Source organism: Rhodococcus mengyinensis (assembly GCF_048381435.1).
Lineage (GTDB): Bacteria > Actinomycetota > Actinomycetes > Mycobacteriales > Mycobacteriaceae > Rhodococcus_F > Rhodococcus_F opacus_D.
The window spans coordinates 1-51,106 of record NZ_JBLWIT010000090.1 but is presented as its reverse complement, the minus strand read 5'-3'; the positions used below and the strand labels follow the sequence as shown (position 1 = coordinate 51,106).

At 66.9% G+C, this 51,106-nt stretch carries 50 protein-coding genes, 1 rRNA gene and 1 pseudogene; 23 read left to right on the top strand and 29 right to left on the bottom strand.

Annotated features, from left to right (window positions below):
• Nucleotides 1-68 (bottom strand): 16S ribosomal RNA (locus ACNJ7E_RS16725); the annotation flags it as partial.
• Nucleotides 69-694: 626 nt separating this feature from the next.
• On the opposite strand from ACNJ7E_RS16725, the gene ACNJ7E_RS16720 reads away from it, so the two are divergent.
• The 3 genes from ACNJ7E_RS16720 to ACNJ7E_RS16710 all read left to right on the top strand — a co-directional run bounded on the left by ACNJ7E_RS16720 (nucleotide 695) and on the right by ACNJ7E_RS16710 (nucleotide 2,044).
• A complete protein-coding gene (locus tag ACNJ7E_RS16720; protein WP_418340472.1) occupies nucleotides 695-826 on the top strand; it encodes a hypothetical protein in 132 nt (43 codons plus the stop codon).
• A 24-nt stretch (nucleotides 827-850) separates the two neighbouring features.
• Complete coding sequence (locus ACNJ7E_RS16715) at nucleotides 851-1,099, top strand: alpha/beta fold hydrolase (RefSeq protein ID WP_005569242.1); 249 nt, start codon at nucleotides 851-853, stop codon at nucleotides 1,097-1,099.
• Between the two features lie 564 nt (nucleotides 1,100-1,663).
• Nucleotides 1,664-2,044, top strand: a complete 381-nt coding sequence (locus ACNJ7E_RS16710; RefSeq protein WP_283354566.1) for a hemophore-related protein — start codon at nucleotides 1,664-1,666, stop codon at nucleotides 2,042-2,044.
• Nucleotides 2,045-2,050: 6 nt separating this feature from the next.
• Here the strand turns inward: ACNJ7E_RS16710 and ACNJ7E_RS16705 are convergent.
• From ACNJ7E_RS16705 to ACNJ7E_RS16670, 8 genes and pseudogenes are all read right to left on the bottom strand, one after another.
• A pseudogene (locus ACNJ7E_RS16705) lies at nucleotides 2,051-3,031 on the bottom strand (2-hydroxyacid dehydrogenase).
• A complete protein-coding gene (gudD, locus tag ACNJ7E_RS16700; RefSeq protein WP_016884543.1) occupies nucleotides 3,031-4,371 on the bottom strand; it encodes a glucarate dehydratase in 1,341 nt (446 codons plus the stop codon). The pseudogene ACNJ7E_RS16705 and the gene gudD overlap by 1 nt, the downstream one beginning before the upstream one ends.
• 121 nt (nucleotides 4,372-4,492) lie before the next feature.
• Entirely contained in the window at nucleotides 4,493-5,209 is a 717-nt protein-coding gene (locus ACNJ7E_RS16695) for a sulfite exporter TauE/SafE family protein (protein ID WP_005256537.1), read from the bottom strand.
• On the bottom strand, nucleotides 5,206-6,216 hold the full coding sequence (locus ACNJ7E_RS16690; RefSeq protein WP_005256534.1) for an ABC transporter ATP-binding protein: 1,011 nt from the start codon (nucleotides 6,214-6,216) through the stop codon (nucleotides 5,206-5,208). The genes ACNJ7E_RS16695 and ACNJ7E_RS16690 overlap by 4 nt, the downstream gene beginning before the upstream one ends.
• Complete coding sequence (locus ACNJ7E_RS16685; protein WP_418340471.1) at nucleotides 6,209-7,237, bottom strand: ABC transporter ATP-binding protein; 1,029 nt, start codon at nucleotides 7,235-7,237, stop codon at nucleotides 6,209-6,211. The genes ACNJ7E_RS16690 and ACNJ7E_RS16685 overlap by 8 nt, the downstream gene beginning before the upstream one ends.
• A complete protein-coding gene (locus ACNJ7E_RS16680; protein WP_198602296.1) occupies nucleotides 7,234-8,262 on the bottom strand; it encodes an ABC transporter permease in 1,029 nt (342 codons plus the stop codon). Before ACNJ7E_RS16680 ends, ACNJ7E_RS16685 begins: the two co-directional genes overlap by 4 nt.
• 12 nt (nucleotides 8,263-8,274) lie before the next feature.
• On the bottom strand, nucleotides 8,275-9,201 hold the full coding sequence (locus tag ACNJ7E_RS16675) for an ABC transporter permease (RefSeq protein WP_005256530.1): 927 nt from the start codon (nucleotides 9,199-9,201) through the stop codon (nucleotides 8,275-8,277).
• A 67-nt stretch (nucleotides 9,202-9,268) separates the two neighbouring features.
• The gene (locus tag ACNJ7E_RS16670) at nucleotides 9,269-10,852 is read right to left on the bottom strand and encodes an ABC transporter substrate-binding protein (RefSeq protein WP_280784788.1); all 1,584 of its coding nucleotides are present in this window, start codon (nucleotides 10,850-10,852) and stop codon (nucleotides 9,269-9,271) included.
• Nucleotides 10,853-11,203: 351 nt separating this feature from the next.
• Between ACNJ7E_RS16670 and ACNJ7E_RS16665 the strand changes: the two genes are divergently transcribed.
• The 5 genes from ACNJ7E_RS16665 (at nucleotide 11,204) to ACNJ7E_RS16645 (ending at nucleotide 15,142) form a co-directional block, all read left to right on the top strand.
• The gene (locus ACNJ7E_RS16665) at nucleotides 11,204-12,208 is read left to right on the top strand and encodes a 2-hydroxyacid dehydrogenase (RefSeq protein WP_418340470.1); all 1,005 of its coding nucleotides are present in this window, start codon (nucleotides 11,204-11,206) and stop codon (nucleotides 12,206-12,208) included.
• Nucleotides 12,205-12,600, top strand: a complete 396-nt coding sequence (locus ACNJ7E_RS16660; RefSeq protein WP_011596465.1) for a universal stress protein — start codon at nucleotides 12,205-12,207, stop codon at nucleotides 12,598-12,600. Before ACNJ7E_RS16665 ends, ACNJ7E_RS16660 begins: the two co-directional genes overlap by 4 nt.
• Before the next feature lie 73 nt (nucleotides 12,601-12,673).
• Nucleotides 12,674-13,129, top strand: coding sequence for a hypothetical protein (locus tag ACNJ7E_RS16655; RefSeq protein ID WP_280784790.1), 456 nt, complete (start codon nucleotides 12,674-12,676; stop codon nucleotides 13,127-13,129).
• Nucleotides 13,130-13,290: 161 nt separating this feature from the next.
• The gene (locus ACNJ7E_RS16650) at nucleotides 13,291-14,364 is read left to right on the top strand and encodes an alkene reductase (RefSeq protein WP_418340469.1); all 1,074 of its coding nucleotides are present in this window, start codon (nucleotides 13,291-13,293) and stop codon (nucleotides 14,362-14,364) included.
• Nucleotides 14,365-14,752: 388 nt separating this feature from the next.
• On the top strand, nucleotides 14,753-15,142 hold the full coding sequence (locus tag ACNJ7E_RS16645; RefSeq protein ID WP_280784792.1) for a hypothetical protein: 390 nt from the start codon (nucleotides 14,753-14,755) through the stop codon (nucleotides 15,140-15,142).
• 28 nt (nucleotides 15,143-15,170) lie between these two features.
• Here ACNJ7E_RS16645 and ACNJ7E_RS16640 read toward each other — a convergent pair whose 3' ends face one another.
• Complete coding sequence (locus tag ACNJ7E_RS16640) at nucleotides 15,171-15,548, bottom strand: hypothetical protein (protein WP_280784793.1); 378 nt, start codon at nucleotides 15,546-15,548, stop codon at nucleotides 15,171-15,173.
• A gap of 180 nt (nucleotides 15,549-15,728) precedes the next feature.
• Nucleotides 15,729-16,706, bottom strand: a complete 978-nt coding sequence (locus ACNJ7E_RS16635) for an XdhC family protein (protein WP_283336496.1) — start codon at nucleotides 16,704-16,706, stop codon at nucleotides 15,729-15,731.
• A 183-nt stretch (nucleotides 16,707-16,889) separates the two neighbouring features.
• On the opposite strand from ACNJ7E_RS16635, the gene ACNJ7E_RS16630 reads away from it, so the two are divergent.
• From ACNJ7E_RS16630 to ACNJ7E_RS16610, 5 genes are all read left to right on the top strand, one after another.
• Complete coding sequence (locus tag ACNJ7E_RS16630; RefSeq protein WP_009477009.1) at nucleotides 16,890-17,438, top strand: MarR family winged helix-turn-helix transcriptional regulator; 549 nt, start codon at nucleotides 16,890-16,892, stop codon at nucleotides 17,436-17,438.
• Nucleotides 17,439-17,699: 261 nt separating this feature from the next.
• A complete protein-coding gene (locus ACNJ7E_RS16625; protein WP_418340468.1) occupies nucleotides 17,700-18,086 on the top strand; it encodes a hypothetical protein in 387 nt (128 codons plus the stop codon).
• Nucleotides 18,086-18,955 carry an FAD binding domain-containing protein gene (locus ACNJ7E_RS16620; RefSeq protein WP_418340467.1) on the top strand — a complete coding sequence of 290 codons (870 nt, stop codon included), beginning with the start codon at nucleotides 18,086-18,088 and terminating at the stop codon, nucleotides 18,953-18,955. Before ACNJ7E_RS16625 ends, ACNJ7E_RS16620 begins: the two co-directional genes overlap by 1 nt.
• Nucleotides 18,952-19,497, top strand: a complete 546-nt coding sequence (locus ACNJ7E_RS16615; RefSeq protein WP_009477006.1) for a (2Fe-2S)-binding protein — start codon at nucleotides 18,952-18,954, stop codon at nucleotides 19,495-19,497. The genes ACNJ7E_RS16620 and ACNJ7E_RS16615 overlap by 4 nt, the downstream gene beginning before the upstream one ends.
• Entirely contained in the window at nucleotides 19,494-21,893 is a 2,400-nt protein-coding gene (locus ACNJ7E_RS16610) for a xanthine dehydrogenase family protein molybdopterin-binding subunit (protein ID WP_009477005.1), read from the top strand. The genes ACNJ7E_RS16615 and ACNJ7E_RS16610 overlap by 4 nt, the downstream gene beginning before the upstream one ends.
• On the opposite strand, the gene ACNJ7E_RS16605 is transcribed toward ACNJ7E_RS16610, so the two are convergent.
• The 3 genes from ACNJ7E_RS16605 to ACNJ7E_RS16595 all read right to left on the bottom strand — a co-directional run bounded on the left by ACNJ7E_RS16605 (nucleotide 21,849) and on the right by ACNJ7E_RS16595 (nucleotide 24,371).
• A complete protein-coding gene (locus ACNJ7E_RS16605; protein ID WP_418340473.1) occupies nucleotides 21,849-22,208 on the bottom strand; it encodes a transposase in 360 nt (119 codons plus the stop codon). The two genes, ACNJ7E_RS16610 and ACNJ7E_RS16605, sit on opposite strands and share 45 nt — an antisense overlap.
• A gap of 477 nt (nucleotides 22,209-22,685) precedes the next feature.
• Entirely contained in the window at nucleotides 22,686-23,699 is a 1,014-nt protein-coding gene (locus tag ACNJ7E_RS16600; protein WP_280784798.1) for an Lrp/AsnC family transcriptional regulator, read from the bottom strand.
• A 141-nt stretch (nucleotides 23,700-23,840) separates the two neighbouring features.
• Complete coding sequence (locus ACNJ7E_RS16595; protein ID WP_283354556.1) at nucleotides 23,841-24,371, bottom strand: transposase; 531 nt, start codon at nucleotides 24,369-24,371, stop codon at nucleotides 23,841-23,843.
• 447 nt (nucleotides 24,372-24,818) lie between these two features.
• Between ACNJ7E_RS16595 and ACNJ7E_RS16590 the strand changes: the two genes are divergently transcribed.
• Both ACNJ7E_RS16590 and ACNJ7E_RS16585 read left to right on the top strand, forming a co-directional pair.
• Nucleotides 24,819-26,174, top strand: a complete 1,356-nt coding sequence (locus ACNJ7E_RS16590) for an MFS transporter (protein WP_283336489.1) — start codon at nucleotides 24,819-24,821, stop codon at nucleotides 26,172-26,174.
• Nucleotides 26,175-26,377: 203 nt separating this feature from the next.
• Complete coding sequence (locus ACNJ7E_RS16585; RefSeq protein WP_280784801.1) at nucleotides 26,378-27,232, top strand: TauD/TfdA dioxygenase family protein; 855 nt, start codon at nucleotides 26,378-26,380, stop codon at nucleotides 27,230-27,232.
• 156 nt (nucleotides 27,233-27,388) lie between these two features.
• Here the strand turns inward: ACNJ7E_RS16585 and ACNJ7E_RS16580 are convergent, their stop codons facing one another.
• Nucleotides 27,389-30,646, bottom strand: coding sequence for a protein kinase domain-containing protein (locus ACNJ7E_RS16580; RefSeq protein WP_280784802.1), 3,258 nt, complete (start codon nucleotides 30,644-30,646; stop codon nucleotides 27,389-27,391).
• Nucleotides 30,647-30,905: 259 nt separating this feature from the next.
• The gene (locus tag ACNJ7E_RS16575) at nucleotides 30,906-31,502 is read right to left on the bottom strand and encodes a TetR/AcrR family transcriptional regulator (protein WP_280784803.1); all 597 of its coding nucleotides are present in this window, start codon (nucleotides 31,500-31,502) and stop codon (nucleotides 30,906-30,908) included.
• 126 nt (nucleotides 31,503-31,628) lie between these two features.
• On the opposite strand from ACNJ7E_RS16575, the gene ACNJ7E_RS16570 reads away from it, so the two are divergent.
• The 3 genes from ACNJ7E_RS16570 (at nucleotide 31,629) to ACNJ7E_RS16560 (ending at nucleotide 35,155) form a co-directional block, all read left to right on the top strand.
• Nucleotides 31,629-33,134, top strand: coding sequence for an APC family permease (locus ACNJ7E_RS16570; protein ID WP_418340466.1), 1,506 nt, complete (start codon nucleotides 31,629-31,631; stop codon nucleotides 33,132-33,134).
• 4 nt (nucleotides 33,135-33,138) lie between these two features.
• The gene (locus tag ACNJ7E_RS16565) at nucleotides 33,139-34,038 is read left to right on the top strand and encodes a carbon-nitrogen hydrolase family protein (protein WP_280784805.1); all 900 of its coding nucleotides are present in this window, start codon (nucleotides 33,139-33,141) and stop codon (nucleotides 34,036-34,038) included.
• Nucleotides 34,039-34,108: 70 nt separating this feature from the next.
• The gene (locus tag ACNJ7E_RS16560) at nucleotides 34,109-35,155 is read left to right on the top strand and encodes a GGDEF domain-containing protein (protein ID WP_280784806.1); all 1,047 of its coding nucleotides are present in this window, start codon (nucleotides 34,109-34,111) and stop codon (nucleotides 35,153-35,155) included.
• 28 nt (nucleotides 35,156-35,183) lie between these two features.
• Here the strand turns inward: ACNJ7E_RS16560 and ACNJ7E_RS16555 are convergent, their stop codons facing one another.
• Nucleotides 35,184-36,140 carry a DMT family transporter gene (locus tag ACNJ7E_RS16555; RefSeq protein WP_280784807.1) on the bottom strand — a complete coding sequence of 319 codons (957 nt, stop codon included), beginning with the start codon at nucleotides 36,138-36,140 and terminating at the stop codon, nucleotides 35,184-35,186.
• Between the two features lie 74 nt (nucleotides 36,141-36,214).
• Between ACNJ7E_RS16555 and ACNJ7E_RS16550 the strand changes: the two genes are divergently transcribed.
• Both ACNJ7E_RS16550 and ACNJ7E_RS16545 read left to right on the top strand, forming a co-directional pair.
• Nucleotides 36,215-37,117 (top strand): LysR family transcriptional regulator, encoded by a 903-nt coding sequence (locus ACNJ7E_RS16550; RefSeq protein ID WP_105423218.1) that lies wholly within the window; start codon nucleotides 36,215-36,217, stop codon nucleotides 37,115-37,117.
• A gap of 138 nt (nucleotides 37,118-37,255) precedes the next feature.
• Nucleotides 37,256-37,861 (top strand): Rv1733c family protein, encoded by a 606-nt coding sequence (locus ACNJ7E_RS16545; RefSeq protein ID WP_280784808.1) that lies wholly within the window; start codon nucleotides 37,256-37,258, stop codon nucleotides 37,859-37,861.
• A 26-nt stretch (nucleotides 37,862-37,887) separates the two neighbouring features.
• On the opposite strand, the gene ACNJ7E_RS16540 is transcribed toward ACNJ7E_RS16545, so the two are convergent.
• The 12 genes from ACNJ7E_RS16540 to ACNJ7E_RS16485 all read right to left on the bottom strand — a co-directional run bounded on the left by ACNJ7E_RS16540 (nucleotide 37,888) and on the right by ACNJ7E_RS16485 (nucleotide 49,421).
• Nucleotides 37,888-38,826, bottom strand: coding sequence for a peptidase associated/transthyretin-like domain-containing protein (locus tag ACNJ7E_RS16540; protein WP_280784809.1), 939 nt, complete (start codon nucleotides 38,824-38,826; stop codon nucleotides 37,888-37,890).
• Between the two features lie 142 nt (nucleotides 38,827-38,968).
• On the bottom strand, nucleotides 38,969-39,169 hold the full coding sequence (locus tag ACNJ7E_RS16535; protein WP_105423212.1) for a hypothetical protein: 201 nt from the start codon (nucleotides 39,167-39,169) through the stop codon (nucleotides 38,969-38,971).
• A gap of 148 nt (nucleotides 39,170-39,317) precedes the next feature.
• Complete coding sequence (locus ACNJ7E_RS16530; RefSeq protein WP_105423210.1) at nucleotides 39,318-39,902, bottom strand: Rv1733c family protein; 585 nt, start codon at nucleotides 39,900-39,902, stop codon at nucleotides 39,318-39,320.
• Nucleotides 39,903-40,061: 159 nt separating this feature from the next.
• Nucleotides 40,062-41,195 (bottom strand): DUF3500 domain-containing protein, encoded by a 1,134-nt coding sequence (locus ACNJ7E_RS16525; protein ID WP_418340465.1) that lies wholly within the window; start codon nucleotides 41,193-41,195, stop codon nucleotides 40,062-40,064.
• 54 nt (nucleotides 41,196-41,249) lie between these two features.
• Nucleotides 41,250-42,884 (bottom strand): FAD-dependent oxidoreductase, encoded by a 1,635-nt coding sequence (locus ACNJ7E_RS16520; protein ID WP_418340464.1) that lies wholly within the window; start codon nucleotides 42,882-42,884, stop codon nucleotides 41,250-41,252.
• Complete coding sequence (locus tag ACNJ7E_RS16515) at nucleotides 42,881-43,726, bottom strand: fumarylacetoacetate hydrolase family protein (protein ID WP_418340463.1); 846 nt, start codon at nucleotides 43,724-43,726, stop codon at nucleotides 42,881-42,883. The genes ACNJ7E_RS16520 and ACNJ7E_RS16515 overlap by 4 nt, the downstream gene beginning before the upstream one ends.
• 41 nt (nucleotides 43,727-43,767) lie before the next feature.
• Entirely contained in the window at nucleotides 43,768-45,048 is a 1,281-nt protein-coding gene (locus ACNJ7E_RS16510) for an MFS transporter (protein WP_418340462.1), read from the bottom strand.
• A 136-nt stretch (nucleotides 45,049-45,184) separates the two neighbouring features.
• Nucleotides 45,185-45,862: a FadR/GntR family transcriptional regulator gene (locus ACNJ7E_RS16505; RefSeq protein WP_005237792.1), complete on the bottom strand. Its 678-nt coding sequence runs from the start codon at nucleotides 45,860-45,862 to the stop codon at nucleotides 45,185-45,187.
• Between the two features lie 51 nt (nucleotides 45,863-45,913).
• Nucleotides 45,914-46,984 (bottom strand): quercetin 2,3-dioxygenase, encoded by a 1,071-nt coding sequence (locus ACNJ7E_RS16500; protein WP_418340461.1) that lies wholly within the window; start codon nucleotides 46,982-46,984, stop codon nucleotides 45,914-45,916.
• Nucleotides 46,981-47,925, bottom strand: a complete 945-nt coding sequence (locus ACNJ7E_RS16495) for an alpha/beta hydrolase fold domain-containing protein (RefSeq protein WP_280784815.1) — start codon at nucleotides 47,923-47,925, stop codon at nucleotides 46,981-46,983. Before ACNJ7E_RS16495 ends, ACNJ7E_RS16500 begins: the two co-directional genes overlap by 4 nt.
• A gap of 145 nt (nucleotides 47,926-48,070) precedes the next feature.
• Nucleotides 48,071-48,859, bottom strand: a complete 789-nt coding sequence (locus ACNJ7E_RS16490; protein ID WP_009476980.1) for a pirin family protein — start codon at nucleotides 48,857-48,859, stop codon at nucleotides 48,071-48,073.
• Nucleotides 48,860-48,911: 52 nt separating this feature from the next.
• On the bottom strand, nucleotides 48,912-49,421 hold the full coding sequence (locus tag ACNJ7E_RS16485) for a VOC family protein (RefSeq protein ID WP_005256466.1): 510 nt from the start codon (nucleotides 49,419-49,421) through the stop codon (nucleotides 48,912-48,914).
• A gap of 100 nt (nucleotides 49,422-49,521) precedes the next feature.
• Here ACNJ7E_RS16485 and ACNJ7E_RS16480 point away from each other — a divergent pair, with 100 nt between their 5' ends.
• The 3 genes from ACNJ7E_RS16480 to ACNJ7E_RS16470 all read left to right on the top strand — a co-directional run.
• Nucleotides 49,522-49,983, top strand: a complete 462-nt coding sequence (locus ACNJ7E_RS16480) for a MarR family winged helix-turn-helix transcriptional regulator (RefSeq protein WP_009476979.1) — start codon at nucleotides 49,522-49,524, stop codon at nucleotides 49,981-49,983.
• A gap of 17 nt (nucleotides 49,984-50,000) precedes the next feature.
• Nucleotides 50,001-50,477 carry a carboxymuconolactone decarboxylase family protein gene (locus ACNJ7E_RS16475; protein ID WP_280784816.1) on the top strand — a complete coding sequence of 159 codons (477 nt, stop codon included), beginning with the start codon at nucleotides 50,001-50,003 and terminating at the stop codon, nucleotides 50,475-50,477.
• 123 nt (nucleotides 50,478-50,600) lie between these two features.
• On the top strand, nucleotides 50,601-51,106 hold a 506-nt coding region (locus tag ACNJ7E_RS16470), incomplete at its 3' end, for a YceI family protein (RefSeq protein ID WP_418340457.1).

Genomic DNA, 51,106 nt, shown 5'->3' with positions numbered 1-51,106 from the left:
CGCTCGACTTGCATGTGTTAAGCACGCCGCCAGCGTTCGTCCTGAGCCAGGATCAAACTCTCCGTTGAAGACTCTAGATTTCGAAACCCCAAAAGGTCTCTAATCAGTCATAGACATCGAGTCAAATCACTAGCAATCAAAAACTCAAACTAGCATTTTCAAACACTGACCCCCTCCGACGGAAGAAGGAGAAGAGCCAGCAAATACCCACACCACAACTCACAACCAAACCCGAAGGGCCAGTTGATCATCCGTGATGCGGAGTACCAAAAACATTTGGCACTGACATTCATCGACACACTGTTGAGTTCTCAAAGAACACGCACACACCATCACTTCTGGCACACTCGCCAGCCGCTCCGGGGCAACTTTTCCAGCTTATCTCATCGGACTGACCGGCGCAAACCGGCACCCGCTGAAGACATTCCGGGGTTGAAGCACAACCATACACGATGGTGAACTTCGGATTGGTCAGGCACTTCGTACAACCTCGTTGCATCACCAGGTGGTGAATGTCGGTGTCCGTGTCGCTCTGACTTGGAATAAGTTACGCGCACCGCACGCGATATTCCAAATCGCCTGGTCGCGGGGATTTGCACGCTGAACTCCGCCGGATCTGCCATTCGTGCCGGCGTGCACCGTCAGACCAGAAGCGTGCACGCTGAGCCGGTTTAGCAGGTCCGAAAGGTCGACGGTGGGACCGTCGCTCCCACTACCACTCACTCTTCATCGGGGAGTCCTCATCGAGAAGTACGGCATACCGGCAGTCACCACTCTCGGCGGCACCGAGATCCCCTACAAGGACCGGGGTGCCGGCCGCCCGTAGTCCTGAGCCACGGGTGGCCGCTCAATGCGGACAGCTGGGAAGCGCAGGACCGACCTCGCGGCGCTACTCGAGCACCTCGACCTTCACGACACCACGCTGGTCGGTCTCTCGACCGGCGGTGGTGAGGTGAGTAGATACGCCGGACGGCACGGGACCGGCCGGGTCGCCCAGATCGTGCTCGCCTCGGCGGTGCCGCCGTTCATGCTGCAGACCGCCGACAACCCCGACGGCATCCCGGTCGAAGCCTTCGATTCTTCGGCGCAACCGACCTGACAGTCACCCGTCCCAGGGTGTACGCGACTCGTTCTGGTCGCAGGCAAATCAGGGGGGTCACCACAACGCCTACGAAGGCATCGCCGCGTTCTCGGCGACGGACTTCCGAGCTGACCTCGACAAGGTCGACGTCCCCACCCTCGTCATTCACGTGACGACGACCAGACAGTGCCGTTCGATGTCGGCGGCAAGAAAGTCATCCGCGCGGATCGACGGCGCCGTGCTCGCGGTCTACCTACACCTCGTGGCATCCCCTCACCCGAGACAAAAGGATCACAGTCATGAAAGGTCACACCGCAGCACCCGACACCCTCGACCTCGTCCACGGGCTGTGGATGACCCCACACGGCTGGAATGGCGCCTGACTGACCCGGAGTTCGATCTGCTCCACGAACCTGTCGAACGCCGAACGCCGATCGGTGGGCTGCTGACGTGCGGCCTTCGCGTTGCGCACCATCTTCGGAGTCCAGTTCGCCGCACCAATTCTCAGACGGTCCTCAGGAAAGTCACAATTCGGGCCCCTATCGTTTCCCCGGCAAACCAACCGACATGGGAGGACTCGTCATGAATGTTTCACGAGCACGTCTGCAATTCGGTATCGCCGCCGTCGGCGCGATCTCCGCCGCCCTCGTGATCCCGGGCATCGCCTCCGCGGATCCGGCCGACTCCGACTCTTCCCGCCTCGTGAACTCCACGTGCAGCTTCGCGCAGATCGATGCGGCGATGCACGACGTGACTCCGCAGCTCGCCGCACGCCTCGACCAGGCACCCGAGCGCAAGGCTCAGCTGGCGGACTTCTTCTCTAAGTCCCCGGCCGACCGCCAGGCCGTCCTCGACGCCCACCCGCAGCTGAAGAGCCGACTGGACACCGTGCCTACCGAGGGCCCGGCCGTCGAGTGGCGCGCGAAAGCGCTGGCGATCGCCGAGACCTGCGGTAACTACTGACGCACGCTAGCCGGGGCGGACGGTGCGCAGGACCGTCTGCCCCGTGTCCAGCCTGCGGATGTTGTCGGTGATGTCGCCGACCCGGCCGACGAACGTGTGGTCGGTGACGCCGGACGAGTGCGGGGTCATCAGGACGTTCGGCAGGTCGCGGAACGGCAGCGCGCTCGGGGCGCCGTGACCGCCGGCGTCGGGGTAGGAGTACCAGACGTCGATCGCCGCGGCCGCGATCCGGTGCGACGCCAGCGCGTCGTACAGCGGTTGTTCCTGGATGAGGGGGCCGCGCCCGACGTTGATCAGGATGCCGTCGGGGCCGAGCGCGTCGAGTTCCGCGTCGCCGATCATGTCGCGGGTGTGATCGTTCAGGGGCGCGGACACCACCACGACGTCGGACTCCGTCAGGAGCCGCAGCAGCGACGTGTTGCCCCCTGCCCAGGCCAGGCCTTCCTCGGCGGCGTCGAGATTGCCCCGCCCGGTCACGGCGCAGCCCTCGGACCCGAACGCGCGCAGCACGTTCCACGACCGCCGGCCGATGTGACCGAAGCCGACGAATCCGACCCGCGCGCCCCGCATCGACCGGGACTGCCCGATCGCGTCGTCGTACACCGAGGTGGCCCACACGTCGCCGCGGAGGGCGCGATCGTGCCGGAGGAATCCGCGTCGCAGCATCAGCGCCGCCGACACGATGTACTCGGCGATCGAGTCCTCGTGGTGGAAGGTGTTGGCCACCAGGGTGTCCGCGGGCAGCGCGGCGAACGCCACGTTGTCGGTGCCCGCGCCGGCGACGTGCAGCAGGCGCAACTTCGGCGCAGCGGCAGCCATCGCGGCGGTGAACCGGCCGCCCACTTAGACGTCGGCGTCGGCGAGGTCGGCGACGATGGCCGACTCGTCGAATGCCCGATGCCACGACACCGTCGCACCGGACGGCAGCCCCGTCTCGAACAGTTCGCGATGCGGCAGCAGGTTCCGGTCGCCGACGACGACCTTCATCAGGCGCGCACCAACGCCGGGCGCTTGCTGTCGAACGTCCAGCCGGGCACCAGGAACTGCATGCCGATCGAGTCGTCGCGCGCGCCGAGCCCCTTCTGCCGGTACAGCTCGTGGGCGGCCTCGACGCGGTCCATGTCGAGTTCGACACCGAGGCCGGGGGTCGACGGCACGGTGAGGTAGCCGTCTTCGATCTCGAACGGGTCCTTCGTGATCCGCTGACCGTCCTGCCAGATCCAGTGCGTATCGATGGCGGTGATGTCGCCCGGAGCCGCGGCCGCGACGTGGGTGAACATCGCGAGCGACACGTCGAAGTGGTTGTTGGAATGCGAACCCCACGTGAGGCCCCACGCGTCGCAGAGCTGGGCGACGCGGACGGATCCGTTCATGGTCCAGAAGTGCGGGTCGGCGAGCGGGATGTCGACGGCGCCGGAGCGGATGGTGTGCCCCATCTCGCGCCAGTCGGTGGCGATCATGTTGGTGGCGGTCGGCAGTCCGGTGGCGCGCTTGAATTCGCTCATCACCTCTCGACCGGAGAAGCTGCCCTCGGGGCCGACCGGGTCCTCGGCATACGCGAGAACGTCTTTCAGCCCGCGGCACGTCTCGATCGCCTCCGACAGCAGCCAACCGCCGTTGGGGTCGAGGGTGATCCGGGCGTCGGGGAATCGCTCGGCCAGCGCCGTGACGGCCGCCGCCTCCTCGCGGGGTGCCAGGACGCCGCCCTTGAGCTTGAAGTCGGCGAAGCCGTATCGCGCCTGAGCCGCCTCGGCCAGTCGCACGACCGCGTCCGGTGTCAGCGCCTCCTCGTGCCGCAGGCGCAGCCAGTCGTCGGACTCCGCCGCACCCGACTGGTACTCGAGGTCAGTCTTGTTGCGGTCGCCGACGAAGAAGAGGTAGCCGAGCGCCTGCACCTTCTCGCGCTGCTGACCCTCGCCGAGCAGGGCCGCGACGGGAACACCGAGGTGCTGCCCGAGAACGTCGAGGAGTGCCGACTCGACGGCGGTGACGGCGTGGATCGCGACACGAAGGTCGAACGTCTGGTTGCCGCGGCCCGCCGCGTCCCGGTCGGCGAACGTGCGTCGCAGATCGGCGAGAACGCCGTTGTACTCGCCGATGCTGCGCCCCGTCACGATCGCGCGGGCGTCTTCGAGGGTACGGCGGATCGGTTCACCGCCGGGCACCTCGCCGACACCGGTGTTGCCGTCGGAATCGGTGAGGATCACCAGGTTCCGGGTGAAGTACGGGGCATGCGCGCCGGACAGGTTCAGGAGCATGCTGTCGTGTCCCGCGATCGGGACCACTCGCATGTCGGTGACAACCGGGGTGGTGCTCGTTGTACTCATCTCCGAAAACCTTCCTTCACAGCGCAGCGCCGCCCGTGAGGCGCCTCACAACCAAAACTCTAAGTGGCCCGATCGATACATGTCCAAGACTTGTTGAGCATCGAACGATGCAGACACTGCATCAGAGAAGTTGTTGTCCGATCAGCATCAACGCACCCACACAGGACACCGTGATCGACGCCCGGCGCAGGCGCGCCGCGTCCAGGTGGCGATTCACGAACCGCGAGGCCACGTAGCCGAGCACCGTCGCCGGGATCAGCAGCAGGAACATCACCGCCGACTCGCGGTGCACCGACCCCGTCGCGGCGAGAACGGCCACCGACAGTGTGGAGCCCACCAGGAAGAACGCGCTCATGTTGCCACGCAGCTGCGCCCCCTTCGACCCCTGCATCACCAGTGCCATCGGCGGTCCGCCGATCGACGTGGCCGTGCCGAGCAGACCCGACGCGGCGCCTGCGACGGCGAGGTTCCGGCGTCGCGGCGGCGGTGCCCAGCCCAGCGTCGCGAAGACGACCCCGGCCAGCACCACGGCCGCGAGCAGCAGCGACAGCCCCCGTTCCGGGAGCACCACCAGCAGCAACGCGCCCGCGATCGTGCCCGGCACCCGGCCGGCCAGCGCCCACCCGGTGCCCGACAGATCGAGGGCGTCGCGTTCCCGCCACACCACCATCACCGTGACGACCGTCGCCGTCATGATCAGCGTCCCGGGCAGCAGGCCCGGATCGACGAGCGCGACGACGGGTGCCGCGAGCATGCCCATCCCGAATCCGATCGACGCCTGCATGCACGAGGCGAGAAAGACGGCGAACGCGATGATCGCGAACTCTGCCCCGCTCACCCGACCGCGACGGGGACGCCGAGTTCGATCGGACGCCGGGGATGGTGGCATTCGGCGACGTGGCCGCTCTCCCGCTCGTCGACCGCGGCGGGCGGCACTGTGCTCGCGCAGATGTCGGTCGCGTGGGCGCAGCGGGTGCGGAACCGGCAGCCCGACGGCGGGTTCAGCGGCGACGGCACTTCACCGTCGAGGATGATCCGCTTGCCCCGGGATTCGGCGTCCAGCTTCGGTGCCGCCGACATCAGGGCCTCGGTGTACGGGTGGGCGGGACGGTCGAAGACGGCGTCCGTCGCACCCGTCTCCACGATCCGCCCGAGGTACATCACGGCGACGCGGTCGGCGACGTGCCGCACCACCGACAGGTCGTGCGAGATGAACACGTAAGAGATGCCGAGCTGCTTCTGCAGGTCGTTCAGCAGGTTGAGCACCTGCGCCTGCACCGACAGGTCGAGCGCCGACACGGGTTCGTCGCAGATGACGACGCTCGGGTTCAACGCCAGGGCGCGGGCGATCCCGAGTCGCTGACGCTGACCGCCGGAGAACTCCTGCGGGTAGCGGTGCTCGTCGCTCGGCCGCAGGCCCACCAGGTGCAGCAGTTCCCGCACGCGCGCCGCCCGGTCGCGGCTCGTCTTGTACATCGTCTTGTGGGTGCGCCACGGCTCGGCGATGATGTCGGCCGCCGACATCCGGGAGTTCAGCGACGCGTACGGGTCCTGGAACACCATCTGCACGCGGCGGCGCAGCGCGAGCAGGTCCTTGCCCTTCAGCGAGAACGGGTCGACGCCGTCCCACGTCACCGAACCGGAGTCCGGGCGCTCGAGCATCATCAGCGTGCGGGCGAGAGTGGACTTGCCACAGCCCGATTCGCCGACGAGCCCGAGCGTTTCGCCGCGGGCGAGGTCGAGGTCGATGCCGTCGAGCGCGCGCAACTGATTCTTGCCCGCCGCGTTGGCAGGCACCTTGAACGTCTTGGTGAGGCCCCGCACCTTCAGAATCGACTCAGACATGAGAGATCTCCTCGGGGAAGTGGCACGCCGAGCGGCGACCAGATGTGGCGACGTCGGCGAGCGGTGGGCGGGTGGTGCGGCACAGGTCGCGGGCCAGTGGGCAGCGCGCCTGATAGACGCAGCCGGACGGAATGGAGTGCAGGTCGGGCGGGGTGCCGCCGATGGATTTCAGGTCCTCCCCGCGGACCGCGTGCACGGGGACCGAATCGAGCAGCCCCTTGGTGTACGGGTGTTGCGGCGACGAGAACACCTCGGCGACCGGACCGGTCTCGACGACGTTGCCCGCGTACATGATCGCGACGCGGTCGGCCTCCTCCGCGACCAAGGCGAGGTCGTGGGTGATGAGGATGACAGCCATGTCGTGCTCGGTGCGCAGGTCCCGCAGCAGCGACATGATCTGCGCCTGCACCGTGACGTCGAGCGCCGTTGTCGGTTCGTCGGCGAGCAGGACCGTCGGGCTCAGTGCGACGGCCATCGCGATCAGCAGGCGCTGCCGCATGCCGCCGGAGAACTGGTGCGGGTAGGAGTCGACGCGCGATTCGGGCTCGGGAATCCCGACCCTCTCCATCAGCGAGACCGCTTCCCGTCGCGCCTCTTTCGAGGACAGCCCGCGATGGATGCGGAACGGTTCGGCCAACTGCTTGCCGACCGTGTACACCGGGTTGAGCGCGGTCAGCGCGTCCTGGAACACGATGGCGAGTTCGGTGGCGGCGAGGGTGCGGCGGGTCCTGGCCTTCGCCGTCACCAGGTCGACGTCGCCGAGACGGACCGAGCCGTCGGTGATGTCGGCGATCGGTTCGAGCAGGCCGACGAGCGCCTGCGCGGTCATCGACTTGCCGCACCCCGACTCACCGAGCAGCGCGAGGGTCTCCCCGCGCCGCGCGGTGAACGACACGTGGTCGACGGCCCGGACCGAGCCCGAGGGGGTGCGCAGGTCGACGGTCAGATCCGCGACCTCGAGGGCGACGCGGTCGGTGTCTGCGACGTCGGGCGATTCGACAGCCGGTGCGGGTGCACTCATGAGACGACCTTTCGGGTGGGGAACAGCCGGGAGCGACGCGACCGCGGGACGGTCAGACGCCAGCGCTGGGCGGGGTCGGTGGCGATCCGCGCCCATGCCGCGAGCACGGTCGCCGACACGGTGGTGATCACGATGGCGAGGCCGGGGAAGAACGACAGCCACCACGCCGTCTGCAGGTACGTCCGGCCCTGGGACACCATCAGGCCCCAGCTGATGTCCGGCGGCTGGATGCCGATGCCCAGGAAGCTCAGCGACGACTCGGCCAGCATCACGTAGCAGAAGTCGAGGGTGGCGACGGTGAGCAGCGTCGGCAGCAGGATGGGGAACACGTGCCTGCGGATGACGGCCCCGCTGCGGGCGCCGAACGTGCGGGCGGCGTCCACGAACAACCGGCTCTGCAGTTCCGCCGACTCCGCGCGGGCGGTGCGGAGGTAGATCGGGATGCGGGTGATGGCCAGGACCAGGACGATGTTCGCGGCGCTGGGCGAGAACACGTAGAGGACGACGACGGCCATCAGCAGCGACGGGAAGCTCATGATGACGTCGGCGACACGCATCGCCGTCGTCTCCCGCCAGCCGCGGTGGTAGCCCGCCCACATGCCGACGAGGGACCCGATGATGCAGGACAGCGCGACCGCGGGCAGCGCCACCAGGAGGGTGGTGCGGCACGCGACGATCAGCCGGGCCAGCATGCTGCGTCCGAGCGGGTCGGTGCCGAGGATGTTCATCCACCCGTTCGCCACGTGGAACGGTGCGAGGTTGGACTGGTCGAGGTTCTGATCCGTCGCGGCGTCGCCGACGAGCCACGGGCCGAACACGGCGACGAGGAACACGAACACCAGGATCGCCGCCGCGACCGTGGCCATCCGGTCCCGCAGGAGCAGTCGCCACAACGGCGCCTTGCTCCGGGACGGTTTCGGTGCCGGACCGGTTTCTCCGACGGGGGCAGCGACGGCAGGCGTCTCGTCGGGGCCCGGGTAGAGGTCGCCGGCCCCGTCCAGGCGGGGTGCGTTGTCTATGGACATCTCGGCGGCCTCCTAGACCTTGGACTTCTCACGGACACGCGCGTCGAGAAGTGCGTAGCCCGCGTCGATCAGGATGTTGAGGACGAAGATGCTGACCGCGGTCAGCAGCACCGCCGCCTGCAGTACTGCGAAATCGCGCTGCAGGATCGCGTCGATCATCAGCTTGCCGATGCCGGGCCATCCGAAGATCGCCTCGACGACGACGGCGCCGTTGACCAGTCCGACGGTGAGGTCGCCGGCCACCGTCAGCGCCGGAGCCGCGGCGTTGCGGAGCGCGTGATGGGTGACGACGCGCAGATCGCCCGCGCCCTTGCTCCGGGCAAGTCGTACGTATGGTGCGGACAGCGCCGACACCATCGCACCGCGGACCACCTGGGTGAGCACGCCGAGCGGCCGGATCAGCAGGGTGGCGATCGGCAGGATCCACGACAGCGCGCTTCCGGTACCCGACGTGGGCAGCACCCCCAGCACCACCGCGAAGATCCACACACCGGTGATGGCGAACCAGAAGTCGGGGATGCTGGCCGCGGTCATCGACAGCAGGCTCGAGATCCGGTCGGCGAGCGAATTCGGCCGGTACGCCGCCCAGCAGCCGATCACGATGGCGCCGATGATCGCGAGCAGCATCGTGAAGAACGCCAGCTGCAGCGTGGCCGGGAACGCCCGCAACGCCATGGTCGCGGCGGATTCACCGGTGCGCAGCGATTCGCCGAAGTCGAGGTGGGCAACCCCGGACAGGTAGTCGACCATCTGGCTCAGGACCGGCTTGTCGAGGCCGTTCTCGGCCGCGAACTCGGCGCGCTGATCCGGTGTCGCGGAGACCGGGAGGTACAGGTTGGTCGGGTCGCCGGTGAGGCGGGCGAGCAGGAACACACCGAAGAGGACGACGAGGAGGGGTACGAGGCTGGTGTAGACGCGTCGGCGCAGGAAGGCGAACATGACTCACCGCCTTCGGATCGGGTTCGGTTGGGACATCTCAGTTCCTCCGGGGGGCTGGGAAGAGGGGTTAGCCGTTCGCGGATGTGTCCGCGTGGGTCATCTCGCTCAGGCGCATCTCGTCGCCGGTCGCGGAGTTGGGCGCGTACTGCACCGTCGGGGACTTGGCGAGCACCGCGTTCATGTGGGCGATGTACGCGAACTGCCGGATCTCCTTCGGCTCGTTGGCCAGTACCGAGGCGAACGCGTCCTGCCGGGCGTCGCCGACGAGTTGCTCGGCGGCGTCGATCTGCGCGTCGTATCCGGGCGAGCCGAAGTAGCTCTGGTATCCGTCGCTGCGCATGTACTGGTCGACGGTGAACTGCGCGTCACCCGCCTGGTTGCCGTGCTGGATCATCAGCAGAATCGGTCCGGTGCCCTGCGGGAACGGCCGGATCTGGTACTGCATCTGCCCGGCCGTGTCCATCATCTCGATCTTCACGTTCAGGCCGGCCTTGCTCAGCGAGTTCTGGATGACCTCGATGGTCTCGTTGATCTTCGGGAACTGGCCCGTGCGCCCGATCAGGCGGATCTGGTTGTCGACGGGAACGCCGTCGGCCTTCGCCTCCGCCACCAGTTGCGCGGCGCGATCGGAGTCGTACGGGGTCGGCTGCAGGTCGGGGTCGAACCCGACGATGCTGCTGCCGACGAGTTGCCCGGCCGGCTCGCCGAGACCCTGGAACAGTGCCTTGACGATCCCCGCCCGGTTGACGGAGAGGTCGATGGCCTCGCGGACGCGGTAATCGTCGAGCGGCGGTTCGGTGGCCATCATGCGCAGCGCCGTCGTCTCGTTGTTGGGGTAGGCGACACCGAGGTCGCCCGCGCCGTCCTCCGGACCGAGGTACGTGGCGAGTTCGGCCTCGTCGTTGGTGACCATCGCGGCCCGGACGCTGCCCTCGGTCCGCCACTGGTAGATCGCCCGCGTGTACTCGGGCGCCGGGCCCCAGTACGTGTCGTTGCGGACCAGCGCGAGCCGCTGGCCGTGATCCCAGTAGTCGATCTTGTAGGGGCCGGTGCCGATCGGATCGCGCACCTTGTCCTGGGCGTCGGTGGTGGAGGGCACCATCTCCACGAACGAGATCCGCAGCGGAAGGATCGGGTCGGCGACGGGAGTCTGCACCGTCACGGTCGACGGGTCGATCGCGTTCACCTCGAGTTCGTCGTCGCCGAAGACGTACCCGTCGACGTCGCAGCCGATGGTGGAGTTGACGGTGCGATCGATCGAGAAGGCCGCGTCCTCGGCATCGAAGACGCTGCCGTCGCTGAACGTGACGCCCGGACGGATCCGGAACGTCCAGACCGTGTCCGACGTCTGCTCCCACGAGTCGGCGAGCTTCGGTTCGAGATCGCCGGTATCGGCGTTGCGTTCCACCAGCGGCTCGGTGATGTTGGAGCGGACGACGACTCCGGTAGAGGTGAGTGACGCGTCGCAGGGTTCGAGCGTGGGCGGCTCCTGGGGGAGCACGATCCGCAACGTGTCGGGGCTGGCGGCGTCGCTGTGGCTCGAATTGGCCACCGAGCAACCTGTGACCAGAGCCGGCACCGTCAGTGCGGCGGTGGCCACGACGACGGCGCGGTAACGGGTTCCCTGCTGCAGCGAACGTGCAGGGCTCATGGTGTCCTCCGTAGGGATGTGTCGCGTACTCGACGCGAGTGAAGAGGCCCGCCTGTGACGGTAGACACACGCTATGAGCGGCCCGGAGGAGCGTCAACAGGGGGAAACGGCCCGAAACAGCTCGTGAGGGTCGTCACACGCACAATTGATGGAGACTGCGATCACGCCGGCAGGCCCCTGACCGGCACATACAGGGGGTTTCGGCATCTGCGCACGTCAACGCGCCGCCAACCAATGCCGTTTGAGTATCGATCCATGTTATTTACGTGTTGGACAGGTATTCCGGGCGCCGCTTAACGTACGGGTAACCGGTGACGCGGAGAGTCGCGTCACCACTCGTCAGGAGGCACGATGGTGACCGCTGAGTCGTCCGTGAAAGAAGCTGCTGTACAGACTGTTTCGGGAGGACGCGTCCTGAAGGTCGGGCCGCTGAAGCCGTCCCTCACCGCGACGCTCGCCGAGAAGTACGACGCACTCGACCTCCCGCTGGACGACGACCGCACCAGCTTCCTCGCCGAACACGGCGAGTCCGTCACCGCGGTCGTGACGTCCGGCCGCACCGGAGTCGACGCCGCGCTGATGACGGACCTGCCGAACCTCGGCGCCATCGTGCACTTCGGAGTCGGTTACGACACAACCGATGTCGTGCTCGCCGAGGAGCTCGGAATCGGCGTGAGCAACACCCCCGACGTCCTCACCGACTGCGTCGCCGACACCGCCGTCGGATTGCTGATCGACACGCTCCGCGGCTTCTCCGCCGCCGACCGCTTCGTGCGCGACGGCCGCTGGCCCGCCGAGGGCAACTTCCCCCTCACCCGGAAGGTGAGCGGCACGCGGGTCGGCATCGTCGGGCTGGGACGTATCGGCTCCGCCATCGCCACCCGCCTCACCGGCTTCGGTTGCACGATCTCCTACCACAATCGGCGCGAGGTTCCCGGCTCCCCGTTCTCGTACGTCGGCTCGGCCGCCGCACTCGCCGCCGGGGTGGATGTGCTGATCGTCGCCGCAGCGGGCGGAAAGGGTACCGAAAAGCTCGTGGACCGACAGGTTCTCGAAGCCCTCGGACCCGACGGCTACCTGATCAACGTGGCACGCGGAAGCGTCGTCGACGAAGACGCGCTCGTCGAACTGCTCACCGAACGCAAACTCGCCGGTGCCGGACTGGACGTGTTCGCCAGGGAACCGCACGTTCCCGAAGCGCTCCTCGCGCTCGACACCGTCGTTCTCCTCCCCCACGTCGCGAGCGGCACGACCGAGACCCGGGCCGCGATGGAGGCTCTCACCCTGCAGAACCTCGACGAATACCTCGCCCAGGGCACCCTGACCACCCCCGTACTCGAGCCGAGGTCACGATGAGCGTTATTCTCAGCTACGTCCCGACAGTCGAAGGTCGTGGCGCCCTGGCCTTCGGATTCGCCGAAGCCCGCATGCGCGCAACCGATCTCGTGGTGATCGCGGACGGCGACAGCGCCTCGAATCCCGGCTTCGGGGCCGAACTGCACTCCGCGAGGGAGGAAGCGGACGCAGCCGGCGTCGACTACCGCATCGCGCGGAACGAACCCGACCGCTCCCACGCCGACAACCTCATCGACGCGTCCTACGACTCCGCCGCCGAACTCCTCGTCCTCGGCATGCGGCGACGCTCCCCCGTCGGCAAACTCCTCATGGGCAGCGTTGCCCAGCGTGTGCTCCTCGAAGCGCAGTGCCCCGTCGTCGGAGTCAAGCCGCCCGTCGCAGCAGAGGTCTGAGCGGCACGGACGAGGTTGATTCCCCGGCCCATCCATAACGCTCACGGCGCCGAATACCAGCCGTGGGACAGCCATGATCGATGGGCCTCAGCGCGCTGACGGCGCGGAACTGGGCGGTCGCCTCCTGACCTTGGTCGGCGACCGCGACTTCCAGGCGCTCGCACCCGAGATCTCCCAGATCGCGTGCGACCACGGCAGCGACCGGTCGGCGTTCACGGCGGTCGTGGCGTGGATCGTCACGACCATCGCCGACCTCATCGCGGATCCGGCCTCGAGCGTCACCGACGCCGTCGACAGCTTCATCAGCGTCGTACCCGTCGTGCACGACACCGCCGAGCTGAACGAGGAATTGCCCGCGCCCGCCGAGTGGCTGTTCACCGCCGTCGTGAGACACCTGCAGAGCGGGCATCGGGAGGGATCCGATCCCCCGCCGCCCGTGCCTGCCGACACCGCACTCATTCGCATGCAGGCCCTCGTCGAAGCCTTGCTGTGGCTCGACGCCCTGCTCGAATGCGACCACAGCCTGTAGGCGAGCACAATTCCCTGACTCGGGGACGGTGCCCTCACAGTGACGGCCGTCTCTAGTCGGAATAGCCCGGCCCGTAGGCCCGTTCCCCCAGTGGATCCCGATCCTGCGCGGCGGCACCGAGAACGGCGCTGCCGAACACGCCTACGGAAAGACCGATATCTGTGAATCTCTTCTCCCCCTTGACACTCGGCGAACTGGAACTGCCCAATCGGGTCGTGATGGCACCCCTGACCCGCGTCCGCTCCGGGCGTGACGGTGTGCCCGGACCGCTGGTGGTCGAGCACTACCGTCAGCGGGCCTCTCTCGGTCTGATCGTCGGCGAAGGCACGTACCCCAGCCACGCCGGCCAGGGCTTCCCCGGCCAGCCCGGGCTGGTGACACCCGAGCAGGTTGCGGGCTGGAAGAACGTCGCCGACGCCGTGCATGAGGCGGGTGGACGGATCGTCGCCCAGGTCATGCACGCCGGCCGCGTCACGCACGAGGGAACCACCGGCGGTCACGAGGTGGTGGGCCCGAGCGCCGTCGCCATCGACGGTGAGACCCGCACCTATGAGGGGAAGGCTCCGTACCCGGTGCCCCGCGCGCTGCGTACCGAGGAACTCCCCGCCGTCATCGAGGATTTCGTCCAGGCGTCGCGGAACGCGGTGGCAGCCGGGATGGACGGCGTCGAAATCCACGCCGCCAACGGCTACCTGCTGCACGAATTCCTCTCCCCGGCATCCAACCTGCGTGAGGACGCGTACGGCGGCTCCCCCGCGAACCGGGCACGCTTCGTCGTCGAGGTGGTCGAGGCCGTCGCAGACGCCATCGGCGCCGGGCGGGTGGGTATCCGCATCTCACCCGAACACAACATCCAGGACGCCCTGGAACTGGACGCCGACGACGTTCGGGCCACCTACGGCGCGCTGGTCGACGCCATTGCTCCGTTGAAGCCCGCCTACCTGAGCATTCTGCACAAGGACCCGTCCGGGCCCCTTGCCCAGGACCTGCGGACGCGCTTCGGCGGCCCGGTGCTGATCAACAGTGGTTTCGGGGCGGTCACCACCCGCGACGAAGCGCTGGCCATCCTCGACGACGGCCACGCCGATGCCGTCGTCGTCGGGCGTCCCGCGATCGCCAACCCGGATCTCGTGCGGCGCTGGCAGGAAGACCTGCCGCTCAACACGCCGGACCCCGAGACCTTCTACTCGGAGGGCGCGAAGGGCTACACCGACTACCCGGTGTTGCAGCACTGAGCCCACCCGCATGCCGACACGTTGTGGCCCATGACGCCAGGTCATGGGCCACAGCGCTATCCGACGGACGCCCCCGTGTCGCGTATCCGGGCCCGGCACCGTACGGTTAGTCGTAGTTGAGTACACAGCTACCGAGTTCACGGACCGCCCGGCGCGTCCGTGCTCCAATCGGGCGTACCAACTGTGCACGCTGTGCCAGGACGCCCACCTCGAAGGTGGCCGACAGTGAGAGCACCATTCCGCACGACGCTCTCGCAGCCGAAGCTCCCGACGAACAGCTTGACTTCTATCTTCTCGTGACCTGTCGGAGGAACTGCATTTTCGGACCACTGAACTCCGGGCCTGCTCTGCCGCGGCGACGCTCACAGAAGTTGAAAGGTGATCGTTCATGCCACTCACCGTGGAGCACACCACTCGTTACGCCGATGCCCTCATGACGCTGGCCCTGGCCGCCCACCGCCCGGCCACCGTCGTCAACACCGGCAGCGGATACGCCGTCCGGGTCGATTTCGAGCGCGGCATTTACCTGCTCGCCACCAACGCACCGGGGGATCTCAGTTCCGATCCGGACGCGCAGAACCCGTGGGTGGTGACTTTCTTTCAGAAGCAGCCGGCCGCCGAGGACACCCGGCTCGTGACGGTGACCGGGGAATGGCTCGTCGACGCGTTCGACCAGGCCCTCGCCATGATGCCGATTTCGGGGATCGCCGACGACCCGGACGCACAACCCGCCGAGCTGCGCCTCGCCGGCACGGAGGTCCACGACCTCGCTCACTGACACCGTGTGACGGGGCTCCATCCGCCCGTCACCGCCCGGCAGCAGACCGTCTACCCCCACCGGGTAGGCGGTCTGCGAGTCTTCCCAGCCGCTCGACCGCGGGCAGCGCCTGCGCGATCTTCTCCGCGTCGCGGGCAATGATCTCGGCGCTCTGGTCGATGCCCTTCGCGCTCACGGCGAGCCCCTCCGCGGTCTCCGCGATCTGCTTGGCGGCGTCCAGCAGTTCGGACAGGTCGTCGAGTGCGGGCCCCAGACGGTCGATCAGCACCCCGATCTGGCGTATGCGGAGCATCACCGTCGTGACGGCGCGTTCCCACTCGCGGATCTCGCTCGAGACGTTCTGCAGGATGTTGATGGGAGGCTCCTTGTCGGTGCTCGGCGGCCGGGCCTGGCGACGCGCACCCAACCTATCTGTTACTCACAGTTCCCCATACTCGGCCTAGCCGTTCAGATCGTGGCCGGTGGCCGCGCGCGCGTAGGAGTGGAGGCTGGCGATCGCCTCGGCGCGGCGCAGCGCATCGATCTGGTGGTTTTGGTCCTGGTCGGCGCTGGAGATTCGCGGGTTACCGGGATGGGGGTCATCTTTCTATGAGCACACTGGCGCGGACCGGCTGGCGATGATTTCGGCGGCGATGGAGATGGCGGTCTCGGCTGGCCCCCGGTTGCCGATGTCGAGGCCGATCGGGCTGGATAGCGTGGCAAGACTTTCTGGGCGGAGGCCGGCTGCGGCCAGGTCCCGCCGTCGGTTGGTGTCGGCGGTGAGTGACCCCATGGCCCCGACGTAGGCGAGGGGCTGTGTCCATTTGGCCTCGTCGAGGCATTCGAGGAGGACGGGAATGTCGATCTTGGGGTCGTGGGTGAGAACGACAATGACTGTGCGGGAATCGAATCGGCCTTTGTTGCGCTCACTTGTGATCCAGTCCGACGGCCACTCGCACACGACCTCTTCGACATCGGGAAATCGCTGCGGTGTCGTGAACACGGGGCGGGCATCGCAGATGGTGACCCGGTAGCCCATTCGGGTACCGACTAGCCCGGTCTCCATTGCGAAGTCGGTCGAACCCACGATCACCATCCGGGGCCGGGACGGGAAGCGACGAATCAGCGTTCCGGAGGAGGTCAGGCCGGTGGGGGCGTCGAGTTCGTTTGCGATGCGGTGGGTACCTGCTTCCGGTCCGGTGAGGATCGTCTCGAGGATGACGGTTTCGTCGCGCAGCGTCCGTTCCATGAGGTCGGCGAGTTGCGGCATGGTCTCGCGGTCTACTCGTTCCACGAGCACGATCAGTGATCCGCCGCAGGTCAGTCCGGGTTCGAGGATGTCGCCGGTGGGGCCGTAGTGCTCGATTCGGGGGTGCCCGGTGGCGAGGACGTCGAGGGCGGTTTCGTAGAGGGCGCCTTCGACGCAGCCGCCCGAGATGCTGCCGACCACGGTTCCGTCCTGGTGGACTGCGAGCATCGCGCCGGGGTCTCGTGGGGATGACCCGTGGGTGGCTATGACGGTGGCGACCGCGATAGCGCGGTGTGCTTCCCATTCAGTGTGGATGTCGCGAAGGACGGTGTTCACGAGTGCCTCGCAATTCTGTTCGCGTCACGGTTCCGGCGACCGGGGCTGGGGAGCCGTCGCGGTGGTGGCGAGGATCGTACAATAGTTTTGCGCAAAGATAAGTCCTGAAATTGTCGGTGAGTCGGTCGCCGGTAGGCGAGACTGATTCGCGGCACCGTGCCCGTATCGAATCTGGAGTGTGAAGTGGCCGAATCGGATCGGGCGGATGGGGTCGGTGAGATCATCCGGCAGTGGGCTCGGACGCGTCCCGAGCTGGACGTGTCGGCTTTGGAGATTTTCGGACGGCTGCATCGGAGTTTTCTGCTGTACCGGGCTCAGATCAATGAGCTGTTCGAACGGTTCGGGACGAACGAGGCGGGGTTCGACGTTCTCGCCTGCCTTCGGCGTGCGGAACCAACGTTCCGGCGCACTGCCGGGGAGCTGGCGAAACAGACCTTGGTGACAACGGGTGGCCTGACAATGCGGGTGAACCGGCTCGAGGAGGCCGGCCTGGTGCTACGTGAGCGCGATGACATCGACTCCCGCGTGGTGTATGTGACGCTCACCGGGGCGGGCCGCAAACTTGTCGACGCTGTTTCGGATGCACACTTCGCGGAACTGGCCCGGATGCAGGGGGGACTCGGGGGTGGTCAGCGCGAGCAGCTCGCCGATCTTCTGTCCGTTCTGGAGGGGTCTTTACAGGCTGCTGCATCCGAGAACACCGCAAAGTCGGTCGGTGCAGCGCCTGCGTAGGGGGTCGAAACCACATGAGCGCTCCGGGGTGTGCTCGCCGGAAGACCTGCCGTGATCCTCCCAACCAGGACTGTGACCTGCAACTCTTCGGGGAGGGGTGTGCTCCAGGTGCCGCAATCCTCGAAATGACCGGGCCGGACAACTTTGGCCGCGCTATTGACCTCGGGGAGCCAGGAACGTAGAACTATCTTATAGCAAAGATACTTTGCGCTGAGTCTTCTTGGACCGTCATCCGTTGTCCTTTCGAATGGAACGAGGCACATGAACAAGAGCGGCCTTGCCACGGTGGCTGCGGAGGGCGGCGGCACAGTGACTGCCCTACCCTTGCGCGGCGATGCGACCCCCGAGCAGAATCCAGCTGACGGCAGGAACGCCTCGCGCGGCACCTTGGCCACCGTGCTGCGCCACACCGACCCGGCCGACTCCTGCGACAGTGTTGGTGACGAAGATCCGATCGTCGTTCGCGAGCATCTTCAGGGCCGGAATCGGCGTAAGTTCGTCTACACCGGATTCTGTTCGGTAGCCGTCCGCGCCGCACTCGACGTCGTCTCCGCGGCCGTGGAACGGCGCGCCCTACAAGGGGTGAATCACCACATGCATACCGGCTATGGCAGACCGCGCCGCACACTCGTGCGGGGAGCCCGCTGATGCGCCCCCAGGCCCTGGGGGCCGGGTTGGTGGCGCAGACCCAACTCGCGATGGCCCCTTTCCGGCTCCATCGCCCCACCACCATCGAAGACGCCCTCGCGATCGTGTCCGAACATCCGGATGCCGTCATCGCCGCGGGCTGCTCGGATCTGGTCGCCCAGATCCGTGAGGGGTGCGCCCCAAACACGTTGGTGTCGCTGCAGAAGGTCGATGCGCTCCGCGCCATCAGACACGAGGCCGGCGTACTTCATATCGGCCCGATGGTGACCCACCACATGGGCGCGACGGACGAGATCGTCGGCACCGCGATCCCGGACCTCGCGGCGGCATGGGCGTCGATCGCCACGGTTCGGATCCGCTACACCGCGACCGTCGGCGGAAACCTGATGGCGCGGCGGTACCGCTACGAGATGCCGCTGCTTCTCGGGGCGCTCGGCGCGGACCTGGTCTTCGACGCCGGCGCGCTCTCCCGCCCGGTCGCGTCGTTGTGGGCGGACAGCGGAACCGATCAGCGAGGTCTGTTGACCGACATCACCGTACGAACGGACGACCTCGTCTGGTTCGGATATGAGCGTTCGATGCGTCCGACGGCGACAGTAGCCCTCGCGGTGCGCCGCAACCCCGACGGCACCCTGCAGGTGCGCGCGCAATCGGGCTCCGAGTACCGCCACGGATTCGCTCTGACGGCCGACACCGGCGCCCGCGAACTCGATCCGCTCGAGGTGAGCGCGCAGCTTGCCCAGCAGCTACCGGACGATTGTGCCGATTACACCGGCTCGGCGGAGTACCGCCGGCACCTGGTGCGTGTGTTGACGCGCCGCCTGCTCACCGCGGCGTGTGCGCAGCTGAAGGGAACGACAACGAGATGACCGAGTACCCCGATCGCGAGACCGACCGATCCGCTGCCCCCGACGGTGAACTCGACACCTGCATCGAGTTCGCTCTGAACGGCGTCAAGCAGACCGTGCGCGTCGCCGCCAACGCCATCCTGCTCGACGTCCTGCGCAACAACCACGGCTGCAACGGCGTTCGCGGTTCCTGCGAGCGCGGGGTCTGTGGAGCGTGCACCGTGCTCGTGGACGATCTGCCCGTCGCCTCCTGTTCGACCTTCGCGTTCAGCATCGACGGCGCCTCGGTCGAGACAGTGGAAGGGTTGGCCGCGCCCGACGGCGCGCTGTCCCCGCAGCAACGTGCATTCTCCGAGTGCGGGGGTTTCCAGTGCGGCTTCTGCACGTCCGGGATGTTGATGCTCACCACCGGGCTGCTGCGTCAGGACCCACAACCCGATCGCGGCACCATCCGCGAATGGATCAGTTCCAACACCTGTCGCTGTACCGGATACGAGATGATCCTCGAATCGGTCGAGCGCGCTGCCGAACTGACCGGTGAGACGAACGGGGAATCCGCGTGACGACGACAGCCGAGTCCTTCACTCACGACGTCCACCCCGACGCCGCGAGCACCGGATACACCGTGTATTCGCTGCCGACCGCCTCTCCGGACAAGCGGGTCACCGGGCGCGATCTGCCGCGCGCGGACGCCGCGGTCAAGGTGACCGGCAAAGCGGTCTACAACACCGACATCGTGCGACCGGGCATGTTGCACGCGAAGGTGCTGCGTAGTCCGCACGCGCACGCTCGTATCGTGTCCATCGACGCGAGCGCCGCCGAGGCACTGAACGGCGTCACCGCGGTACTGACGCGCAACGAAACCGACGGCCTGGCGTGTTACGGCACCATGGTCAAGGACCAGCCGGTCGTCGCGACCGACACCGTCCGCTATGTCGGCGACATCGTCGCCGCCGTCGCTGCGGTAGATGAGCGCACGGCCCTGGCTGCACTGGACCTCATTCAGGTCGAATACGAGATCCTGCCGGCGGTATTCGACGTCGACGAGGCCCTCGATCCGTCGTCGCCGACAATCCATCCGCTCGAGCCGCGCGGCGGGTTGCCCCCGTACCGGAACGGCGCGTCGGCGTCGCTGCGCAGCGACCACAATGTCAGCTACGAATTCCGTTACAGCACTGGATCACCGGACGTGTGGGAGGAGTGCGACCACATCTTCGAGGACACCTTCCTTTTCTCCCGGATGAACCACATGCATCTCGAACCGTTCGTCACGGTCGCGGAGGCAACCGACGAACAGATCGAGGTCTGGACGGCGACACAGAGCCCGTTCAACCTCCGCCAGGAACTCGGGCACGTATTCAACCTCCCCGAAAACCGGATCCGGGTGCACGTCGCCCTGCTCGGCGGCGCGTTCGGCGCGAAGAACGGCCCGAAGGCCGACCCGGTCGCCATCCGCCTGTCCCAGCTCAGCGGCGGCCGGCCGGTGCGGTTCTGCATGAGCACGGAAGAGGGCTTCCTCACCGTGTCGCAGCACGCGGCGAAGCTGATCGTCAAGGCCGGCGTCAAGGCGGACGGCACCTTTGTCGCCCGCAAATCGACGGTGCTCCTCGACAGCGGGGCCTACGCCGAACACAGTCCGGCGGTGGCGGAGAAGGCCGGCTACCGGATGCCGGGCGCGTACCGCTGGCAGCACATCGACACCGTCTGCAAGGCGGTTACCACGAACACTGTGCCCGCCGGCGCCATGCGCGGATTCGGGGCCACCCAGACCACGTGGGCCGGCGAACGTCAGATCGACCTCATCGCGCAGCGACTCGGCATCGATCCCTACGCACTGCGGCTGAAAAACCTCAAAAAGCTCGGCGAAGAATTCGTCCCCGGGGATGCGGGGATCGACTCCGACCTCGCCGAAGGAATGCGTCTGGTCGCGGACGCTATCGGCTACCACTCCAGGGATCGCAGCGGAAACCGCGGCATGGGGGTATGCGTCGGGCTCAAGGACAGTGGCGGCGGCAACAAGCCCGCGATGGCGCGGGTCAAGGTGACCGCCAACGGCGACGTCTTCCTCAATTGCGCGCTCACCGAAATGGGCCAGGGCGGGCACTCCGCGATGTCCCAGATCGTCGCCGACGTCCTGCGCACCAGCCGCGACCGCGTCGTGTACACGCGCATCGACACCGACCACACCCCCTTCGATCAGGGCACCAACGCCTCGTCCGGCGTGGTGGTGATGGGACAGGCCGTCCGGAACGCGGCGGAGAACCTGCGTAGACAAGTGCTCGAGTGGGCCGGTGAACAGTTCGCCATCGACCCGGCCACCTCAGTGCTCGACGACTGGACGGTGCGCACCCCCACAGGCGAGGTATATCCGCTTTTCGAGCGGATCATGGAGTTCTTCGGCCACACCGGGTTCGAGTTCTCGGCCGACGGCTATTACAAGGTGCGCAATGATGCCGATGCGCCATTGGCCGCCCGGTGTGTCTTCTACGAGATCGGGTGGGCGGCAGCCGAGGTCGAAGTCGACCCGGAGACCGGTAGGGTTACGGTCCTTCAGCTCGCGGTCAGTGGAGACGCGGGCAAGGTGATCAACAAGATCGGCTGCCGCGGTCAGGATGAAGGCGCCGCCATACTTGGACTCGCGCAGGCCCTGTTCGAGGAAATGCGCTACGAGAACGGTGAACTTCTCAACGCCGAGGCCCTGCTGTACCGCGTCCCACTCGCGGAGGACCTCCCCGAGCGGTTCGTCTCGATCACCCAGGAGCAGGGACACGGCGCCGGCCCCTTCGGCGCCAAAGGCATGGGGGAGGGCGGCATGCTCCCCATCGCCCCGGCAATTGCCCAGGCCATCGCCGACGCGGTCGGTGCCCAGCTTACCGAGTTGCCGATGACACCAGAACGCGTCTTTCGTGCACTCTCAACCGGCGGCGTACCCGGTCTCCCGCCGTTGTCGCACGCCTGAATTCAACCGGACCTCAGACCACCGGTCGTCGGCACACACGCCGACGACCGGAACGTCGACAGGAGCAGGACCCGACGGCGGCATCCTCACGCGCAACGTCGCTGTTCCTGCGTCGCAGCGACACTTCGGCGCCGCACCCACACCCCCGCCCGCCGCCAACACCGGAACAAGTACACCGTGCCACGGCTCGTACCGGGCCGGCACATCCCGCCACGTCGTACCCGCCCGAATCCGCCACCGGATCCCGTCGATGAGCTGCCGTTTCGTCCACTTCGGCGAACGGCCCGCCTTCCTACCCAGAGGCAGCAGCGGCACCAACCGCGCCCATTGCACGTCGGTAACGTCCGCCCGCCCCGGCACCGCGACGCTGGGCGGCACCGACACACCCACTTGATCGAAAACTCACAGCCGAACCACCTTTGAAACACGACCTAAACCTCGGGGTACAGCCAAGGCCGATCGTCGCGGCCCTCGACATAGGTCCCGACGGGCGGACCGTCGAACAGCCCCAGCAGCAACTCACGCGCCGCCCGAGTGGCACCGGCGAGCTCAATCCGGGGTGAAAAACAGGTCCACCCCGATGACGAACCACGCCGCCGGCGCGGCGATCGGCGCAACGCCAGCACAAACGGAACGGCGAATTGACGGGCAGCACGCCACGGAACCGTCACCAACCCGAACACCACAACCAACACCGCCGGCGCCGCCCAACTCAACTTCCGGAAGCGGATCGATGACCGGTCACCCCCAAGAGCTCCGGGTGTCGGCTGGTTACGGGTTGTTCGGTTCCCGCTAGAAGATGGCCCGTGGGATCAATCCGGTGGTTCGTCCATCCTGATCAAGGACGTGTCCTGCCCTCTTGAATGTGTGGAGGCTGATGAACCGGTCCGAAATGGTGATGGACGGAAGTTCTCGCGTGAGTGCAGCCGCGAATGGCGCGATCTCGCTGATCGTCTGAAACCACATCGTGGCGACGATTGTCGAGGTTCCGGTAGTGGCGTTTGCAATTCGGCATTTTGGAATCCGGCTCAATAGGTTGCCGACCGTGTTCAACTCGCTCGGTGCGGTCGTGATCATGAAAGTCGTCTCAACGACTGGTCCGACAAGTGTGTTCGCTCCCTCGCAGCGCAGGGCCACGTGGCCCCCGTCGATCAGCCTTTCGACGCGGCGCCGCGCGGTCGGTCCGGTCACATCGCATTGCTCGCCGAGTGTGGTCCATGCTTGACGCCCATCTTTCGCCAGAGCTCCGAGCAGAGAACGATCGAGATCGTCCAGGAATGGAATCGTTTTCCTGCGTGTGGGCGCTGCCTGGGGCAATTGGAGAAGATTGGCCTGTTCCAGGTCTAACGCCTGGACGCGCCACCGCGCGCCTTCTGTGTAGTTGGTAAGCACGACCGTCGTTGCCACCGACCTGATTCCTTCGATCACCTCGATGCGGTCGGTGAGCAGACGGGTGAGGTCGGCAATGCTGGAGACGAACACGATCACATGGAAGTCCGACGTCCCGGATGTGCTCGATACCGTGTCGACTGCTGGTTCGGCAATCAGGGCTTCTGCAACGTCATGCTTGCTCTGGGGTCTGCAGGTGATCGCAAGCCATGCGGCACATCCGAATTGCAGGAAGGTCGGGCCCGGAGCCACCGCGATCCATGCCGAGCCGCTCTCGGACAACAGCTTCCATCTTCGGGCGAGTGTCTTCGGCGAGTACTGAAGTGCCTCCGCCAAGTCCGCCCAGTCAGCGCGGGGGTTGAGCTGCAGCGCGCCGATAATTGCAAGGTCCAGTTCTGCTGCAGCCTGAGAGGTCATATTGGACATTATGGCCGTAAAAATTATGGAAATCGGCCAAAACCCAGTTCTCGTGAGGTGCGCCACTCAGAGTGGTTGAGCGCGAGTTGCGCAACCGGGACTCCCGGCCCACGAAGTCGAGGTCGATGCATGTGGACACAATCAGTCAGGGGTGAGGAAGGTGCCGTCCAACGGGCGGGTAGACAGCGGGCGGGCGTCGTGGCGCACGTAGTCGGGGCTGGCACCGGTCCCGTGCTCCTGCTGCGCGGAATCGGTGGTAGCGCCGACAGTTTCGCACCACAATTCGGTGAGCTCAACAGTTCCCTGAGGCTGCTCGCGTGGGACGCCCCGGGATCCGGGCGCAGCGGGGATCCCGGACGTCGGTTCGACCTGGACGACTACGCTGACGCCGCGGCCGAGGTGATCAGGGACCGCTGCGGCCAGGTAGGCCAGGTAGGCCAGATGCGTCCTGGTGGTCCACCCATCTCGGGAGCGCCGCAACGCGTGGTCGGCGGGCTCGATCTCGACCTCGCCGGGCGGCACGGACTGCGCCTCGGGAGCCCAGCGCACGCCCGCCGCATGCTGGTGAGCCTGCGCGATGGTCGAATCCACGCTGACGTCCCACACGATCGCACCCCGCGCGGCTCGGGTGAGTGCCGGCAACCCCGCCAGGATCCGCATCTCTGCGGACATTTCTGTTCGTGGTGTGCCAGCTTGCCGCTGACCATGTTTCGCACATTAATCCGACGTGGATTTCTCTTGCTTTCCGCCCACGAGTGGAAATCGTTAACTGTGCACACGGTCTATTTCTTCGTGCCGGCCATGCGTGGCTGATTCCACCGAGGTGCGTAGCGGCGTTTCGGGCCGGGGAATCCATTTTCCGCTCTATTTCATTCGTCACTCAGTGTCTGAATCTTGCGGTCTCGCGGTTCGGCATAACAGCAGGTTGAGGGCTCAAACTTTAAGAAATGAGAGCTTGCGCACAACTAGCCTCAGCATTAAGATATTGACCACTTAAGTAATTTGGTGGTTTCGATCTGTGCACGTTATTCAGAAACAGAGGCGCCCTAAAACGCTCTGATTCGCCACGGGTTCACGCGCCGCGTGACCCATGTTCGTCAAATAGCCGGGAGGCACAATATGGGTGGTGCAATCGCACGACCAGCGGGCGCAGGCTCGCCGAAGAAGGTCGCACTGGCGAGCCTGATCGGCACAACCATCGAGTGGTACGACTTCTTCATCTACAGCACCGCAGCCGTGCTCGTGTTCAACCATCACTTCTTCCCCAGCTTCGACCCGGCCATCGGAACCCTGCTGGCCTTCTCGACCTTCGCCGCCGGCTTCGTCGCCCGTCCGATCGGAGCCATCGTCTTCGGTCACTTCGGGGACAGGGTTGGCCGAAAATCGATGATGGTCGTCACCATCTTGATCATGGGCGTCGCCACCGTACTGATCGGCCTGTTGCCGACATATGCCACCATCGGCGCCTTCGCTCCGGTGCTGCTGGTGCTGCTGCGACTGACGCAAGGCTTCGCGCTCGGCGGCGAATGGGGTGGCGCTGCGCTCATGGCGACGGAGCATTCCCCCGATAGCCGACGTGGTTTCTTCGGCAGCTGGCCGCAGGCGGGGGTGGCGGTCGGACTGATCCTGGCGATGACCGTGTACCTACCCCTCGATGCAATGGCCGATGATCACTTCATGGCCTGGGGGTGGCGTGTTCCGTTCCTCCTCAGTGCGGTACTGGTGATCACCGGACTGATCATCCGGGTACAGGTCGCCGAGAGTCCGGAGTTCGACCGGGTCAAGGATGTGCACGCCGTCGTGCGCCTGCCGATCATCGAAGTTCTTCGCACACATCCGAAGCAGGTGCTCCTGGTCGCCGGCGCCAGCCTGTCGCCGGGCATCTTCTTCTACCTCCTGACCGTGTACAACTTCGTCTACACGCAAGAGGCAGGCGGCCTGAGCCAAAGTTCCATGCTGATTCTGGTGATCGTCACCTCCGCGGTCGGATTCGTGGTCACCCCGATCGCAGGTGCGCTCTCCGACAGATTCGGCCGGCAACGGCTCTTCCTGCTCGGCCTTGCCCTCATCGGTTCTCTCGCCTTCCCCCTCTACTGGGCGCTCGACTCGGGCTCGTACGGCTTCATCGCTGTCTGCTACGTCGCCGCGACCATCGCCGTATACATCCCGTGGGCGCTGCAGCCGGCATACTTCTCCGAGGCGTTCGACGCACGAGTCCGCTACAGCGGGCTGTCGCTGGCCACCACCCTCGGCAACCTCTTGGGCAGCGCCATCGCGCCGCTCATCGCCGGAACACTACTCAGCGCAACCCATGCGTCCATCTCCATTTCCCTGTATGTCTTCGTCACCGCAGCACTGTCGTTCGTCTGCGTACTGGTGCTCGGACGGACGAACCGGAAAAAAGATACGCAAGCCGACAGCGGAATCGGCACCGATAACGTGAGCGGGCTCCGCACTCCCACCTACTCGGAGTGATGCCCCTCATGGACGTCGCCTCTCGGGCACGGAAGCACTCACAATGACAGCGAACTCTGATCGGTCCCACAACTCCTGAAAGAACAACCTCTCGGAGAAGGGGTGCTCACCGTCCTGTGCTCTAGGGGTTCAGGCTCCGCCCGCCGCGGCACAGAATTCGCCCCCATCTAGTAACAGATAACACGCTGACGGAAGGAAACCCTATGAGCAGCAATGAATCACGATACGAAACATTCACCCTGGAACGCGCAACACCAACCATCGGGGCGTTCATCCACGGCCTGGATCTTCGTGACGAGATCACACCGCAGTGCCAGACCGAACTGCGCACAGCCTTCCTGGAACACGAAGTCCTGTTTCTTCGCGATCAGCACCTCGAGCCAGAAGATCAGCTCCGATTCGCGAAGGTGTTCGGAGACCCCCAGGAAGTAAGTGCATTCTTTCCCTCCCTTCCGGGAAACCCGTTCATCGAGGTGCTCGAATCTCGCGGTCGCGCAGCCGGAACCGACGTCTGGCACTCCGATCTGACCTGGCAGGCGACTCCAAATTCCGCGACCTGCCTCCACGCCCAGGACATCCCGCCCTGCGGTGGTGACACACTGTGGTCGAGCATGACTGCCGCGTATGACGCGCTACCGGAGACGATGAAGAACCTCATCGACGGGCTCGAGGCCGTGCACGATTGGGAAAAGGAACTGACCGGCGTCGTCCGCCAAGGAGATGACGGGGAAGCACGGTACGAGGAAACACGCCGAAAGTATCCTCCGATGACCCATCCCGTCGTGCGCAAGCATCCAGAAACCGGTCGCAGACTTGTCTACGTCAACGAGTTGTTCACCTCACGCATCTCGGGGGTTCCTCCGCAGCTGAGTGACTCGCTACGAAACATGCTCACGGGCCTCGCCAAGACCCCGGAATATCAGGTCCGATTCCGTTGGGAACCGAACTCCCTCGTGATCTGGGACAACCGGTCGACGCAACACTACGCGGTCGGCGACTATCACCCGCACTACAGGCGCATGCACCGCGTCACCCTCAGAGGCGACCGCCCGGCCTGACACCCGGTGGCCTGCTGGGCGACCAGATTACCGGTCGCCCAGCAGCACTCATCCCTTCCTCGCTTTGGCGCGGATAGATAGATCCGCAACTGCAGAATATCTACCGGGGCAGGGGATCGAGGAAATCCCCGTCTCCGTCTTCATTCATTTCGTGTGTCATGGTTGCCGGTCCTGCTCGACGACCCACGCTGCGATCTGCGCGCGGGAGGTGAAACCGAGTTTGGTGAGTAGGTGCTCCACGTGACCTTGCGCAGTGCGGGGCGATATCACCAGTCGGGCGGCGATCGCCCTGTTGGTCAGGCCTTCGGCGGCGATCAGTTCGGCGACCTGCCGTTCACGTTTGGTCAGTTTCACTGAGGTATCCGACGTGGCGTCCGGGAGCCGTTCGCCGAGGGCATAGGCGATGGCGGCGTCAAAGCCCAAGCGCCGACCCTCTCGGCGCGCCGCCTCCATGGAGCTCTTGCCGAGCGCTCCATAGGCATTCTGTTCGGACTCCTCGCGGGAGACGAGTAATTGGGGGAACCCCACCGTGGGGCTGCCCACGGTGCGTCCGAGTTCGTCGGCGGCCGCCATCAGGATGACCGCGCGTCGCGCGTCATGCGCTTCGGCGGCGATCGAGCCCAGTGTCTCGAGGCACGCGATGGCGGTGCGCGGGGTATTCACCCGCCTGGTCAACTGCAATGACTGTTCGAGTAGCCGAACTGCCCGATCGGTATCACCGTGGCGCCACACCGCGTCACCCATGGCCCAGAGCGCGAACGACTGGTACATCGATTCACCGTGCGCCTGTGTGATCGCGACGATCTGTTCGTAACAGTCACTCGCCCGCTGGGATTCGCCGAGTTGTTCGTAGGCCATCCCCAGCCGGTGCAGCACCCCGACGTGTGAAACGTCATCCTGTGTGCCGAAAACGGTGCCGGCGCTTTCCAGTCGCGCGCAGGCGCGAGTGGGATCACCCCTGAAAAGGGCGAGAAGGCCGTCCGCGTACTCGATGTATGCGTGGCTCACCGCGTCGGTTGTCTGTTCGGCCAGCCTGCGGCCCTCCTCCACCAATGCGGCCCCCGCGGAGAGGTCGCCCTGCAATTCGGCCAGGACGCTGCCGGCGTACACCGCTTTGATTCGCTCCAGGGTCGGCTCCGCTGGAAAGTGTGCAAGGACGCGGCCCAGCCAGAATCGCCCCTCGCTGAGCAAGCTCCGGGAGAGCCAGAAGGGGAGCAAGCTCGCGGCGATGCGAAGTCCGATGTTGGGGCTGTCGGACACGCAGAACTCCATCGCCTCCCGCAGATTCGCTTGTTCTCGCTCGAATCGTGCGATCCAGTCCAGTTGCCGGGAGCTGATCCACTCGGCTTCAGCCTCGGCGGTCAGTTGCTCATACCAGTCGCGGTGCCGTCGACGCAGTTCGACATACTCCTCGGTGGCCTGGAGCTTCTCATGCCCGTACTCTCGCAGGGTCTCGAGCAGCCGAAAGCACACGGCCGAGCCGGATTCCACCCGGATCACGATCGATTTGTCCACCAGGGAGGTCACGGCGTCAAGCGGATCCGACGATGCCAGGCCATTCCCGCAGACCTGTTCCACCGCATCGAGTTCGAAGCTACCGGCGAACACGGACAACCGAGACCACAACTGTTGCTCCTGCGGGGTGCACAGATCGTAGCTCCAATCGATACACAGCCGAAGGGTCTGCTGACGAGAGGGTGCGCCTCGGCTGCCGCGGGTCAGCAGCGTGTAACGGTCGGTCAGCCGCGCAAGGATCTGCTCGGGCGACATCGCCCGCAACCGTGTCGCCGCCAGTTCGATCGGCAGCGGCAATCCGTCCAGGCGATGGCAGATCCCGGCGACCGCGACACCGTTGTCCTCGGTGAGCTCGAATCCGGGCACAGCTGCGGCTGCGCGATCGGCGAACAAGGTCACCGCATCGTAGCTGGGCAGCCCCTGCAGGGAGGGCCGTCCGTCGGGGTCGGGGACAGTGAGCGGGGGCACCCGGAGCAGTGATTCCCCGCCGATACCGAGTGGCTCGCGGCTGGTGGCGAGGATTCGCAATCCCGGACACGTCCGCAGCAGCGTCTCGGCCAACCCCGCGGCCCCGCCGAGGACGTGCTCGCAGTTGTCGAAGACCAGCAACAGCTCGCGCGGCACCAGAAACTCCACCAGCACCTCGATCAACGGCCTGGCCGAGTGATCACCCAATCCGAGAGATGCGGCGACCATGTCGACGAGCAACGACTCGTCACGCAGCTCGCCCAGCTCCACGAGCCACACTCCGTCGGCGTAATCGCGGTGCGTGATGGTCGCGACCCGCAACGCCAGACGCGTCTTCCCCACACCACCGATCCCGGTGAGCGACACCAAACGAGAATCCGACAACAGGTTCTTGAGTTCTGTCACCTCGTTCCGTCGGCCGACGAAACTGGTGAGTTCCAGGCAAATATTCGTCTTGACGTCCCCGACGGTGCGCGCCATCGTCAGGCGCTGCACGACAGAGTTCGGCAGTTTCCGCGGCGAGGACCCCGTAACGCCCTGCACGGCCATTCCGTCGACCGCAAATCCCCGGTGGAGCTGGATCTCGCGGAGTTCGTCGCCGAGCTGGACGGCGGACGGGCGGTCGTCCGGATTCGTCGACATCGCCCGCTCGATCACTTCCGCCACGTCGGCGGAGATTCCCTGCTCACGTAAATTCGGCACCGGATGTGTTGTGATCCTCAGGAACTGGGCAACCAGCTGTTCACCGCTGCGCCGTTCAAACGCGGCGTGGCCGGTGAGCGCGCAGAACAGCGTCGCCCCGAGACCGTAGATATCCGAACTGGAGGTCGGCGGATCGCCCGCGATCACTTCGGGCGCGGTGAATGCCGGCGAGCCGGTCACGGTGCCGGTGGTCGTCTCGAATCCTCCGGAGATGTGCGCGATACCGAAGTCGGTCAGCGCGGGTTCGCCGTAGTCGGTGAGCAGGATGTTCGCCGGTTTCACGTCGCGGTGCAGGATGCCGAGCCGGTGCGCCGTCTCCACCGCGCCAGCCAGCTTTACTCCGAGCCGCAGCGCGTCGCCCAATGGCAGGGGACCGTGGTCTCGGATCCGCACCTGCAAGGAGTCCTGCGGGTGATAGGGCATGACGATGTAGGGGCGGCCGGTGGCGGTGGCACCGGCTTGCAGGACAGGGACGATGTTCGGGTGGCCGGTCAACCTGCCCATCGCCTGCTGTTCCCGGAAGAATCGTGCCCGGTTCTCCGCTTCCATGTCGGCGGTGAGGACCTTCACCGCGACCGTTCGGTCCAGCTCAGTCTGGACACACCGGTAGACAACGCCGAAGCCACCGCGGCCGATTTCCTGGGCGTCTTCGAGCCCGGCGGCTGCTAGCTCCGCTGTGACTGAAGCATCCACCGCGCGCTGTGTCCGGTACGGATCGGCATCAACCATCGGCTACGCCGATTCACCCGATACGAGACACCCTTGACGATGCAGCACGGCGCTCACCTCACGAAAACGTCCTACCAGGATATCGCTGCAACGCTCGAGCCGGGACGCCACCGCCCTCTCCGAAATCCACTGGCAGTCGTTAGGCCGGAGAAGAGACGTTCTGCAGGATCTTGATGGGAGGCTCCTTGTCGGTGCTCGGCGGCCGGGCCTGGCGACGCGCACCCAACCTATCCGTTACTCACAGTTCCCCACACTCGGCCTAGCCGCTCAGATCGTGGCCGGTGGCCGCGCGCGCGTAGGAGTGGAGGCTGGCGATCACCTCGCCACGGCTGCGACGTCCGGCCAGCACCTCCATCTGGTAGCCGTCCTCCATGGCCACGAAGTTCGCTGCGAGCAGGCGCGGCGGGTCGGTGAGCGTGAAGTGACCCTGAGTCTGACCGATGACGAGAATGCCGTAGTAGACGGCGATTTGGCGCTCGGTCAGCGAACTGTCCAGGGCCGCCGCCTTGGCGTCGCGCAGCGATCTCGGCCAGCATTCGAACAGCAGTCGGACCAGTTCGTCGTCCGGTCCGCTCGCGACGCCGTGGTCGATGCAGGCCCGGAGGCGGTCGCGCGCGTCGGGGAACTGGTCGGCGACGCGCTCACGCTCCTGACTGAACCGCTCGATGGCCCGCTGATACGTCTCGTAGATCAACGCGTCCAGGTCGCCGTAGTAGAGCACCGCCGCAGGGGTGACCCCGGCCTGCTCCGCGATGTCACGCAGACGCACCCCCTCCAGTCCGCGCGCGAGCACCGCCCGCTGGACGGCCTCACCGAGTTCGGCCCGGCGGGCCCCCTGATCCTTCTTCCGTGCCACGCCCTCGCTCCATCCTTACCGGTTTCTATATGGAGATTTAGACAATACCTGCCCAGCTATTGACAGGTAGATCACACTGTTCTTAAATTTCTATTTAAAGAATCCAACCCGATCTCAGGAGTCACCGTGTCGACCAATCCCACCGACGCCGAGACGAGTCTCGACCCACCACCAGCACCCACCGGAAAGGGACTGCGGGGCGGCTCCGTGGGTCTGCTCGCCGCAGTCGCGCTCGGCCTGTCCTCGGTCGCGCCGGCGTACAGCATCGCGGTCACGCTCGGTTTCGTGACGATGGTCGTCGGAAACCTCGCCCCCGCCGCCCTGCTCCTCGGTTTCGTGCCGATCCTTCTGACCGCGTTCGCTTTTCGCGAGCTGAACCGGGAGATGCCGGACTGCGGCACCACGTTCGTCTGGACCACCCGCGCGTTCGGTCCGCACACGGGATGGCTCTCCGGCGGCTGGGTGGTGCAGATCGCGACCCTCATCGCGATGACGGCACTCGCCCGAGTCGGAGCCGGGTACCTCCTGACCCTGCTCGGCCTGGATTCGCTGGCGTCCGACAACGTCGCGGTGATCGTCACCGCGGTCCTGATCGTCGCCGCGGTCACCACCATCGCCTACCGCGGGCTGCAACTGGCCGCGTCCGTGCAGTACGTGCTGCTGGGGCTGCAACTGGTCGCCCTGTTCGGGTTCGGAGCGGCCGCGTTCGCCCGCACCGGCGCCTCCGCACCGAGCCTGTCCTGGCTGAACCCGTTCGCGTTCGGCGGCTTCGGCCCCTTCGCGGAGGCGGTGCTGCTGTGCCTGTTCATCTACTGGGGATGGGACGCGCTGATCACCGTCAACGAGGAAACCCGTGACAGCGACCGCATCCCCGGTCAGGCCGCCGTGATCTCCACCCTCGTCCTGCTCGGCACGTACCTCTTCACCGGATTCGCCGCGATCAGCTTCGCCGGCATCGGCACCGACGGGCTGGGCCTGGGCAATCCCGACAACGCGGGGGACGTACTCGCCACGCTCGGGCCGCCGGTACTCGGCGCGGGCCTGTCGAAGGTGGTCGAACTCGCCATCTGCGTGTCGGCGATCTCGGCGCTGCTCACGTGTGTCATCGGCAGCTCACGCGCCACCCTCTCCATGGGCGCCCACGGCGCACTGCCCCGCACCTTCACCCGAATCCACCCCACCTACCGCACGCCCGCGTTCGCCACCGTGTTCTTCGGTGCGACCGCCGCGGTCCTGCTGACCGTCCTCACGCTCGTCTCCGGCAACTTCCTCGGCGACGCGATCCTTTCGATCGGACTGCTCATCGCGTTCTACTACGGCGTCACCGGTCTCGCCTGTGTCTGGTACTTCCGCCACCGCCTGACCGACTCGCCGCGCGACCTGTTCCTCCGGGGAATCCTGCCCGCACTGGGCGGGACGATCATGCTCGCCGCCTTCGCGCGCAGCGCCCACGACATGCTCGACCCGGGCTACGGGGCGACCTCGTTCCACGGCATCGGCGGGGTGTTCCTGCTCGGTGTGGGCTCGATCGCCGTCGGCGCCGTGGTGATGCTGCTCGTCCGCACCCGTTTCCGCCGCTTCTTCCGAGACGGCCGCACCGCCGTCACCGAACTGACCGTCACAGAGGACTGAACCCATGCGCACACTGACCATCGCCGCCATCCAGACCGCCCCGGTCCCGTTCGACGTGGAGGCCACCTGGCAGCGGTTCGCCGACCAGGTCCGCGCCGTGCGCGACACCTTCCCGCACGTCGAACTCGTCGTGGTCCCCGAACTCGTGCTGGCCGCGGAGGCGCCTCTCCTGCAGGCCCGCGCCGACTGGATGGACCAGGTGGCGCTGCCACTCGCCGGTCCCCACATCGACCGGATCTGCGCACTCGCCGAGGAAACCGGCCTGTGGCTGGTGCCCGGAAGCCTCTACGAGCGCGGCGACGACGACAGGATCTACAACACCGCCATCGCCGTGTCGCCGCTCGGCGAGGTGGTGGCCCGCTACCGCAAGGTCTTCCCCTGGCAGCCGTACGAGCAGACCGCACCCGGAAGCGAGTTCGTCGTCTTCGACATCCCCGGCACCGGCCGGATCGGCCTGGCGATCTGCTACGACGGCTCCTTCCCGGAGACCGCACGCCAACTGGCCTGGCTCGGGGCGGAAGTGATCATCCAACCCACCCTCACCACCACCCGTGACCGCGAGATGGAACTCGTCTGCTCCCGCGCCAACGCGTGGACCAACCAGGTCTACGTCGTCAACGTGAACGGCGCCGACCCGGCCGGGGTCGGCGCCAGCGTCGTCGTCGACCCCGAGGGCATCATCCGCCAGCAGGCCGGGTCGGGAGAAGAAGTCCTCGTCGACACCCTCGACCTCGACGCCGTGACCCGGGTCCGCACGTACGGCACGTTCGGCCTCAACCGCCCCTGGGACCAGATCGCCCGGCACGGCGACGGGATCCGACTCCCGATGTACGGCGGCGCGGGCATCCAGACACCGCCGTGGCACGAAACCGCCGTGCAGGTCCCCGCGACCGCGCCCAGCTGACTCGCCCCTCCCGGGAGGGGCGGTCGCGGGAGCCCGCCCTTTCCGGGACCGGTCCTGGATAATTGCGAGGGTGAGGCCCCTCGCTGCGTCGTCCGTCGACACGGTCCTGCAGGACTATCAGCCGCGCATCCTGCGCCGCTACCTGTGGATCACGACTGCGCTGCACCTCGCGGGGTTCGTCCTCCCGCCCATGGTCGGGTTGTCGATTCGGCCGGAGACCGTCGCCGCTCGCACGGCCGGCGTTCTTCTCGGAGTGTTCGCACTCGTCGTGCTGCACCGGGGCGGGCGCAGGCCGAGCCGACGCGCCTACCAGGTCTGCACGACGGCGGCACTGCTCGCCACACCGATCGTCATGTCCGGTCTCGTTCTCGCCGTGGCCCAACTCCTCTGCGCGATCGCGGCGATGTTCCTGGCGATGTATTTCGTCGTGTTCTACCCGAAACGGCAGTCGAGGCTCCTCGTCGGATGCCTCACCGCGTTGATGGTGGTCGGAGTCGTCGTCGCACCCACCGCGTTGACGCTGGTGCCGGTCGAGGTGGACACGGTGACCGTGAAGGCCGCCGTTCTCGTCGTGGCCGTCACCTGCGTGGTCGGCGCGGCCGAAATGTTCGGATCCCTCACCCGGACCCTGATCGAATCGGCCAGCACCGACGGACTGACGGCCCTGCTCAACCGCGCCGGTTTCGAGCTCGCGTTCCGGCACGCCCTCGAAGGCGCGGGCACCGGACAGGTCTCCGTGACGTTGGTCCTCATCGACGTCGACCAGTTCAAGTCCACCAACGATCACTACGGCCACGCCGCGGGCGACGCGGTTCTCGTCGACCTCGCCAACTACCTCGCCGAGCACCTGCCCCGCGGCGCCCTTCTCGCCCGGGTCGGCGGCGACGAGTTCGTCACCTGCGCGGTCGGCGAGCACCACGCCGAGCTGCCCGGCGTGATGGCGCAACTCGCCCGGGAAAGCCCGACCCCATTCAGCTTCGGCTGCGCGTCGTGCACCGGCGAGGCCGACCCACTCACCGCGCTCTACCGGCACGCCGACCGCGAGCTGTACACGGCGAAGCAGCGACAGCACCCACCCGAACCGCCCGCCGACGAACCCACACTGCGGACGGGGTGAAACACCTGGGCAGACGCCGCACCCTGCGTCATTCGGCGATTCGCGCGGTCACCGGACGCCGGTCCGCCGCCTTCACGTGCGTGACCACCCACACCGCTGCGACGACGAGTGCGCAGCCGGCGAACTGCCCGATGCTGGGACGCTCGTGCACGATCGCGATGGAGAACAGCATCGCCAGCACCGGCTGGAGCAGCAGCAACGTGGCGCCCACCTCGGCGGCGAGCCGCGGCAGGGCGAATCCGATGAGAACCCAGCCGAGCACCTGACTGCTCAGCGACAGCGTCGCCAGCCATCCCAGCGCGGGCCATCCCGGCGTGAGGTCCACCGTTCCCCACAGCGATCCCACTGCGGTCCCGACGACTCCCGCGGCGATCGTCGACACGAACACCTGCGACGACGCCCGGTGTGCAGACCCGGCGCGGCCGATGACGAAGATGTAGATCCCGTAGGCCACGCCCGCCGCCAGCGACAGCAGAGTTCCGAGGAACAGCTGATCGCCGTCGCCGCTGCCGCCGAGGATTCCGCCGGCGAGAGCCACACCGGCGAACAGGAAGGGAACCGCCACGACGAACCGGACCGGCACCCGCGCACGGAAGAAGACCCACGCGAGCAGTGGCACGACGACGACTTGCACGTTGACGACGACGGTGGAGATTCCGGCGCCGATCAGGTGGATCGATCGCGCCCACAGCGCGAAGTCGACGCCGAGCATCATGCCGCCGAGCACCTGGGCACCGATCACCCGACGCGGAATCCCGCCGTACCGCCGAAACTCCTGCAGCGCAAGAAGACCGAGGATGGGCAGCGCCAGCACACACCGGAAGAACGTCGACGTGGCCGGCTCCACCCCGGACAGCTTGATGAGACTGCCGGTCAGCGAAGTCGCCACCGCACCCGCGAGCACCAGCAGTCGCGGATCCACGGACGCGACGCTGAAGGAGGGGCTGACGAGGGCACGGGGACGCAAACGGAGGGCGGTAGTCACACCGAGAATTCTCCGAGGCCCCAACCATTACAACAAGTGAATAGTCGTGTCATGAAAGCAGTAGTATTACTACTATGTTGAGCGTCGATCGCCTTCGCGCGCTGTGCGCTGTCGCCGAACACGGATCGATCGGCGCCGCAGCCCGCGCCCTGCACGTGACGCCGTCCGGGGTGTCGCAGCAACTCGGCAAGTTCGAACGGGAGGTCGGCGTCCGGCTCCTGGTGCCCGCGGGCCGCGGCGTCCAGCTCACCGATGCGGGCCGGCTCCTGGCCCGTCGCGGGCAGGAAGTGATATCGCTTCTGGCGCAGGCCGAATCCGAAGTCGTCTCCCTCGACCGCGACGTGGTGGGAGAACTGCGAATCGGGTCTTTCTCCTCCGCAGGCAGAGTCGTCGTGCCGACTGCCGTGGCGACGCTGCGCAGGCGTCACCCGCAGCTCGCGGTCAGCTTCTTCGCCGGCGAGACCGAGGACCTCATACCCGCGATCGTGCGCCGGGAACTCGACCTCGCCGTCGTCGACAGCTGGGTCACGATGCCACTGCACCTGCCCGAGGACGCAGTGCACACCCTGGTGCACCGCGACTCCGCCGACGTCGCACTGTCCCGGGACCATCCGCTGGCGTCCCGCGATCACGTCGATCTCGACGAGATCGCGGACATGCCGTGGACCACGTGGAAGAAGGGCGCGGTGTACCACACCTGGCTGGTGCAGACGTTGCGCAACCGCGGCGTCGAACCGGATATCAGGTACGAAGTGCCCGAATTCGCGGCGCAACTCGAATTCGTCGCGCACGGTCTCGCCGCCGCACTCGTGCCGCGTCTGGCCCGCGTCTGGGTGCCGGACAACGTGGCGATCGTCCCCGTGCGTCCCACACTCGAACGCGAGATCTACGCACTCCGCCGCGCCGACAACGACCGCCCGACGGTCAGGGCCGGGATCGAGGCACTGACCGAAGCCTTCGCCGGAATCGGCGCGTGACAGCTCCCCCGTCGCCCGACCTTTCGCGACAGGTCTGACGCGGCCACACCGGCCGCGCACGAACACCTGCCAGAAGGCCCTACACGTGCAGGCGTTTCGGTTGCACAATGGTGGTGGGCAACCACCCGGAGGTGCGCGATGAGCGAAACGTGTGCAGCGCCGACACGGCTGTGGCGTCTGGGTCCATGGAGCCGCAACCCGCTCATGCGGGGGTGCGACCGGCTCCGCTCCGCGATGGTCCTCATCGGGGTGTTCTTCGTGCTCATGATGATTCCACTGGCCGCGGCCTACGGAACCGAGACGTACTCACGGCTCGACCAGCAGACGCAGGCCGAACTCGCCACCCAGCACCCGACACCCGCCAGGCTCGTCGAGGATTCCCGCACCGGGACCACGGGAGAACCCCTGCCGGCCGCACCCCAGTATCAAGCCCACGCACGGGTGCAGTGGTCGGCGAACGGGCAGACACACACCGCCGACGTTCCCACCGAATCGGCCGCGAAGGCCGGCCAGACCGTCACCGTCTGGCTCGACCCGAACGGCGATCTCGTCCCGGCGCCGGAGACCGGTTCGCAGAACGCCGCCACGGCGGTGAGCGTCGCGTGCGGGATCTGGGTGACCGCGACCGGCGGGTACTGCCTCCTCTTCCTCGTCGTCCACTGGGTCGCGTCCCGCCGCCAGCAGGCTCAGCTGACCCGCGAATGGAACGAACTCGACCGACCACCCGGGTGGCACGTCAGCTGACGGACGACGGAACCGAGCCGCGACGGCTACCGGCCGGGTGCCCCGTTCGGCGGCTGCCCGCCACCCTCACCGGGACCGCTCGGCGCGGACTGCGTGTTCGCCGACTTCTCGGCGACACCGATCGTGATCGAGATCGTCATACCGGTGGCGGGTTGTCCCGACACGGTGGCCAACTCGGCATCCCAGCCGTCCCCGAACACGTTGTCCGAGTCCAGGGAGACCTTCGACAGGTTGCCGACACTGTTCGCGTAGCCGCTGTCGTAGGCGAAGACGGTGGTGCACGCGTCCTGCGGCACTGCGATCTGCGACGTCAACCGGGCGTCCTCGCCCGCCACCGCAGATTCCAGTGAGTCGAACACCTCGAAGTGAATGTGCGGCCAGCGTCCCGAGTAGCAGGCCGGGAAGATCGACGTGAACGACACCGTGCCGGCGGAGTCCGCCACCTGAACGCCGCGCAGGTAGTTCTGCTCGGTGATGCCCTGACCGTAGAGCGAGTACTCGCCGTCCCGGTCGCAGTGCCACAGGTAGACGGCCATTCCCGCGCCGGCCGCGCAGTCCTTCGTCAGATCCTGCAGGTTCAGTTCGATGGTCGTCGCGACACCCTCCGCCGTCCCGGAGTACGCGCCGAAGCTGCTGCGAATGTCCTGCCGGACGATCCCCGACTCGACCAGCACGTTCGGGCCGTTGGACCCGTCGCCGGGATACGGTCCGGCCGTTTCCTGCGGCGCCGCCGCCACGCACGTGCCGTCGCTCACCGTCTCCGCCGCGGTCGCGGCCGCCCCTGTCGACGACGAGGACGACGTCGCCGTCGATCCCGCCGACGAGCACGCCGCGAGCGCGGTCGCCCCCGCCGCGCCGAACACGAACAGTGCGCGGCGACGCGACAACATCGATTTCAGGTCGTGGCTGAGGCCGCGATCGTGCTCGTGCACTTCGTCGGCGTGGTGACGCGGGCTGTTCGTCATGAGGACCTCTCCATGGGCTGTTCCGGTTACATCCCATACAAGCGGTCGCCGGTGCGGGCACCCTCGAGCTTCGCTGTGGAGTCGCTGTGAACGCCTGTCGCCCAGCAGCGGTCGCGTGGGGCCGCCTCGCGAGACGCGTCGGTCAGAGAGATTCGGCGCCGGCCGTGCCGGAGAATGATTCGTTCTCGAGGTCACGCACGAGGGGGATGCCGAGGGCAGCGAGCAGCATCCGGCAGTCGTCGGCATCGATCGAGTGGTGGGCGACGGTCCGCTGCGCCTTACGGACGGACTCTTCGTCGAGCTCGCGCTCGCTTTCGAATATAGAAGCATCCCGGTCGGACATGGCTCCCACCTTTCCTCGGCATCACCTGAATAGCCCGGAGTGAGGCCACCGAAACCGACACGGGACAGCGCGACCGGGTGTCGTCCGAAGCGGATTCGGATCCGTCCGAGGTGAGGTACGAGGCCTGTCGAACCGGCCTGCGGGAGGATCAGCGACTGTAGGTCGCGAACAGCCTGCGGATGCTCTCGTCCCAGTACTGCTGGCGGCGGCGTTCGACCGCGCGGGAGAACATCGCCCACACCGCACCCAGGAGCAGCGCGCTCGCGGCGAGGGTGATGAGCACTGCCGCGACCGCGGCGCTGACGACGTCGGAGGTCGTGATCCGCGGGCCGGCCCAGCTTCCGTCGTCGCCGACGGCGATGGTCTTCGACGTGCCCGCCGGAGTCCCCGAGGGGACCTCGATGCTGTCGGTGCGGGACTCGGAGCCCCAGGCCCACGTCGCCTTCACCATCGGGGTGGTCCGGACCGAGCCGCGGGGCGACAGGGTGATCGGGGCGTCGGCGTTGGTGACGGCCTCGACGAGGGTCGTGGTGGCGCGTTGTTGCGCGGCCCGCGCACTCTCCTGGTGGTACTCCCAGGTGCCGATCACGGCGGCGAGCACGATCGCGAGACCCGCGAGGGTGACGATGACGGATTTCAGGGTGGCCGCGAAACGATCGACCGGTCGCGCGAACGGGTTGGACGGTCGACCCGACACCGAGTACACCACGGTTGCCTTCGAGCGCCCCAACACAATCCACCTCATTGTTTCGTCCACGTTAAATGTCAGCTTCACCAGTGTCGCCACTGATCAGGCAACAGGGAAACCGAAATGGACAAACTTGACGAGTCTCACACTCCGCGGGCAGACCGGAGTCGGCCCCGCTCAGCGCTGTGCGGGGCCGAGCGGCACTCAGGTTTCGAGGTGCGGATCGGACTGTTCGCTGGACACCGTCCGGCTGCTCAGGTGCCCGCCGCCCCACTTCGAGTCGGTCCCGGCGTGGAGTGCTAGCAGGTCGTGTCCGAAGTCGTTGTCGAAGTCCCGCAGCACGGTGTGCAGGTGGTTCCCGCCGCCGACGGCGTTGACCGCCTCGATGAGGTACCGGTCGGTGTGGACGCGGAAGTAGTGCGGTGCGCCGCGCTTCTGCGCACCGGCCCACGCGAAGAAAACCCGGTCGATGCCGCCCTCCCGCAGCGCCTGCCGGTGCCGGTCGCCGGCTTCCTCGGGCAGTCGCTCGAGATAGCAGTCCACGATCCCCAGCAGTGCGTGCTGCTGGTCACCGGACAACTTCGCCCCGCTGATCCCGGACGGCCGATCGCGGACGAACTTCAGGGCGACCCGGTCGGCGTCGGTGATGGTGTACCCGGGCATGCCGAGGTCGTAGTGGTCCGGGTATTCGTAGGCCCCGATCCGCGGCACCTGCCGGGTCACGAAGTCGGCCGGCGCGACGTCGTGGATGACGGCGAGGCCGCGCTGCTCGTCGTCCAGGGAGGCCAGCAGGTCGAAGGCCAGGCCCTCGTCGTCGGCGAGGGGTTTGAGCACCCCGTCGTACTCGGTGGGCTGCGCGCCCAACGCGACCGGGGTGGCGGAGATCCACCGCTCGTCGACGATCGTCAGGTTGAGGCAGACGTGGTGACCGAGGAAACGCAGCGTCCAGGTGTCCTCGAAGCCCGGGCGGCCGAAGAACGTCAGGAAGTACGAATCCGAGGTGCGCCACGTCTGCAGTGCCGGTCCGAGGAAGTCCTGCTCGTAGTCCCGGAGGACGTGCTCGAGTTGCGGGATCGAGAGCACCTTCGTGAAGGTGCGCAACGGCACCGCGATCCGGATCAGATCCCACACCAGCACCTTCTGGTGACGGTCCAGCTGGTGCAGCGGGATGCCGGTGCGGTCCGGTTTGGGGATGATGTCCCAGTTCAACCGCCGCGGGTCGTCGAAGTCGTCGATGATCGCGGTCGCCCGTTGCCGGGGGTCGAACGTATCGATCAAACCCATGGCGGTCACGAGCAGCTTGGTCGCCGTCCGAGGCGCCTCATGGAGAGCAGACACGTGAATCTTCCTTCTCGAGTGTGGAGGTGGAGCGTCCGGCGAGGGGAGGTGTTCTCACCATCCCGCCGCGATGTCGATCGCCTTCTCGGCGCTCGCGAGGTCGCCGCCCCGCCACGCCACGTGCTGGTCGGGTCGGACGAGGACGAAGGGGGCGCCGAGGAGACTGCCCAGAGATCCCCCGGTGTCGGACAATCGCAGCACCGTCAGAGGGACACCGAGTTCCGCGGCCTTCGCCGTCAGCGGTTCGAGTTCGGCGGTGTGCCGCGAGGATCCCACGTCGTCCAGCACGACGAGGGTGTACTCCGGGCCGAGAACGTCGTAGAGCGAACGGCCGGCTCCCAACCACGCGTGCGGCAGTAGCGCTCCGGGGCACGCGGTGGGCACGTACTCCACGGGATCTTCCGCCGGCGGCGTCGAACCGTCGGGCACGATGACGGGCGAGTCGGTGTAGGCGTAGCCGAGAACGAGTCCGAGCGAGTGGAATTCGCTCTTCTTCACGGTGAGCGCCTCAGCGGTGCGACGTCGCGCCTCATCTGCCGCGGGGCCGTCCTGACCGATCTCGACGGTGGAGAAGTGATGCGCGAGAGCCTTTTCCTGCGCTCCGGCTTCGGCGATGGTGCGGGCGGCGACGGGCCGGCGTTCGGCTTCGTAACTGTCGAGCAGCTGCGGCCCGGCCCAGCCGCGCAGCGTCGCCGCGATCTTCCACGCGACGTTGACGGCGTCACCGATGCACGTGTTGTACCCGTGCCCGCCCCACGGCGGATTGAGATGCGCGGCGTCGCCGACGACGAACACCCGGCCCTTGCGGTAGCTGTCGGACAGCAACATTCGTGCCACCCACGGGTCGGTGGCGATGATCTCGACCGGGACCGGCTCTCCGATGAGGCGGTGCACGAGCGCGGTGGCGTCGACCTCCTCGTCCCGGACGTCGACGCCCTGCACGATCGCCCACCAGGTGTCCGACAGGTCGAGCCGGCCCACGATGCCCGCTGCCCCGGGCGCCATCACCCAGTGGTGGACGGCACCGTCGAACGGCACCCGCTCGGCCAGGCCCGGCGCACGGAACAGGATGCTGAGATTGGGGCGCTCGCCGGACGTACCCTCGAACCGGGCGCCGATGGACTCGCGCACGATGCTCGCGCCGCCGTCGCACCCGAGGACGTAGTCCGCCACGACCGTTCGGGTCTGCCCCGGACCCTCCACCGTGGCACGGACGGTGCCGTCGGGGAGTTCCTCGAGCGACGTGACCCGCGCCCCGAGCTGCAGGGTGGCGAATTCGCTGCGCTGCACCGCCTCCCGAAGCACGGTCTCCACAACAGGTTGTGGTGCCTGCTGGCCGCGTTCGGGCGCCAGCGTCGGGGTGGCGACGTCGAGCTGGAAGCCGTTCTCGAACCGGGTGATCTCGTGGCCCAGCAGAGTCGAGCAGAACACGATGTCCTGCGCCCACTCGACGGGAAGGGGCGACGCGGCACGCACCTCGTCGGCCAGTCCCCACCGCCGCAGGTGCGTCATGGTGCGGGCGTTGGTGGTCTTGGCGCGCGGGCGTTCGGCGTCGACGTCGACCCTCGGTTCGACGACCAGGCTTGCCACCCTGTGGTGGGCCAGCTCGAGCGCGGCCGCGAGCCCGGACGGCCCGCCGCCCGCGATCAGTACCGGTGTCCGGTCGACACCGGACGCGACGTCGGTCATGCGCCCTTCCTTCCGCTGGCATCGACGATCGGGGTCCGCAGGACGCCGAGCTTGTCGATCTCCACCTCGACGATATCGCCGGGCCCGAGCAGCCACGGTGGGTTGCGCACGTAGCCGACGCCCTCCGGGGTGCCGGTGGCGATGATGTCGCCGGGGTGCAGGGTGAACGTCTCGCTGATGAGGGCGATGATCTCGCCGACCGAGAAGATCAGGTCCCGGGTGTTGCCGTCCTGCACGACCGTTCCGTTGACGCGGGTCTGCACCCGCAGACCGTCGGACAGATCCCCGACCTCACCGGCGGGAACCAGCGGGCCGAGGGGGCCGGACCGGTCGCCGTTCTTGCCGAGCGTCCATTGCGCGGTCAGTTTCTGCGCCTTGCGGGCGGTGAGGTCGTTGAAGCAGGCGTAGCCGAGCACCCCGGCCTGGCCGGTGGCCGCGTCGACGCTTTCGAGCCGGGTGCCGATGAACGCGGCCACCTCACCCTCCCAGTCGAGGCCCGCCTCGTTGGCCGGTACCGGTGTCGGGGCTCCGTCGACGCTCAGCGACGGGGTCCACCGCCCGAACAGCGTGGGGTAGGGCGGCGGGGTGAAGCCGCCCTCGGCGGCGTGGGCCTTGTAGTTGAGGCCGACGCAGATGACGCGGGCGGAGTCGGGCACCGGCGGCACCACGCTGACGAGCGTGACGTCGATCTCGGGCGATTCGAGGTGTTCCGCTCGTGCCACCCACCCGGCGGCGTCGCTCCAGAATTCCTCGAGTGTGGCGAGCGGTCGAACGAAGCCGTCACGGAGGACACCCACGGTCACGGCGTCCTGATCCTTCTTGCGATAGCCGACAATCTTCATCTATTTCATCCTTTTCGTCCGCCACCGTTCGGTGGCGAGTTCTAGCGGGAAACTTCGGTACTTCGCGCGGTGGCCGCTTCGAGGTGGTTGTCCGCGTCGGCGGGGGTGGTGGTGCGGGGGCGTCGCGGGAGGGTGGCCATCACGACGCCGCCGATCAGCGCGGGCACGGCGAATGCCAGTGAGCTGACGATGACGGCACCGCCACCGGCGACGAAGAACGCGCCGTAGGTGGGGCCCGCGATCGCGCCCGCCCGGCCGATTCCGAGCGCCCATCCGAGCCCGGTTGCCCTGAATCGGGCCGGGTAGAACGTCGCGATGTGATCGTTGAGCATGTTCTGGGTGCCGAGGCCGCCGAATCCGGCCAACGCCACCAGCAGCATCAGGACGGCGGTCGGCGGGTGCGTGCCCAGCAGCGCGAGAGAGACCGCGGCAGTGGAGAACCCGGCCAGGACCAGCGGCTTCGGACCGAACCGTTCGGCCAGCACGGAGGCGAGCAGCGTTCCGACGATGGCGCCGGCGCTGTAGACGAGCAGGAACGTCACCGCCGAACCGATCGGGTAACCGGCATTGCGCATGATCTGCGGCAGCCAGGTGGTCACCCCGAACATGGTGAGCATGCTGCAGATCGCGACGAACCAGATACCGACCGTGGCCCGCCCCATCCCGTCACCGAAGAGTTTGGCGACCGGCGACTTCGACGCCCGGTCCTCGGAGGATCGTTCGGCGACGAACGCCCGCGACTCCGGCAGAAACGCGAACGCCAACGGCAGCAACGTGATCAGCGGAACCGCACCGAGTGCGTAGACCGGACGGAACCCGAACTCCTCGAGCAGCAGCAGGGACGCCGTCGATGCGAGGACGCCGCCGAACGCCGGTCCGGTGAGCACCATGCCGAGGATCCGGGACCGGTAGGCCGGGGACGCGAACTCCGCCGCCATCGCGATGGCGGTGGGCATCAACCCGCCGATTCCCAGGCCGGCGACCAGCCGGGTGGCGGCGAAGATCTCGAAGGTGGGGGCGATAGCGGTGACCAGGGTTGCCGTCGAGAAGAGCGTCAGGCACGCGAGGAACAGGCGGCGGCGGCCCAGGATGTCGGTGAGCGTGCCGGCGGTCAGCGAGCCGATGAGGACTCCGACCAGGGCGGCGCTGCCCACGGTGCCTGCCGCCCCGGCGGTGATGAACCAGGGGGCGTGGCCGATCAGGGCGGGCAGGGTGGCGCCGTAGACGAACAGGTCGTATCCGTCGCTGAGGAGGGCAGCCCAGCAGAGGACGGGCACGAGCACTCTGCCGCGGCCGCCGGGCGAGGACGTGGAGAAATTCATGCGGAACACTCCTGGTCAGTGGGGGGAGGATCAACTCCTCCAATAAACGGTTATAACCGTTATGTGTGATGGTAGCCACAGACCACTGCCCACTGTCAAGCACGGGAACCGAGAAAGGGCTGCGAGAAGCGATTGCTCAGTGAGCGTGCGCCTGAGCGGCCGCGCGGGCTCGGGCCGGGTCGCCGGACTCGATGGCATCGACCAGCGCGCGGTGCACGTCGATCCGTCGCGCGAAGTACTCGCTGTTGGTGGCGCTTCGTTCACGGCTCGCGCGCGTCGCGTGCTGCTCCACGTAGGTTTCGAGGCTCAGATAGGTTTCGCGCAACACCTGGTTGGGGCCGATCGCCACGATCCGGCGATGCAGATCCCACACGGCACGGATGAACGCCTCGGGGTCGCCGGCCGAATCCTCGAGAACGGTCATCACCTGCCGCAGGTCGGCGACGTCGGCATCGGTCCGGTGACGGGCGGCCAGTTCCGTCACGAGGGGTTCCAGTTCTTCCCGGACGGCGATGGCGTCGGCGACTCCCGCCGCGTCGCCCTCGACGGTCAGCAGGGTACGGCCGAGCCGGACCACCGAGGACGGTTCGGCGACGAACAGGCCACCGCCGGGTCCGGGCCGGACGGTGATGACTCCCCGATCCTGCAGGAGCCGGACGGCCTCGATGACCGTTCCGCGGGCCATCCCCGACTCCGCCTGGAGTTCCTTGCGGGTACCCACCCGATCACCGGGCGCGAGTTCACCCGCGGCGATCCGGTCCTGGATGTGGGCGACCAGGGACTCTGCCCGGGTGACGGTGCTCTGGATCGCCATGGCACGAGTGTAGAGCTCGGCCGCTCCGGACGTGTGCGCGCCGGACGGGTCTCAGCGACCGTCGCCTCGTGCCGGCGGCGGGCCGACGACCTCGAGGTCCAACTCGGCACGCGCCCGCGCGAACCCTTCGGCCGGGAACTGCATGTCGCCGCCCTCGGTGTGGACGTGCGCGTCCGTCGGGACGTTCATGTACTCGAAGAACTTCTCGAACACGCCAGTGGTCAGCAGGCCGAGCATCTGCGTGTTGTGGCTGTCGAACGCGAAACTGTGGATCGTTCCGGCCGGCGCATGGAGGAAATCACCCTTGGTCAGCATGATCTCCCGGCCGTTGGCGTGCAGGAGAATTCGTCCCTCGATGCAGAAGAAGTTCTCGGTGTGCTCACGGTGGAAGTGACGGGGAATGTACGCACTCTTGCCGCCCATGGTGTGCATCGCGAAAAACGTTCCGCCGGTGTTCCGCGGTCGTGCGAGGTAGGTGTTCAGCTGGTCGAGACTCGCCCAGCGGTCGCCTTCGCCCGCCTGCAGCACGTAGGGGGACTCCGCGGCGGGCAACGCCGTGCCGGTCACCGCAGGCAGGTCCGTCTTCTCGAGATCGTGGACCCGGACACCGAACCGGTCCGCGAGTTCGGATTGCCGCGCGTCCGACATCGGCGCCGCCTCGGCGTCGAAGACGTGCGATGAGGTGGCCTGACCGGTGGCTTGCGACCACCGGTGCCCGTCGCCGACGGTGAGCCAGCTCAGGAACCGCGTCCGGTGCGCGAGCATGCGGTAGGCGTACGGCGTCCCGGCCGGGACGGTGACCGAGTCACCGGGCACGAGCAGGTGCGATTCGCTCGGCAACCAGATCTGCAGCCGCCCGTCGGTGACGTACAGGAAGCGGTGCTCGCGATCGTGGGCGAGGAACGGCGTCTCGGTTCCCTTGCTGCCGTAGACATATGCGGCACCGAATTGCCCGCCGGTGTCCTCCGGCCGGGCGATGACGGTGATCAGTTGCCCGCCGAGTTCGTGGCGCTCGCCTTCACCGGCGGCCATGGCGTAGGGCACGCAGCGGCCGGGGAGGGTGTCGAGTTGCGGAGCGGCAGCGTGGACCTCGTCGAGGACGGGAATGTCGAAAGTAGTCATGATGTGGGTATTCCTGGTTTCAGTGTGTGCGAGAAGAAGGCTTCGACCGCGGCGAACGAGGCGGAGGGGTACCTCTCGGTCAGTGCGCGACCGAAGGCGCTCACCGCGCGAGTCGAGGCGGGCGCCTGCGGATCTCGTTCGAGATGGCCTTGGTCGAGGGTCTGGTCGGGGCCGAGTTCGAGGACGTGGCCCGGGTTGAAGAACCCGTGCCCGAATCCCTCGATCAGATAGAGAATGGCCTCGTTGCCGTGCGCGACGAGCGCGTCGTACAACTCCACACTCTGCGTGAACGGCACCAGGTTGTCGCCGAGACCGTGCATGACCAGAAACGGCGGTGCTCCGGGCGCCACCTGCAGTGCGGGGCTCGCGGATCTCGCGGCGTCCAGTCGGTCGCGGATCGCGCCGCCGAGCAATGATGCCTCCGGGGAATCGTCCTCCCCCGGTGCCCGTTCCGCGGAGAGGTCGACGAGGCCGGGCAGGTCGGCGGGCCCGTAACCGTCGACGACGGCCTGCACCGAACTATCGACGGACGCGGGTTCTTCCCCGGGCAATCGTGTTGTGCCCGAATGCACTCCGGTCAACGCGGCGAGGTGCCCACCGGCGGACGATCCCCACACACCGATCCGGTCGGGGTCGATGCCGTGGTCCGCGGCGTTGGCACGCAGCCAGCGCACCGCCCGCCGGACATCGAAGAGCTGGCCGGGGTGGCAAGTCCCGGGCGCGAGCCGGTAGTCGATGCTGACCATGACATAGCCGTGCCGTGCGAAGTGTTGCACCAGATCTGGGCATGCAGTGCGGTCTTGAAGCCGCCAACCACCTCCGTGCACCCACACGATCGCAGGCAAGGGATGCCCTGCTTCGGCGGGACGGACGAGATCGAGTAGCAGATCGGGGGCGTACTCGACGGTGGATCGGCGGACGACGGTCGAAGCCGTGTCCAAGGGACTGAACTCCTTCGGATGCAGGACCCGGGCCTGGGTCGCCGCTTGCGCGGTTGTAAGGCCCTTCCTTAGGTCACTGTCTGTCGGGCACAGTAGCAGCTTCGGCAACCCGAACGGAAGACCCGCACCTGCCCCGCGGCTCGCGTCATGCAGCGATCGTCGCGTGCATCTCCCACACGATGATCTCGGCACCGGTGTCGGTGGTCACCTGTTGGCCGCCGCCACCGCTGAGCCGGACGGCGTCACCCTCGGCGAGGATGCCGACGCCTTCCATCGACGCTTCGCCGCGCGCGACGAACACGTGGAGGAACGGGGCGTCGGGCAGGGTGATCGGCGCTTGCCCGGGCTGCAGACGTGCGACGTGCATTGCGGCGTACTTGTTCTTGATCCGGATCGCCGAGTGGTCCGCGTAGTGCGGCATGCCCGATGCGACGGGCACCAGTCCCCCGGCGAGCAACTCGTGGTCGATCTCGAGTTGCTCGTAACCGGGTGTGATGCCGGCTTCGTCGGGCACGACCCACATCTGGATGAAGTGGACCGGATCGGTGTGCTCGTCGGCGTGCTCACCGGTGACGCCGTCCAGTCGCCACGAGTCGTTCTTCTCCGAGTGCAGGATTCCGGTTCCGGCGCTCATGCGCTGGGCCAGTCCGGGGTAGATGACGCCGGAGTGTCCCATCGAATCCTGGTGCACCAGTGAACCCTGGAGCACCCAGGTGACGATCTCCATGTCCTGGTGGGGGTGGGTGTCGAAGCCCTGACCCGGGATGACGATGTCGTCGTTGTTGACCATGAGCACCCCGTGATGGGTGTTGGCCGGGTCGTAGTGGTTGCTGAACGAGAACGAATGCTTGGAATCCAGCCAGCCGGCGTCGGTCTTGAACCGGTCGTCGGCTCGGCGGACGTCGATGCGGGGTGGGGTGATGGCGGCAGTCATGAGCGAATCCTCTCCAGGTTTCTCAGAGCCAGGCTTCTCAGAGTCGGGGTTCTCACAGAACGTGTGAGCCGTACATTTCGCCGAGCGGGTCGGCGATGAGTTCGAGGCGGGCACCGTCGGGGTCGCGGAAGTACATCGACACCTCGCTGTGTTCGACCAATTCCACGCCGGCGTCGATCAGTTTCGTGCGCAGGTGGTCCCAGCGGCCGGGTTCGACGCTGATCGCGATGTGGTGGAGTCCGCCGAGCACTTCCCGGTACGGGCCGACGTCGAGGCCCGGGAAGTCGAAGAATGCCAGCAGGTTGCCGTTGCCGATGTCGAAGAAGAAGTGCGACGACCCGGCGTAGTCCCGGTTCTCGATCAGTTCGGTGAGCGGAAACTCGAGCAGGTCTTGATAGAACCGGACGGTGCGCTCGACGTCACTGCTGATCAGCGCGGTGTGATGGAGTCCGCGGGCCGAGGACGCGGGCCTCGACGCCACCGGCTTCAGATGCTCGGCGCGGATCCGGTCGCGTTGCTCCGCGAACCTCTGCGAACGCTCCTGCTCGTCTGTGGTGCTCATTGCCCTGCCCCTCTCCGCGGAGCGCAGTGATTGCGCTTTCAACTAAATTCAGGCTACAGCAAGTCGTTGCGCTGTCAACTACTTGGGCTATGCTGGTGCTGTGGAACCGACCCGATGGCTCAGCGCCGACGAACAGAACACCTGGCGCGCCTACCTGGACGCCACCCGCCTACTCCTGCAGGCGCTCGATCGACAGCTCACCCGCGACGCCGGCATCTCGTTCACGGACTTCGAACTGCTCGTCGTGCTGTCGGAGGCGCCGCAGCGGCAACTCCGGATGCGCGAACTCGCCGACGCGGTGACCACGACCCGCAGCGGCGTGACCAGGGCCATCAGCAGGCTGGTCGACACCGGCTGGGTGCGCCGCGTCGAATGCGAAGACGACAAGCGGGGAACATTGGCCGAGCTGACCGACGCCGGAGCCGAGAAGCTCGCCGCCGCCAGTCCCGGACATGTCGCGGAGGTGCGCCGCAACATGTTCGACCTGCTCAGCCCCCGCGACGTCGGCATCCTCGGTCACGACTTCAGCGAAATGCGCACCCACCTGCTGGAAAACCCCTGAGCCCGGAAAGGTCGACCATGAGCAGCACGGCACCCGTGAACGAGTACGTCCACATCGACAAGCAGAGTCCGGCCGTCTATCAGGCGCAGATCGGCGTCGCCAAGGCCGTCCGTCATGCGACCACCGAGGTCGGGATGGACCGGCGATTCGTCGAGCTGATCAACGTGCGCGTCTCCCAGATCAACCGCTGCGCGTACTGCCTGGACGTTCACGTCGCCGCGGCGCTCGCGGCCGGCGAGACTCAGCAGCGCCTCGCGGTTCTGCCCGCCTGGCGGGAGACGGCACTGTTCTCCGACCGGGAGGTCGCGGCGCTGACCTTGGCCGAATCGATCACGACCCTCCCGGACGCGCATACCCAGGAGGCCGACTACGCGTTCGCGCGGCGATTCCTCTCCGAGCAGGAGATCTCCACGGTGAGCTGGATCGCCGTCACCATGAACGCCTTCAACCGGATCTCCATCGTCAGCCGCCATCCGGTCCGGCCGAAGCAGTAATACCGCCGTTCACCAGCCTTTCGCAGAATTTAGTTGACTTCGCAACGACATCGGCCTAACGTAGTAGTTGCAGATTCAATTACCTCGATTTCGAGTGACCGTTCCACAGCCCAAGGAGTTTTCATGACCACCGCCACCGCCACCCTGCCCAACCTCACCGCCGGAACCTGGGCCATCGACACCGTCCACTCCACCGTCGGCTTCTCCGTCCGCCACCTCATGGTCAGCAAGGTCCGCGGCACCTTCAACGACTTCACCGGCGCGATCACCGTCGCCGAGGACGGCACCGCCGCCGTCACCGCCGAAATCCAGGTCGCGTCCATCGACACCAAGAACACCGACCGCGACGCCCACATCAAGTCCGCCGACTTCTTCGACGCCGAGCAGTACCCCACCGCCACCTTCACCTCCACCGCGGTCCGCGCCAAGGGCGACGACTACGTGGTCGAAGGCGAATTCACCCTCCACGGCGTCACCCGCCCCGTCGAGCTCGCCCTCGAGTTCAACGGCGTCAACCCCGGCATGGGCAACGGCCCGGTCGCCGGCTTCGAAGCCACCACCGTCCTCAACCGCAAGGACTTCGGCATCACCATCGACATGCCCCTCGAAGGCGGCGGAGCCGTCGTCGG

Coding starts and splice junctions, on each gene's coding strand:
- ACNJ7E_RS16580 (WP_280784802.1), bottom strand. CDS start 30,646: ATGGTTGATGCCGATCCGTACCGGACACAGCGCGCGGTGGATGCTTCA.
- ACNJ7E_RS16540 (WP_280784809.1), bottom strand. CDS start 38,826: ATGACGAACAGCCCGCGTCACCACGCCGACGAAGTGCACGAGCACGAT.
- ACNJ7E_RS16680 (WP_198602296.1), bottom strand. CDS start 8,262: ATGTCCATAGACAACGCACCCCGCCTGGACGGGGCCGGCGACCTCTAC.
- ACNJ7E_RS16675 (WP_005256530.1), bottom strand. CDS start 9,201: ATGTTCGCCTTCCTGCGCCGACGCGTCTACACCAGCCTCGTACCCCTC.
- ACNJ7E_RS16515 (WP_418340463.1), bottom strand. CDS start 43,726: ATGAAGATTGTCGGCTATCGCAAGAAGGATCAGGACGCCGTGACCGTG.
- ACNJ7E_RS16590 (WP_283336489.1), top strand. CDS start 24,819: ATGGGTGGTGCAATCGCACGACCAGCGGGCGCAGGCTCGCCGAAGAAG.
- ACNJ7E_RS16535 (WP_105423212.1), bottom strand. CDS start 39,169: ATGTCCGACCGGGATGCTTCTATATTCGAAAGCGAGCGCGAGCTCGAC.
- ACNJ7E_RS16595 (WP_283354556.1), bottom strand. CDS start 24,371: ATGTCCGCAGAGATGCGGATCCTGGCGGGGTTGCCGGCACTCACCCGA.
- ACNJ7E_RS16545 (WP_280784808.1), top strand. CDS start 37,256: ATGAGCGAAACGTGTGCAGCGCCGACACGGCTGTGGCGTCTGGGTCCA.
- ACNJ7E_RS16645 (WP_280784792.1), top strand. CDS start 14,753: ATGCCACTCACCGTGGAGCACACCACTCGTTACGCCGATGCCCTCATG.
- ACNJ7E_RS16665 (WP_418340470.1), top strand. CDS start 11,204: ATGGTGACCGCTGAGTCGTCCGTGAAAGAAGCTGCTGTACAGACTGTT.
- ACNJ7E_RS16490 (WP_009476980.1), bottom strand. CDS start 48,859: ATGACTGCCGCCATCACCCCACCCCGCATCGACGTCCGCCGAGCCGAC.
- ACNJ7E_RS16585 (WP_280784801.1), top strand. CDS start 26,378: ATGAGCAGCAATGAATCACGATACGAAACATTCACCCTGGAACGCGCA.
- ACNJ7E_RS16500 (WP_418340461.1), bottom strand. CDS start 46,984: ATGACTACTTTCGACATTCCCGTCCTCGACGAGGTCCACGCTGCCGCT.
- ACNJ7E_RS16565 (WP_280784805.1), top strand. CDS start 33,139: ATGCGCACACTGACCATCGCCGCCATCCAGACCGCCCCGGTCCCGTTC.
- ACNJ7E_RS16670 (WP_280784788.1), bottom strand. CDS start 10,852: ATGAGCCCTGCACGTTCGCTGCAGCAGGGAACCCGTTACCGCGCCGTC.
- ACNJ7E_RS16660 (WP_011596465.1), top strand. CDS start 12,205: ATGAGCGTTATTCTCAGCTACGTCCCGACAGTCGAAGGTCGTGGCGCC.
- ACNJ7E_RS16550 (WP_105423218.1), top strand. CDS start 36,215: ATGTTGAGCGTCGATCGCCTTCGCGCGCTGTGCGCTGTCGCCGAACAC.
- ACNJ7E_RS16520 (WP_418340464.1), bottom strand. CDS start 42,884: ATGACCGACGTCGCGTCCGGTGTCGACCGGACACCGGTACTGATCGCG.
- ACNJ7E_RS16475 (WP_280784816.1), top strand. CDS start 50,001: ATGAGCAGCACGGCACCCGTGAACGAGTACGTCCACATCGACAAGCAG.
- ACNJ7E_RS16625 (WP_418340468.1), top strand. CDS start 17,700: ATGAACAAGAGCGGCCTTGCCACGGTGGCTGCGGAGGGCGGCGGCACA.
- gudD (WP_016884543.1), bottom strand. CDS start 4,371: ATGAGTACAACGAGCACCACCCCGGTTGTCACCGACATGCGAGTGGTC.
- ACNJ7E_RS16600 (WP_280784798.1), bottom strand. CDS start 23,699: ATGACCTCTCAGGCTGCAGCAGAACTGGACCTTGCAATTATCGGCGCG.
- ACNJ7E_RS16690 (WP_005256534.1), bottom strand. CDS start 6,216: ATGTCTGAGTCGATTCTGAAGGTGCGGGGCCTCACCAAGACGTTCAAG.
- ACNJ7E_RS16655 (WP_280784790.1), top strand. CDS start 12,674: ATGATCGATGGGCCTCAGCGCGCTGACGGCGCGGAACTGGGCGGTCGC.
- ACNJ7E_RS16620 (WP_418340467.1), top strand. CDS start 18,086: ATGCGCCCCCAGGCCCTGGGGGCCGGGTTGGTGGCGCAGACCCAACTC.
- ACNJ7E_RS16505 (WP_005237792.1), bottom strand. CDS start 45,862: ATGGCGATCCAGAGCACCGTCACCCGGGCAGAGTCCCTGGTCGCCCAC.
- ACNJ7E_RS16710 (WP_283354566.1), top strand. CDS start 1,664: ATGAATGTTTCACGAGCACGTCTGCAATTCGGTATCGCCGCCGTCGGC.
- ACNJ7E_RS16615 (WP_009477006.1), top strand. CDS start 18,952: ATGACCGAGTACCCCGATCGCGAGACCGACCGATCCGCTGCCCCCGAC.
- ACNJ7E_RS16715 (WP_005569242.1), top strand. CDS start 851: ATGCGGACAGCTGGGAAGCGCAGGACCGACCTCGCGGCGCTACTCGAG.
- ACNJ7E_RS16485 (WP_005256466.1), bottom strand. CDS start 49,421: ATGAGCACCACAGACGAGCAGGAGCGTTCGCAGAGGTTCGCGGAGCAA.
- ACNJ7E_RS16510 (WP_418340462.1), bottom strand. CDS start 45,048: ATGAATTTCTCCACGTCCTCGCCCGGCGGCCGCGGCAGAGTGCTCGTG.
- ACNJ7E_RS16685 (WP_418340471.1), bottom strand. CDS start 7,237: ATGAGTGCACCCGCACCGGCTGTCGAATCGCCCGACGTCGCAGACACC.